Here is a 54,980-nt window from a genome sequence, read left to right as displayed (position 1 = left end):
CTCGCCGGTCGCGAGCGTCGCGGTGCCGGCGTCCGCGTCGAGCGCCGTGACCCGGCTGCCCAGGCGGACGTCGACGCCGCGGTCGGCGTACCAGGCCTCGGGCCGGAGCTGCAGGACCGACGCGTCCTCGCCCTCGGCGAGGATCCGCGAGAGCGACACGCGGTCGTAGGGCAGCCGGTCCTCGCCGCAGAGGAGCGTGATGGCGACGTGCGTGTCCCGCTCGCGGACCCGCTCGACGACCGCTTGGCCGGCGATCCCGCCGCCGATGACCAGAATCCGCCGGGGATCGGGCCCGGACCCGCCCGAGGAGCCCGTTCCGCCGTCCGTGATGATGCGCAGTGCAGCCATGCGGACCAGCCTGAAGCCCGATGGGCACTGGCTCTACGACATACGGTCGGAACTCGGTGGCCGAAATGGCACCGGTCGGTCGAATGTGAACCGCCCGGTTCACCTTCATGCTCCGTCCGGCCATGGCACGCCCCCGTTCGAGCATCGACCAGAAGGCCGTCGCGGCCGCCTTCGCGCCGGACGGCCTGCACGGGGTGAGCGCCCGGGACGTCGCCGAGCGCGCCGGGATCGCCAAGCCCACCCTGTACGCGTACGGGAAGTCCAAGGACGCCGTCTTCCTCGCGTGCGTGGAGGCGGAGATCGAGCGCCTGGTGGACCGCCTGTACGCCGCGGGTGCGCGCACGCGCGAGCTGCCGCTCTCCGCGCGCGCGTCCGCCCTGGCGCTCGCGATCATCGACCACTCCCGCGCGGACCCCGCCGCCTTCCGCCTCCTGAACATCACCGCCCGCCACGCGACCTCGTCCGTGGCCCAGAAGGTCGACGACGCGCTCGACCGCATCCCGGCGCTCATCGCGGGCGTCCTGCGCCGCGACGTGCCCCGCGCGGAGGACGGCGGCGACCCGGCCATGACGCTCGCCCTCGCGCTGCACGGGGCGGCCGTCGCGATGGCGCTGGACCCGCCGTGGCGGCGGGCGGAGCGCGACCGGCTCGCGGCGCTCGTCGGCGCGGCGATCGCGCACGTCGTCGCCCCGGACGGCGAGCCGGACGACGCCGGCGCCACCGACGTCGGCATCTACTGAGGCAGGCGCTCCGGCAGCGACCGCCCGCCCCCGCGTCCATAGTTGATACGCGTGCGTTCCTTCTTTACGATGGGCGGCGTGCCCGCGAACGTCGACCGCCCCGTCCACCGCCCGTGGCGCGGTGTCCCGGCGCAGGACCGCGTCGCGGAGCGCCGGTCGCGACTGCTCGAGGCGGGCCTCGAGCTCTTCGGCACCCAGGGGTTCTCGGCCACGACGATCCAGGACCTCTGCAGCCGCGCCGACCTCTCGCGTCGCTACCTCTACGAGGCGTTCCCGAACCGCGAGGAGCTGCTCTTCGCGCTCGCCGGGTGGATCGTCGAGGACGCGGTGGAGCGCTTCATGGCGCGGGTCACCGACCTGGACCGGTCCGTCGAGGCGGTCGCCTGGGATGCCTTCGGCGCCTTCGTCGACAGCCTCATCGACGACCCGCGGCGCTCGCGGGTCCTGCTCGTGGAGACGGTCGGGATCTCGCCGCAGTTCGAGACCCGCCGCCGCGCCCTGCTCGAGCCCCTCAGCGACCTGCTCCGCGACGTCGGGCGGACGATCCTCGGCGACGAGGCGCCGCCCTGGACCGACACCGATCTGACGGCGCGCGCCCTCACGGCCGGTGCGCTGGACCTCCTCGTGGCGCACGCCCGCGGCGAGATCACCGTCACCCGGGACCTCCTCGTGCTGCACCTCTCGCGCCTCTTCGACGCCGCCGCCCCCGTCACCTCGACCGAAGGAACCACCGCGTGACCGAATCCGTCGCCGACCGGGTCAGGACGATCCCGCGCCCGGAGGAGCCCGTGGGCGTGTTCTCCTGGCCGATCCTCACCGTCCTCGCCGCCGCCACCACGCTGTACGCCGGCTCCGCCGCCCTGGCCGTCACCCATACCTGGCCGTGGCCCGTGTCGACGCTCGTCAGCGGCTTCGCCGCGTTCCTGTTCTTCACCGTCTCGCACGAGGCAAGCCACGCCGTCGCATCGTCGAACCCACGGCTGAACGTCTGGCTCGGCCGGATCTCGATGCCGTTCTACGCCTGGATCGGCGGCTTCGGACTGCTGCGCTTCATCCACATGCAGCACCACCGCTTCACCAATCACGTCGACGGCTCGGACCCCGACCACTACACCCAGGCCGGAAGCCGCCTGACCCTCCCGCTGCGCTGGCTGACCCTCGACCTGCACTACGCCGCCTTCTACCTCGGCCACATCCGCACCCGGCCGCGCCGCGAGCTCGTCGAGACCGCGATCACCCTCGCGGTCCTCGCCGCGGTCCTGACCCCGCTCGTCCTGACCGGGCACGGCTTCTGGGTCCTCGTCCTGTACCTGCTCCCGCAGCGCATCGCCGTCGTGATCCTCGCGTGGTCCTTCGACTGGCTCCCCCACCACGGCCTGCACGACACGCCGAAGACCGGTCGCTTCCGCACGACCCGCAACATCATCGGTGGCGAGCGGCTGCTCACGCCGCTGCTGCTGTACCAGAACTACCACCTCGTCCACCACCTGCACCCCATCGTCCCGTTCCATCGCTACATCGCGGTCTGGCGGCGGAGCGAGGACGACTACCTCGACCACGACCCGACGCTCGTCACGCCCCGCGGGCGGCCGATCACCCCCGACGAGGTTCGTCGCCTGCGCGAACTCGAGCACCACCACTGAGGAGCGCCCGGCCCCGGGACAGGCGGGGAACGACTGACCCCCGGCCGGTCCTCGGATGTCCGGGACCGGCCGGGGGCCGGGGATGGCGGGAGGAGGATTCGAACCTCCGAAGGCAGAGCCACACGGTTTACAGCCGCGCCCCTTTGACCGCTCAGGAATCCCGCCGGGGGCCGCGCAGTGTAGCGATCATCCGCGCCGCGCGGCGTGCCGCGGGATGTGCCCGCGCCGGTCGACGAGGTCCCTGCCGACGTTCCCGTTCGGCGGGCCGGCGTGGCCTGACTGACAGCTCACGCAGGACTCCCCTGCGTCAGCTGTCAGTCGGCACGCGCGCGGGCGCCCCGGACCCCCCGCGGGCCCGCCCCCCGCCCCCGGAACGACGAACGCCCCGCCGGTGAGGACGGGGCGATCGCAGGTCTCCTCCCTCAAGGAGAGCGGGGTGACGCCTAGGAGGCGTCGCGGAGCCGCTGCGCCTCGGGCAGCGACTCGAGCTTCTTGAGCGTGTGGTTCTCGATCTGGCGGATGCGCTCGCGCGTCACGTTGAACGCACGCCCGACCTCCTCCAGGGTCCGCGGGCGGCCGCCGGTGAGGCCGAACCGCATCTCGATGACCTCACGCTCGCGCTGGGGCAGCGTGGCGAGGGCCCGGTGCACGTTCTCCTTGCGGAGCGTGTCGGACGCGAGCTCGAACGGGGAGACCGCGTTCTGGTCCTCCACGAAGTCGCCGAGCTCGGACTCCTCCTCCTCGCCGATCGGCTTCTCGAGCGAGATCGGCTGCTGGCTCATCCGCATGATGTCGCGGACCTCGCGCACCGTGCACTCGAGCTCGGCGGCGATCTCCTCGGGCGTGGGCTCGCGGCCGAGCGACTGCACGAGCTGGCGCTCGACGTGCACGACCTTGTTGAGCTTCTCGACCATGTGCACCGGGATGCGGATGGTGCGGCCCTTGTCGGCGATCGCGCGGGTGACGGCCTGCCGGATCCACCACGTCGCGTACGTCGAGAACTTGTACCCGCGGCGGTAGTCGAACTTCTCGACCGCGCGGATGAGGCCCAGCGAGCCCTCCTGGATGAGATCCAGGAACGTCAGGCCGCGGCCCAGGTACCCCTTCGCGATGGACACGACGAGGCGCAGGTTGGCCTCGACCATCTGCTGCTTCGCGTCCATGTCGCCGCGCTCGATGCGCTTGGCGAGCGAGACCTCCATCTCGGCCGTCAGCAGGTTGACCTTGCCGATCGACCTGAGATACAGCCGCAGCGAGTCGAGCGACGGCTCGACGGTGAGGTCGATCGTCGGCTTCTTCGGGGCGGGCTGCTGGGACGCGCGCGCCTCGGCGGCCGCCTCCATCTTGCCGTTCTCGCTGGTGGCGATCTTGCCGTCAGCCGTGACCACCTCGATGCCCTGATCGACCAGGTACGAATGCAGCTCCGTTACCTGCTCCTTCGATACCTCAACCTCCTCCAAGGCGGCGGTGATCTGATCGATGGTCAGGACACCCTTCTCCTGACCGTCAGCGATGAGCTGCCGGAGTTCGTCCATCTCGAAGATGGGCGCCTCGTCGGCAAGCAGTGCAGTGCTCTTGTTCCTCAACCCGTCCCTCACTCAGGCAGTTGCGAACGGTCCCAGTCGTTGCGGCCCGTCCTCCTCTATGTCCCTCTATGTCCTGCGGTCCTGCATGAGCGCGCACTTGGCGACTTGTCGCGAGCGTTCCCGCGATGGCTGAGCACGATGTCCTCTGCGGGCGATCCCGGAGGGGCTTGCAGCCGTACCGGAGTGATAGCACAAGTCACACAAGACACGAGCCTCGGACACCGTGTCTCGCTACCCTCGGAGCAGCCCATGAAGCCTTCACCCACCGCCCTCTCCGGCCCCGACGTGCAGGCGTCGCTGCCGGGGCTCCAGGTCTCCCTCTCCCGCGTCGGCGTCACCGGTGTGGAGAAGGTCATCCGCATCCTCGACGACACGGGGAGCGAGCAGCTCTTCTACGCCACGCTCGAGTGCTTCGTCGACCTCGGCCCGCGTCAGAAGGGCGCGCACATGAGCCGCTTCGAGGAGGTCGTCAACGAGGCCGTCGGCGAGGTCATCCTCGGCGAGTCGGCGTTCCGCGCGGAGACGCTCGCCGAGCGCATCGCGGAGATCGTGCGCGACCGCCAGGAGGCGCTGCGTGCCGAGGTGACGATCACCGCGCGCTACCCCGAGCACAAGCCCGCGCCGGTGTCGGGGATCCCCACGCAGGAGATCTACACGCTGTACGGCAGCGCGGTCGCCTCGGCGGCCGGCACGCGCCGCATGGTCGGCGTCGCCGCGCAGGGCATGACCGCGTGCCCGTGTGCGCAGGGCGTCCTGCAGGGGCGCGCGCACGAGCGCCTCACCGCGGACGGATTCAGCGAGGAGGAGATCGAGCGGATCTTCGCGTCGGTCCCCGTCGCGACGCACAACCAGCGCGGCCTCGGCACGCTCCACATCGGGATCCCGGAGGGCCTGGACATCACCATCGACGCGATGGACCTCGTCGCGATCGTCGAGGAGTCGATGAGCTCCGAGATCTACGAGATGATGAAGCGCAGCGACGAGGGCACGGTCGTCGAGAAGGCGCACAGCCGGCCGCGGTTCGTCGAGGACTGCGTGCGCGAGGCCCTGCGCGGCGCGCTCGACCGGTACACGGACCTCCCCGACGGCGTCTTCCTCTCCGCCCGCCAGGAGAACCTCGAGACGATCCACCAGCACAACGTCGTCGCGGAGCGCTCGGGGCTGCTCGGCGAGCTCCGCGAGGAGCTCGCGTCGGGCGAGCACCTCGCGCACCACACGTCGATGCGCGAGTGGCTCGACGGGCGCCGCTGACCGCGCTCGAGCGGGCGCCGGCGGTGCGTCGGATGACGCGCCGCGGCGCGCGGGCGGCTACCCGGCGACGATGCCCGCGCAGCCGCTGAGGACGCCCTTCGTGGGGTCGACCTCGAGGGCGACGAGCGGAAACGCGTCGGCGTGCTCGTACAGGCGCTTCGGGAGGTCCCCCGCGAGGGTCGGCGACTTCGCGTTCGCGAGCACCATGAGGCGGAACTGCCGCCCCTGCATGACGATGACGGTGTCCCCGCCCTTCTTCACCGTGCGGAGCTTCGTCAGCGTCTTCGCCGCGATCTCCGGACGCGCCGGGCCGAGGTTCGCCGGGCCGTGCACGACGACCGCCTGACCACGCTGGACGCACCTGCGCAGGTCCCCGGGGAGGTCATCCTTGGACGCCCCGACCGCGAGGACGAAGACGACGACCGTGATGACGGAGGCGAGGGCGATGAGGGCACCGGCGATCTTCATGCGGACGACTCCGGGTGGACGTTGTGGTGGTGGCGCTCCTCGGCCTCGCGCATGAGGCGCCGCAGCCCGAAGAAGTAGTCGATGCCGGAGACGATGGTGATCGCGACGGTGAGGTAGACGAGGATGTCGAGCCAGGTCGGCGAGTCGGTGAACGCGATGAGGAAGAAGACGCACGCGACCTGCACCATCGTCTTCACCTTCCCCCACCAGTTCGCCGCGATGACGACGCCCTGCTGCGTGGCGACCATGCGCGTGGCGGTGACGGCGAACTCGCGGGCGATGATGACCGTCGCGACCCAGGCGTCCACGCGGTTCAGGCTCACGAGCGACATGAGCGCCGCGAGGATGAGGAGCTTGTCGGCGATCGGGTCCATGAGCTTGCCGAAGTTCGTGATCGCGTTCCGCGAGCGCGCGATGTAGCCGTCGACCGCGTCGGTCATGGACGCGACCGCGAAGACGACGGCCGCGACGAGGTCGCCGCCGGGCGTCTGGTCGAGCAGCGCGACGACGAGCACCGGCACGAGCAGGATGCGGAAGACCGTCAGCGCGTTGGGGAGGTTCAGCGTGAACACGGGACCGGAGCGGAGTATGAGGCCCGGGCGGCGGCGGCGCGCCCGCGCTCAGGCCTCGACCGGCGGCGGGACGTCCGCCCCGGCCCCGCGAGTGACGCCGACGCTCGCGACGATGACGCAGGCGATCGCGACGCACTCGCGCAGACCGAGCGCCTGCCCGAGGATGAGGAACCCGGCGACGGCGGCGATCGCCGGCTCCAGTGACATGAGGACGCCGAAGACGTTCGCGGGGAGGTGCCGCAGCGACTCCATCTCGAGCGAGTACGGGATGACGGTGCTGAGCAGCGCGACGCCGAGGCCGGCGAGGAGCAGCAGCGGGTGCAGCAGCTCGGTGCCGCCCTGCACGACGCCGGGCCCGAGCGGGACGAGCGCCGCGACGATCGACGCGAGCGCGAGCCCGCGCCCACCGGTGAAGTAGCGCCCGGCCCGCTGCGCGATGAGGATGTAGCCCGCCCAGCACGCCGCCGCGATGCCGATGAAGAGGAGGCCGAGCGGGTCGAGGCCGCCGGAGCCCGAGCCCGCGCCGCGCGCGGACGCCAAGAGGACGATCCCGAACGCGGCGAGCGCCGAGAAGGCGAGGTCCGCCGCGCGCCGCGAACCGATGACGGCGACGGCCAGCGGGCCGGCGAACTCGATCGTCACGGCGATGCCGAGCGGGATGCGGTCGAGCGCGAGGTAGAAGAAGAAGTTCATCGCGCCGAGCACGAGCCCGAAGAGCGCGGCGAGCCTGAGGGCGCCGGCGGGCTGTCCGCGCACCGACGGCCGCCAGACGAGCAGGAGGACCGGCACCGCGAACCCGAGCCGCAGGAGGCTCACCCCGGCGGGGCCGACGCGGTCGAAGAGCGTCGCCGCGATCGCCGCCCCGAACTGGATCGACACGGCGGCCGTCACGACGAGCGACCAGGCGGGCAGGCGGCGGGGCATCCGCCCCCATCATCGCCCGCCGGGCCGCCGCCCGTCCGGCACCCGCTGCGCACGTCCTATGGTCAGAAGGATGAGCACGCCTCCGCACCGCACCCTCGGCCGCCACGACGGTGGCCTCGACGTCGCCGCGATCGGCCTCGGCTGCATGGGGATGTCCGACTTCTACTCCGGCCGTGACGATGACCGCTCGATCCGGGCGATCCACCGCGCCCTCGACCTCGGCGTCACGCTCCTGGACACCGCGGACATGTACGGCATCGGCGAGAACGAGAGGCTCGTCGGCCGCGCCATCGCCGCCCGCCGCGACGAGGTCGTCCTCGCGACGAAGTTCGGCATCGTCCGCGACCCCGACGACCCGACCGTCCGCGGCGTCGACGGGTCCCCCGACTACGTGCGCGCCGCCTGCGACGCGTCGCTGCAGCGGCTGGGCGTCGACCACACCGACCTCTACTACCAGCACCGCGTGGACCCGAAGACCCCGATCGAGGAGACCGTCGGCGCGATGGCCGAGCTCGTCGCCGCCGGCAAGGTCCGCCATCTGGGCCTCTCGGAGGCGGCGCCCGACACGATCCGCCGCGCGCACGCCGTCCACCCGATCACCGCCCTGCAGACCGAGTACTCGCTGTGGTCACGCGAGCTCGAGGACGAGATCCTGCCGACGATCCGCGAGCTCGGCATCGGTCTCGTCCCCTACTCCCCGCTCGGCCGCGGCTTCCTCTCCGGCGCGATCACCTCGATCGACGACCTCGCGGAGGACGACTTCCGCCGCCGCTCGCCGCGCTTCGCCGGCGAGAACTTCGAGAAGAACCTCGACGTCGTGCGCGTGCTCGGTGAGCTCGCCGCCGAGAAGGACGTGACGACGTCGCAGCTCGCCCTGGCGTGGGTGCTCGGGCAGGGCGACGACGTCGTCCCGATCCCCGGCACGACGCGCCCGGAGCGCGTGGAGGAGAACGTCGCCGCGACCGGTGTGGCGCTCACCGCCGAGGATCTCGACCGGATCGCCGCCGCCCTGCCGGAGGTGGCGGGCGAGCGCTACGACGCCGGGGGCATGGCCGCCGTGAACGGATAGGCTGCCCCCATGCCCTTGGTGCCCACCGTCGTCGAGCGGACCGCACGCGGAGACCGCGAGTACGACCTCTTCTCCCGCCTGCTGAACAACCGCATCATCTTCCTCGGCTCGGCCGTGGACGACACGCTCGCGAACCTCGTCGTCGCGCAGCTGCTGCACCTGGAGTCGGCGGACCCCGAGAAGGACATCTCGATCTACATCAACTCGCCCGGCGGGTCGATCTACGCCGGGCTCGCGGTGTACGACACGATGCAGTTCATCAAGCCCGACGTGGCGACGATCTGCTGCGGCATCGCGATGTCGATGGGGTCGCTGTTGCTCGCCGGCGGGACGCCCGGCAAGCGCATGGCGCTCCCCAACTCGCGGATCCTCATCCACCAGCCCTCGTCCCCCGGCTTCGAGGGCCAGGCGACGGACATCGAGATCCACGCCCGCGAGATCCTCAAGACGCGCGCGCGCATCGACGAGATCTACGCGAAGCACTGCGGGAAGCCGATCGAGGAGGTCCACAAGGACATGGAGCGCGACCGCTTCTTCTCGAGCGAGCAGGCGAAGGACTACGGCCTCATCGACCGGGTCCTCACGACGCACTAGAACGCCGCCGCGGCCCCGCGCCGAGTGACAGCTGACGCAGGACAGGTCGGCCTGAGCTGTCAGTCGGCGGGGCGGGGCGCCGGTACGCGGGCGCCGCACGGCCCGCCGCACGGCCTGCGCGACGCCCGCCGGCGCTACGCCGTCAGGCCGTACAGCGCGGAGTACTTCGCGCGGAGGTGCTCGAGGAACGGGCGGGCGTCCAGGTCGGCGCCCGTCGCGCCCCGCAGCAGCTCACCCGGCGTGTAGAGGCAGCCGTGGCGGTGGATGTGCTCGCGCAGCCACTCGCGCAGCGCGAGCGTCTCGCCGCGGGCGAGGTCGTCGTCGAGCCCCGGGAGGTCGCGCCGGATGACCTGCCACAGCTGCGCGGCGACGATGTTCCCGATCGCGTAGGTCGGGAAGTAGCCGAGCTCGCCGTACGCCCAGTGGATGTCCTGCAGGACGCCGACCTTCGCCGACGGCACGTCGAGGCCGAGGAGCTCCTTCGTCTTCTCGTTCCACGCGGTCTCGAGGTCGGCGACGGCGAGCGTCCCCTCCATGAGCGCGACCTCGAGCTCGAAGCGGAGGATGACGTGGAGCGAGTACGTCGCCTCGTCGGCCTCGACGCGGATGAGCGACGGGTGCACGGCGTTCACGGCGCGCAGGAACCCGGCGAGGTCGGTGCCGCCGAGGGCGTCCGCCCCGAAGAGCTCGAGCATCCGCGGGTGCCAGTGGCGCCAGAACGCCTCCGAGCGGCCGACGAGGTTCTCCCACAGCCGGGACTGGGACTCGTGGATCCCGAGCGACACGCCGGTGCCGACGGTCGTCCGCTCGAGCGCCGGGTCGACCTGCCGCTCGTAGAGCCCGTGGCCGATCTCGTGCATGACCGCGAACGGGCCCATGAGGCCGGACTCGTCGTAGCGGCACGTCACGCGGATGTCGGAGCTGCCGAGCGACATCGCGAACGGGTGGACGGCGAGATCCAGGCGCCAGTGCTCGTCGTCGAAGCCCTGGGCGCGCGCGATCTCGGCGGCGAGGATCCGCTGCTGCTCGACCGGGAACGGGCCCGGGAGCCGCGGCGGCGGGCCGGCGGCCGCGATCTCGCGGATGAGCGGGACGAGCCCCTCCTTGAGCTCCGCGAACACCGTGCGCACGCGCTCGGTCGTCAGGTCGGGCTCGAAGTTGTGCAGCAGCGCGTCGTACGGGTGCGCCGCCTCGGGGAAGCACGCCGCGAGCTCGCCGCGCAGCTCGACGTGGCGCTCCAGCGCCGGCCGGAAGAGCGCGAAGTCGTCGGCGGCCCGCGCCTCGTGCCAGGCGACCTGGGCGAGCGTCGTCTGGCGCGCGATGTCGGCGATGAGCCGGTCGGGGACGCGCCGCGCGCGGTCGGCGTCGCGGGCGACCGCCGCGACCATCCGCGCGTCGGTCTCGCCGAGGTCCTCGGCGGCACCGAGGCGGTCGAGGAGCGCGGTGAGCGCGGGGTCGGTGAGCTTCTCGTGGGCGAGGCGGCCGAGCGTCGCGAGCACCTCGCCGCGGGCCGCCGCGCCGCCCGGCGGCATCATCGTCTGCTCGTCCCAGCCGGCGAGCGACGAGGCGTGGCGCAGGTCGTCGAGCTCTCCGAGCCGCTCGCGGAGGACCTCGAGCGTCCCCGCCGTGCTCGTCGGGTCAGGCGACGGCATGTTCGATGCTCCCCAGCGACTCGATCTCGATCCGGATGACGTCGCCGGACTGCAGGAAGACGCGCGGGTCCATCGCCGCGCCGACGCCGCTCGGCGTCCCGGTGAGGATGAGGTCCCCGGGGACGAGCGTGCAGGTCTCGGCGATGAAGTCGACGAGCGTCTGCGGGCCGAAGATGAGGTCGCTCGTCGACGTGTCCTGGCGCAGCTCGCCGTTGACCCAGGTGCGCAGGCGCAGGTTCTCGGGGTCCGGGACCTCGTCGGCGGTCGTGATCCACGGGCCGTACGGGCAGCTCGTGTCGAAGCCCTTCGCGCGGGTCCACTGCTTCTCGCGGCGCTGCAGGTCGCGCGCGGAGACGTCGTTGCCGACCGTGTAGCCCCCGATGCGGCCGCCGGCCCCGATGACCACGCCGAGCTCCCCCTCGTAGTCGAGGCGGCGCACGACCGGCGGGCAGACGATCGGTCCTCCCGGGGCGACGACGCTCGACGGGAGCTTCATGAAGACGATCGGGGCCTCGGGCACCTCGCCGCCGGTCTCGGCCGCGTGGGCGGCGTAGTTCAGGCCGATGCCGAAGATGCAGCGCGGCGCGGGGACGGGCGCCTGCAACGTCACCTCGACGAGCGGGTACGCGGTCCCGGTGGCGGGGCTGCGGTCCTCGCTCGCGAGGCGGTCGGCCACCGACTCACCGCCGGCGAACGCGATGACCTCGTCGCCCCGGACCTCGCCGGCGACGGCGGTCGAGGCCCCGGGCGGCAGGAAGGTCGCGAGTTTCATGCGACGGCAGGCTACACCGGCGCCCCGACCGCGCCCGGCCCCGCGGCGCGGGTGGGCGACGACAGGGCGGCCGGGATCCCGCGCCCGGCTAGGCGGCCCGCTCGACCTTCAGCGCCGGGCGGCTGCGCTTGCGGCCGGTGACCGCGTGCGACTCGATGAAGTGGGCGAGGTCGGCGGGACGCTCGCGCTGCGGGTGGTGACCCATGCCGCGCCAGATCTCGGCGTGCGCCTGCGGGAGGGCGCGGCGGAGCGCGGGGAGGTGACCGGGGTTGACGAGCGCGTCGTGCTCGCCCCAGAGGGCGGCGACGGGACCATGGAAGGCGATCTGCCGCTTCGTGAAGGAGCGCTCGCTGCGGCCGGCCGCGGCGATCGCCTCGACGGCCATGCGGACGCCCGGGCCCGAGCTCCACGCCCGGCGGCGCACCCGGTCCATGAGGTCCTTCGAGGGCAGGCGGTGGTGGGCGACGAAGGTCGCGTAGGCGGCGGTGACCGTCAGCGGGTTGACGAGCGCCAGCGGCAGGGCGGCCTCGGCGACGTTGCGGACGACGGGAAGGCTGATGGCCTCGGCGATGCGGATCGCGCCGAAGCCGGCGGGCGCGAGCAGGGCGAGCGCCCACACCTTGTCGCTGCGCTCGGCGACCGCGGCGGCGACGCCGCCGCCGAGGGAGTGGCCGACGAGCGTGCAGCCGTCGACGTCGAGCTGGTCGATGGCCTCGACGATCGCCTCGGCGTAGGCGCTGATGCGCGGGCGCGAGGGCAGCGACGACGCGCCGAAGCCCGGGAGGTCGAGGGCGTAGCAGGGGCGCTGCGTGTCGCGGGCGAGCTGCACCCAGCCCTCGGAGTCGTCGAGCAGGCCGTGCAGCAGCACGAGGGGCCGTCCGACGCCCGTCCAGCTCCGGACCCGCACGCGGCGGCCGGACGAGATGACCAGGTCGCGGACTTCGGCGGGGCGGGGCGCTGTATGGGGCATCGTCATCTCGATCTTCGGCAAGTTGGAGGTCCGACCTTGAGGGCTCCGCCCACAAAAGCGGGGTCGCACACCGTGTTGGGCACACAAACGCTCAGCTCGAACAGCGTGTTCAACACTATGTTGGACCCCAGACGGGTAGCGGACTACCCGGGAGCGGCCGATCACAACCTCGGGCCGGCTCGCCCTCGCCCGCGCGACGAGGAAGGTGGCGCGACGGCGCTCCGTCAGGCGACACGACGCCGTCCCGCGGTGAAGGCGCGCGGCTCCCGGCCGATGACCCGGACGTGGACCCGCACACGCCCGAACGCGTCCGGCTGACCGTGCCGGGCCTCGGCGCCGTCGAGGCGTGGGTCGCGCGGGCGGTCCCCGGCGCGGCCGAGCTCGTCTTCAACGGCCTGCCGCCCGCGCCCGCGCGGGTGCTGCACCGGCGGGCCGCCGTCCTGCAGTCGCTCCCGCCCGACCCGCCCGGCCGCGTCGAGGCGACGCTGCTCGCCGTCCCCGACCGCCGCGGGACGCTCCGGGCGGACATCGTCCACGCGCTGCTCGCCGTCCCGGACCTGCCGCCGCGTGCGCCGGGGCCCGCCGCGCCGGAGCCCGGCCCCGCCGGGTCCGCGGGTTCCCCTGCCCCCGGCCGCGCCGTCCGCGCCGCCGACGTGCACGCCGCCTACGCGGCCGCGCCCGCCCCCGAGCGGCGCGGAGCCGAGCGCGTCCACGTCCTGCGCGCCGTCGCGATCCACCACCCCGGCACCGCCCGCCCCGTCCACGCGCGCACCGAGGACGTCTCCGAGCAGGGCCTCGCGGTCGCGGGGGCCTACGAGCTGTCGCGCGGGGACCTCGTCCGCCTGAAGGTCATGCTCGACGAGCACCGGCCGCTCGAGGCCATCGGCGAGGTGCGCCGCGGCGCGTCGGCCGGGCGCCACGGCGTCCAGCTCGTGCAGATGCGCCCGCAGGACCGCCTCTGGCTCGAGCGCTGGCTCGCCGCCGAGCGCGCCGCCGCGCGGGCCGCGCTGCTCGCCTGACGCGCTGCGCCGGGCGGCCCTCCGCCCCAGGTGCTTGCATACCCGGCGTGCCCGCGCTCGTGACGTCCTTCATCCTCGCCGCGGCCGGCGGCGGCTCCGCGGGCTTCGGCGGCGGGGGCGGGGGCGGCGGCGGGTTCCACGGCGGGGGCGGCTACCACGGCGGCTACGGCGGCGGCGCCGCGGTCGGCGGCACCGGCATCCTCGTCATCGTCCTGCTCATCGTCGCGGCGGTCATCGTCGCGGCGATCGTCGGCGCGATCGGCCGCGCGAAGCTCCGCGCGCGGCGGGCGGCGCGCGTGCAGCAGGTGACGCTCGCGAGCGCCGAGGCGGCCGAGGACGACGCGTACTTCGAGGCGGGTGCCATCCAGGAGGACGCGAAGTCCCTCTTCCTGAAGGTGCAGGCGGCGTGGGACGCGCGCGACCTCGAGACGCTCGCCGCCCTCGCCGGCCCCGACCTCATCGTCGAGTGGCGTCGCCGGCTCGCCGACTTCGCGCAGAAGGGCTGGCACAACCGCGTCGAGGTGCGCAGCGGGCCGAGCGTCGAGTACGTCGGCCTCGTCAACCGCGAGGACGACACCGAGGACCGGGTCGTCGTCCGCCTCGAGGCGGCGATGGACGACTGGTGCGTCACCCAGGGTGGCGGCGAGGTCTTCCACGACGGGGCCACGTCCGCGGCGACGACGCTGCGCGAGTACTGGACGCTCGCCCGGAGCGGGGTCACCGCCGACGCCCATTGGATCGTCCTGTCGATCGAGCAGGACGCCGAGGGCCTGCACAACCTCGACGCCGACATCGTCGCCTCGCCTTGGGCGGACACGAAGCGCATCGGGGCGGACGCGACGTTCGAGGTCGCGGCGGCCGAGGGCGGGACGGAGGGCTTCACGACCGCCGACCTCGTCGACCCCGGCTTCGCGGAGGACGCGCGCGCGGCCGCGCTCGACCTCTCGCTCGCCGACCCGCGCTTCGGACCGGACGTCATCAGCGCCTGCGTCACGCGTGCCGTCGAGGCGTGGCTCGAGGCCGTCGACGGCCCGGACGCGGCGCTCGAGGCGCTCGCGACGCCGGAGGCGATCCGCGCGCTCCTGCACCCGGGCGACAGCGCGCAGAACCCGAACACGCGCCTTGTCGCGCGCGGCGTCACCGTCGAATCGATCGACGTGCAGGCGCTGCGGCCGACGCCCGAGCCGGCGCAGCTCACCGTCGCGCTCGCGGCGCGCGGGCGGCGCTACGTCGAGGACCGCGACACGACCGCGCTGCTCGCCGGCAGCAAGGACGACGAGCGGCGCTTCGTCGACACGTGGACGCTCGCGCTGACCGGCGACAGCGCCATGCCGTGGCGTCTCGCCGGCGCCGCGCCCGCCGGGTTCTGACCGGGGTTCTGACGGGCACCGGCGGGCCGCGGGCCGCGAGCGGGCACACTGTCTGACGTGCGTCCCCGCTCTGTCCTGCTCGCCGTGGCCGCCGGCCTCGCGCTCGCCGACGCGTCGGTCGTCACCCTCGCGCTGCCGCAGCTGCTCGTCGACCTGCACACGACCGTCGAGGGTGTCGCGTCGGTCATCGGCGTCTACACCGTCGCGCTCGCGCTCGCGCTCATCCCGATCGAGCGGGCGACGCGGCGTCACGGCGCGCCCGCGGTCGGTGCCGCGGGCTTCGTCACCTTCGCCGTCGCGTGCATCGCCTGTGCGGGAGCGGACTCGCTCGCCGTCCTGCTCGTCGCGCGGGCGGTGCAGGCGATCGGCGGCGCCGCGGCGCTCGTGGCGACCTTCAGCCTGCTCGCCGACGGCCACGACGAGACCGGGGTCGCCGGGGCGCCGGCCCACGCCCCGCAGGCGCGGACGCTGTGGCTCGGCGCCGCCGTCCTCTCCGCCGCGCTCGGCCCGGCGCTCGGCGGCGCGCTGACGCAGGCGTTCTCGTGGCCGGCGATCTTCATCGCGCAGGTGCCCGTCGCGGCGGCCGCCGCGCTCGTCTGCGTGCGGCTCCCCGGGCCGGCGACGGCCCCGCCGGACCCGGTCGCCACGACGCCGCCGGCCGAGCCGTTCGACTGGCGCGCGGCGACGGCGCTCGGCTTCGTGTCGGCGGCCCTCAGCGCCGTCCTCTTCCTCCTCGTCCTGCTGCTCGTCGCCGGGTGGGCGGTGCGGCCGCTCGCGGCGGCCGGGACGGTGACCGTCGTCCCCGCCTTCGCGCTGCTCGCGGGCTGGTCCGGGACGCGCCTGGGCGACGCCCGCTGGCGGGCCGCCGGCGGCTGCGTCCTCGTCGGCTTCGGCACGATCGCCCTCGCCTACCTCCCGGACGCGCGCCTGTGGTGGACGCTGGCCCCCCAGGCCCTCGCCGGCTTCGGGATGGGCCTCGCGCTGCCCGCGCTCGGCGGCGAGCTGCTGCCCGAGCGCGACGCGCGCGACGCGGCCCGCCTGCTCGCGATCCGGCACATCGGCATCGCGGTCGCGCTCGCCGTCATCGCGCCGATCACGAGCGCGCGCCTGGACGACGCGACGTTCAAGGCGCGGGAGCGCGGCGTCGCGCTCGTCCTCGACGCGAAGATCGACCCGGCGCGCAAGCTCCAGCTCGCCCCCGCCCTGCTCGCGAGCGTCGACACCGAGTCGCCGCGGCGCGTGCTGCGCCAGACGATCGCCGACAACCGCGCGGCGCTGAAGGGCGCCGAGCTCGCCGATTACGACCGGCTGTCCGTGCGGGCCGACGAGACGCTCGTCGAGGCCGTCGGCCAGTCGTTCTTCGCCGCGTTCGCGCTCACCGGGCTGCTCGCGCTCGCCGGCGCGGGCCTGCTCGTGCGGGCCCGCCCGCGCGCGCCCGGCTGGGCCGTCGGCGCGACCGTCGTCGGCTGCGCCGTGCTCGCCTGGCAGGTCGCCGAATGGCACCACCTGCAGCCGCCGGCCGTGACGATCGCCGACCCGTGCCAGAAGCGGAGCCTGCCGTCGACCGGCGGCGTGACGGGCTTCCTCCAGGACAAGGCGCTCGAGGTCCTCGACAACGAGGCGTGCCACTACGGCTCCTCGCGCGAGGAGCTCGTCCTCGCGCTCGCCGACGACGCCGACGCAAGGCGCTTCCAGCGTGAGCACGGCGCGAACCCGCGGTCGCTCGGCGGGCTGCTCGGCGGTCTCTCCGGGTGAACCGGACCCCGCGGCGCGGCGCGGTCCGCGACAATGCGGTGCGATGACGCCGTTGAAGGGCAAGCTGCTGATCGCGTCCCCCGCCCTGGTGGACCCGAACTTCGTCAGGACCGTGGTCCTCGTGGCGGAGCACTCGACCGAGGGCACGCTCGGCCTGATCCTCAACCGGCCGACGGACTCGGCGGTGGCCGACTCGGTCGACGAGCTCAGGGGCGTCGTCGAGATCGGCGACCCGGTCTACGTCGGCGGCCCCGTCCAGACCGACGCGGTGATGGTCCTCGCCGAGTTCGAGGACGCCACCATGGCGGCGGCGCTCGTCCTCGACGACATCGGCTTCCTCCCGGCCGAGGCGGACATGGTCGCGATCGCGGCGGCGACGCGCCGCGCGCGGGTCTTCGCCGGGCACTCGGGCTGGGCGCCCGGCCAGCTCGACTCCGAGCTCGAGGAGGGTGCCTGGATCCTCGCCGACGCCGAGCCGGAGGACGTCTTCGTCGTCGACACGGACGACCTGTGGGCCGCCGCGCTCCAGCGCAAGGGGGGCGCCTACGCGCAGCTCGCCCGGGTCCCCGAGGACCCGTCGGTCAACTGAGCAGCGCGGCCGCGGCGGCGCGACCCGACGCGATCGCCCCGGCGACGCGACCGCCGCCGAGCCAGTCGCCCGCGACCGCGAGCGGGCCGGCGGTGAGACAGCGCTCCGGGAGGGGCGCGGACGGCTCGGCGTAGCGCCAGCGGTGCGCGGTCAGGAGGGCGGGCTGCGGCAGGTCGACCGCCGCGGCGACGGTGCCGGCGAAGCGATCCAGGAGGGCGAGGGCGGCGGACTCGGGCGCGTCCTCGAGGTGCTCGGCGCTCCACGCCGCCGACGCCTGCAGGACCCAGCGCTCGCCCGGCTCGCGACCGGGCCGGGGCGCCTGCGCGGCGGCCCACACGAGGTCGTCGCCGGGCGCGTCGTGCACGTCGACCGGGAGGTTCAGCGCGCGGTCCCAGGCGACCATCGCCGTCCAGCACGGGTCGTAGGGGACGGCGAACGCGGCGGCCGCGAGCGGCGGGGAGATGTGCTGCAGGAGGACGGCGGCCTGCGGGGCCGGGACCGCGACGACGACGCGGTCGGCGGGCGGCAGCGGGCCGTCGGCGGTGGCGAGGAGCGCGCCGCCGTCCGCGAGCGCGCGCAGCGGCTGCACGAGCGTGCGGGCCGTGACGGTCACCCCGTCGGCGAGGGCGCGGGCGGCGGCGCTCATCGTCGGGACGGGCACGTCGCCGAGCGGGGCGGTGGCGCGCAGGTCGCCGGTCCGGCGCGGGCGCCAGGCGGCGACGGTCGCGGCGGCGCGGGTGCCGTCGAGCGCACCGGGATCGAGGTGCTGCGCGCCGTGGTCGAAGCGCAGCGACCCCTCGCGCCGGGTCGCGGTGCGGCCGCCCGGGCCGCGCGACTTTTCGTAGACGACGACGTCGACCCCGGCGGCGCGGAGGTCCTGGGCGCAGGCGAGGCCGGCCACGCCGGCGCCGATGATCGCGGCGGTTTCGAACTCGGGCATCGGAAGGGGTACGGGCGCGCGGGCGCCGCGGACCGCCGTCAGCGCACGAGGTCGGGGTCGAGCTCGTCGAGGAGTCCGACGGCGCGCGGCGCCTCGCCGTCCTCGACGACGACGGCGCCGCCCGGCCAGTACGGGTGCGGCGGGTTGGAGCCGGCGAGCAGGAGCGGCTCGTACACCCAGCAGCCGGAGTTCGTCAGGTGCACGTCGCCGACCGGGGACCACTCCGGGACGTGGTCGCCGAAGCGCGGGCCGGCGCGGTGCAGGTGGCCGAAGATGACGTGGTCGGCCTTCACGCCGATGCGCTTGACGACCTCCCCCATCGCGGGCATGCCGGAGCGGCGGAACTGGTGGCCGAGGGCGCCGGCGCTGAGCGGTGCGAGCGTCCCCGCCCCGAACATCCGGGCGGCGAGCGGCAGCGCGATCGTCGACGCGCGGCGGGCGAGGCCGGCAGCGCGGTCGAGCGGCTCGCCGATGACGCCGGGGAGCGAGGCGGCGACGAGGCCCTGGACGGCGGCGGCGCTCGGGCCGGCGGCGTGCTCGTAGTCCTCCGCGGTCGCGCGGCCGTCGGGCACGCGCCCGAGGAGCAGGCCGGTGCTGGAGGCGGGCATGAGGTGGCGGTCGAGGTAGTGGCCGTGCGTCGCCCAGACGCCGTCGGCGAGCCAGACGCCGGGGTACCGGACCTGGACGCGGGCGGGCTTCAGCGCCGCGGCGACGGCGCGCAGGGCGGACGAGGACGTCAGCGGCACCCGGGACGCGTAGCCGAGGCGGCGGCCGCCGGCCCGCTGGCTGCGCAGCCACGGCCGCACGAGCGCGTGATCGTGGTTGCCGAGGACGACGACGACCTCCTTGCCGCGGCCGAGGCCGGCGCCGATCGCCCGCAGCACCGGGAGCGCCGCGCGCATCGCGGGCTTCGGGCGCCCCTCGAGGAGCTCGATCGTGTCGCCGAGGAGGACGAGGCGGTCGACGTCCTGCAGCTCGCGTAGGAGGAGCTGGCGCGCGGCGGGCTGCCGCAGGACGTCGTGACCCGAGCGCACGCCGAGATGCAGGTCGGAGATGACGAGCGTGCGCATCGGGCGGTGTCAGGCCTCGAGGCCGACGGTGCGGCTACCGCCGGCGACCGCGCCGCGCCACGGGCCGGCCTCGCCGGCGGGCACGTCGGCGCGGCCGAGGAGGAGCGCGGCGAGCAGCCGGGCGTCGCCCTCCCCCAGGGGCCCGACGCGGAGCTGCCGGACGTCGGCGCCCCGCTCCTCGACGACCGTCAGGTGGACGGCGCGGTCGACGGTGAGGGCGAGCTGGGGGTCCGGTGAGGAGGTCACGCCCGCTGCATGATGATGGATCGCGCAAGCGTTGCGGCGCACGCCTGGGCGGGTTCTCGGCCGATCCGGCACGGCGGCCGCCGGTAGGTTCGGGCGGTACGCGGATCCTCATCGTCGGGGCCGGGGGCGTGGGGGCGGCGGCCGCGGCCATCGCCCGCCGGCGGCCGTTCTTCGACCACCTCGTCCTCGCGGACCTCGACGGCGAGCGGGCGGTGGTCGCCGCCGGGCGGTGCGGGGACCCGCGCATCACCGGGACGGCGTGCGACGCGGCGAGCACGGCGGCGATCGTCGCGCGCGCCGGGCCGAGCGGGTCGACGTCATCCTCAACGCCTGCGACCCGCGGCTGAACCCGCCGATCTTCGCCGCCGCCCGCGAGGCCGGCGTCACGTACCTCGACATGGCGATGACGCTCTCCGAGCGCCACCCCGACGAGCCCTACGCGAAGCCCGGCGTCACGCTCGGGGATGCGCAGTTCGCTGCGTCCGGGGCGTGGGAGGCGGCCGGCCTGCTCGGCCCGGAGGCCTTCCCGGCGCAGCCGTTCCTCGACCTGCTTGCGGAGTACGGCGCGCCGCACGGCGTCGACGAGCAGGACCCGGCGAACCCCGGGGTGCGGCGCGCCGGCTGAGGCATCAGCCGGGCTGCCGCCGCCCGGGCGGCGTGCGGCCTTGTGGGACATATCCCCCCACGAGACCGCACGCTGCGCCTGGGCGGGGCCGGCTGCGGCGGGCCGGCTGCGGCGGGTCTCCCGGGCGGCGTGCGGCCTCGTGGGTCATATCCCCCGACGAGACCGCACGCTGTGCCTGGGGCGGGGCCGGCTGCGGCGGGGCCGGCTGGTGCGGGCGGGCGGGGCGGCGGGCCGGCTTCGGCCCTACTCCGGGCTCTTGTCGTACGTCGTCGTGAAGCTGTCCTGCTGGACCTGGCCGCTTGGCCGCCGGATCGTCCGCACCACCCGGATGCGGAAGTCCCTGCCGGCGACGTGGCGGCGGGGGCCGGGCTCGGCGGTCACGCGGCGGCCGCCGTTGTGGCCGTAGAGGCTCACGGTGATCGAGGTCGCGTCGGTGGAGGTGCGCACGAGGACGGGGGCGTTCGTGTCGTTCGTCCACTTCATGTCGATGCTCGGGTAGTCGAGCGTCGCCTCCCGGCCGGGCGGGTAGCGGTCGATGTAGAAGCTGTGCGGCTGGTGGGTGTCGAGGCGCAGGCCGGCGAAGTAGGCGGCGTTGTAGATCGTCGTGGAGACCTGGGAGACGCCGCCGCCGATCGACGGGACGATCTTGCCGTCGGCGATGAACGGCGCCTTGACGTAGCCGCCGGCCTTCGTGCGGGGGCCGACGATCGCGTTGAGGTCGAACTGGCCGCCGGGCGGGACGATCGTCCCGTCGACGGTGCGGGCCATCGTGCGGATGTTCGTCACGCGCGGCTGGCCCGCGACGTAGCGGGTCGTGAACGTCCCGATGAGCGAGTCGATCCGCCGCGCCTGCAGCGGGGTGACCTTCGGCGTGTCGCGGGTGACCGGGAGGCGGACCTGGTGGCGGCCGGTGCGGATCGCGTCGGCGATCGCCGTGAGCGCCGCGCCCCGGTCCACGGTGATGCCGACGCGGCCGTCCCGCACGACGCGGATGCGCGCCCCGCGCGGCCGCCACGTCACCCTGCCCTTGCCGTCGACGATCGCGGCGCGGGCGGGCGCGGCGATCCGCGGCTCGCGTGCCTTCTGGTCGCGCTGCGCCGCCACACGCGCGACGAGGGCGCCGAGCGCGGTCTCGTCGCTGCCGAGCCGGACCTGCGTGGGGTCGTCCGCGGACGCCCGCAGGCGCAGGAGCGGTGCGAGCTGCCGCGGACGCACGACGACCTCGCGGCCGGCGCCGGTGAGGCGCAGGGGCGCGGCGAGGTCCGCGGTCGCCGCGTCCGCCACCGCGCGGATCGCGCCGCGCGCCGGGACCGCGGACGTCCGGTACGGCGCGCGGACCACGCGCCGTCCCTGCCGCAGCGCCGTCGCGAGCAGCCGCGCCAGGCGCGGGCGGTCGACGACGCGGCCCGCGCGCGGCGCGCGGACGGCGACGTCCAGCGTCGCGGGGTCGACGGTGATCCCGCCCGGGTAGCTCACGCGGTCGATGACGTGCGCGACGCCCTTCGTCGTCCCGGCCATCGCGCGCGGGTCGATGTGGTCGACGGGCGTCACGTCGTGGGACCCGACGAGGCCCTTCGCGGTGTCGACGAACCCGAGGACCGGGCCGGTGCGGCCGACGTCGAGCACCTTGTCGACGGTCGCCGGCACGTCGTGGCGATAGCCGGCGGCCTGCGGGGTGACCTTCAGGCGCTGCCCGGCGCCGGTGACCGTCACCGCGGCGGTCGCCAGCCGCTGCATGCGGCTCTCGAGCGAGCTGCGGCTGTCCCCCTCGACGCTGACCCCCGCGAGCGTGGTGCCCGGGAGCGCCCGCCCGCTGTAGACGATCCGCACCGCGAGCAGGCCGAGGACGACGAGCAGCGGGACCGCCGTGAGCACCGCGAGGCGGCGGCGCCGGCGGTGGGGCCGGGGGCCGCGGGGGATCGGGCGGGTCCGGCGCGGCGGAGGCGGTGGGGTGCGCCGGCGGCGCGGCGGGGTCGTGGCCACCCCCCGTGTTTATCAAGGCCGCTCGTGCTTTTCGTCGGCCGATCGGCCCGACGGGACGCGCGTTGCGTCCGGCCGGGTGGGCTACCGTTCCGAGCGTGATCACCCCGGCGGCCGAGGCGGGCATCGCCCTCGTGGCCCTCGGCCTCGTCCTGACGCCGGGGCCGAACATGCTCTACCTCGTCTCGCGGTCGCTGACCCAGGGGCGCCGGGCCGGCCTCATCTCGCTCACGGGGACGGCGGCCGGCTTCCTCGTCTACCTCTGCGCCGCCGCGGCCGGCCTCGTGACGGTCTTCGTCGCCGTCCCGGCCGCCTACACCGTGGTGAGGCTCGCCGGAGCCGTCTACCTCGTCCACCTCGCCTGGCAGGCGGTCCGCCCCGGAGGACGGCCGGTGTTCGCGGTCGCGGCAGACGGCGCGGTCGACCCCGAGCGGCTCCCGCTCGCCGCCGACCCGCCGCGGCGCCTCTTCACGATGGGCCTCGTCACGAACCTCCTGAACCCGAAGATCGCCGTCCTCTACGTCTCGCTGCTGCCGCAGTTCATCGACCCCGACCGCGGCTCGGTCGCCCTGCAGACGCTCGTCCTCGGCGGCACCCAGGCGACGATCGCGCTGCTCGGCAACGGGATCATCGTCGTCTTCGCCGGCAGCGTCGCGGCCTTCCTCGCGACCCGGCCGGCCTGGCTGCGCGCGCAGCGCTGGTTCATGGGCGGGGTGCTGGGCGCCCTGGCGGTGAAGATCGCCGCGTCGCCTGGATAGGCTCGCCCCATGTCCAGCGCAGAGACCGAGCAGACCACCGCCGTCCACGGGGGCAAGCTCATCGCCCGCCGCCTGAAGGCCCACGGCGTCACGAAGATCTTCACGCTCTCGGGCGGGCACATCTTCCCGATCTACGACGGCTGCCGGGCGGAGGGGATCGACATCGTCGACACCCGCCACGAGCAGGCCGCGACATTCGCGGCCGAGGGCTGGGCGAAGGTCACGCGCGAGGTCGGCGTCGCCGCCGTCACCGCGGGCCCCGGCGTGACGAACGCGATGAGCGCGCTCGGCTCCGCCCAGATGAACCAGTCGCCGATCGCCGTGCTCGCCGGCCGCGCGCCCGCCCTGCGCTGGGGCAGCGGGTCGCTGCAGGAGATCGACCACATCCCGTTCGTCCGGCCGCTCACGAAGTCCGCGCAGACCGCCGACTCGCCCGCCGAGATCCCCGGCCTCGTCGACGACGCGATCGCCACCGCGCTCGCGCCGCACTCGGGCCCGACGTTCGTCGACTTCCCGATGGACCACGTCTTCTCCGAGGCGCCGGACCCCGGGACGCCGGTCGCCCCGCGCGATCCCGAGGGCGGCCCCGAGGCGGACGGCGGGCAGCTCGACCGCGCGATCGCCCTCCTGCGCGACGCCGAGCGCCCCGTCGTCATGGCCGGCACGAACCTCTACTGGGGCCACGGCGAGGTGGCGCTGCTCGAGCTCTGCGAGGAGCTCGGCGTGCCGGTCTTCCTCAACGGCATGGCGCGCGGCTGCGTCCCCGCCGACCACCGCCTCGCCTTCTCCCGTGCCCGGAGCGAGGGGCTGAAAGGGGCGGACGTCGCGATCGTCATCGGCGTCCCGATGGACTTCCGCCTCGCGTTCGGCGGGGCGTTCGGGGAGCAGACCGAGCTCATCGTCGTCGACCGTGCCGAGGCGATCCGCGAGCACCCGCGTCAGGTCGCGGCCGAGCTCGTCGGCTCGATCGCCGGGACGCTGCGCGCGCTGACCGCGGGGGCGAAGGGCGCCCAGGACACGAGCGCGTGGGTCGCGCGGCTGCGCGCGAGCGAGACCGAGAAGCGCGCCGCCGAGGCCGCCGAGCTGACGGACGGGCGCAGCCCGCTGCACCCGATGCGCCTCTACAAGGAGCTCGCCGAGGTCGTCGACCGCGACGCGATCATCATCGGCGACGGCGGCGACTTCGTCTCCTACGCCGGCAAGGTCATCGACAGCTACGAGCCCGGCTGCTGGATGGACCCGGGGCCGTTCGGCTGCCTCGGCTCCGGCCCCGGCTACGCGCTCGCCGCGAAGCTCGCGCGCCCCGACAAGCAGGTCGTCCTCATGCTCGGCGACGGCGCCTTCGGCTTCGGCGGGATGGAGTACGACACGCTCGCCCGCCACGGCGTGAACGTCGTCGGCGTCATGGGCAACAACGGGATCTGGGCGCTCGAGAAGCACCCGATGGAGTTCCTCTACGGCTACTCCGTCGCGGCCGAGCTCACCCCGCGCACGCGCTACGACCTCGTGGTCGAGGCGCTCGGCGGACACGGCGAGCTCGTCGAGGACCCGGACGCGGTGAAGGGCGCGCTGCACCGCGCGTTCGAGGCCGGCAAGCCCGCGCTCGTGAACGTCCTCACCGACCCGTCGGTCGCCTACCCGCGGCGCTCGAACCTCGCCTGACGCCTGGGGGCGGCGGGCGGCCGACGGGCGACGTTACCCGCCCCCGCCGCCCCCGAAACGCGGGCTGTGCGTGCGGCTGCACCCGGCCCGAGCGACCGCAACCTGCCGAGGTGCAGGCGGGTTCCCGCCGTACCACCCCAACCGCAGGGAGAACACATGAGCAAGCATGATCAGCAGCCCGACGAGCCGCGCCGCGGCCTCCGAGGCCGCTTCGGGACCGGGTCGGTCCGCACCCGCAACGTCATCGCCGCCACCGGCATCCTCGCCATCGGCGTGACCGCCACCGGCTTCGCCGCGACCGGCAGCCCACTGCTGCAGGGCAAGCGCAACGGCACGACCTCGGCGGAGACCGAGATCATCGCGAACATCAACTCGACGAACGGCCCGACCGGCGGGTACTCGACCCGGCAGTCCAACCTCTCGTCGACCGGCGGCGGCGCCGTGTACGGCTGCCGTTCCACCGCGGGCGGCTCGGCGGCGATCCCGCCGACGAACCCCTGCCTGCGCGCGAACAACCTCTCGACGGGGTACGCCTTCGAGTTCAACGCGTCCAACGGCCTCACCGCGGGCCTGATCACCGTCGGCAAGGGCGGGGATGCCACCAAGCCGTTCACCACGAACGCGACCGGCGTCGCCACCGGCCTGAACGCCGACCGCGTCGACGGCAAGAACGCCACCGACTTCCTCGGCGCGACCGAGAAGGCGACCGACAGCGCGAAGCTCGGCGGCCAGGAGCCGGCCGCGTTCGCCCAGGCCGGCGACTTCCTCTTCGCGGCGGTCGACGCGACCGGCAAGGTCACCGCGAGCCGCGGCGGCACGGCGACGGCGGCCGTCACGCCCGCGACGACCACGGCGACCGTGACGTTCACCAAGGACGTGAGCAAGTGCTCGTTCACCGCGACGCCGAACACGGCGACCGCGACGTCCGGCCTGAGCCTCGCGGTGTCCTCGGTGACCGCGGACGGCAAGCAGGTCCGCGTCGACGAGGCCGGCACCCCGACGCCCGCGGTGCTCGTCCCGTTCCACCTGCAGGTGATCTGCTGAGGCAGCCCGCCTGACCCCGCTCGGGGCCAGATCAAGGGGATCGGAGGGGCGCCACGACGGCGCCCCTCCGTCGTTCCGCCGCCCCCAGCGCCGCGTCGATGACCGCGCCGTCCGGCCCGGCGACGAACAGCAGCTCCCGGTTGCGCAGGTGCGAGACCGTCCCGACGACCTCGCCCGCGGGGTTGTGGATCCCGATGCGCGCCCCGACGTAGCGCGCGCCCTCGACCGCGACGACCCGCACCTCGCGCCCGGTCGACGCGAGCAGCGCCTCGATCGCCTCGGGCCGGTGGAACCCCTCGTCGCTGAACGACGCGACGATCCACGGCGCGCGCAGCCGCTCGACGAGGTCCGCGTAGACGCCCCACGCGCGCGGCACCGAGTTGTAGGCGCTCTTCGTCGAGCGGCAGTCCTCCCGCTTGCACGCGATGCCGTAGTGCGGCGGCGCGTCCCAGCGGATGAGGGTCTCCCACACGTGGTAGTTCGAGAAGTACGAGTGCCGGTTGTAGGGCGGGTCGAGGTAGACGAGGTCGACGTCGTCGAGGGCGCCGGAGGCGGCGTGGGCGTTCGCGTCGGCCCGGGCGATCGTGCCGGGCGGCCCGTCGACCGCGACCGGCTCGCGGAGGGTGAGCGGCCGGTAGGAGCGCTTGGACCACGCCTTGACGAAGGCCATCTGCAGCCCGCACGTCGAGTCGACGCGATCGGTCGCCTCGAGCAGGCTCGTGAGGACGAGCGCGCGCAGCGTCCCCTCCAGGCCGAGGCGGTCGACCTCGGCGCGGATCGCGTCGACGCGGCGGCCGTTGTGCTCCTGCAGGAAGCGCGCGGTGCGGCAGAACGTCTGCGTGACGTAGCCGTCGACGCCCGGCAGCTGCCCCAGGTGCGCGAGCAGGCGACGCAGCTCCGCGCGGTCGACGTCGTCGCCGGCCGCGACGTAGGCGCCGCCGAGGACCTCGCTGTAGCTCGCCGTGTCGCTCGCGTGGACGACGAGGCCCGCGCGCCGCAGGCCCTGCGCGACCCGGGTGGTCCCGGTGAACGGGTCGGCGGCGGTCGTCGCGGGGAGCCCGGCGGCGATGTCGCGGATGAGCGGGACGAGCGTCCGCTTGGAACCGAGGTACTTGACCATGACGAGGCTGCCCAGGCGCAAACTATCCGAGCGGAGCGCCTCCGCGACACAAGTGGTTGCGTACGCAACGCTCCTGGGTACCCTGAGACGACATGGCCACTCCCACGACCACCGCCGTCTCCGTCACGCACTACACCGATCCGGGTTGCCCCTGGGCGTACTCGGCCTCGCCGGCGCTCGCCGTCCTGCACTGGCGGTACGGCATGCAGCTCGACTGGGAGCTCGCCACCATCGGCCTCGCCGAGGATCCCGAGCGCTACATCGGCCGCGGCTACACGCCCGAGCGACAGGCCAAGGGCTACCTCGGCTTCCGCGCCTACGGCATGCCGTTCGCGACCGCCCCCCGCGAGCGCGTCACCGCCACCGGCCGCGCCTGCCGGGCGATCGTCGCCACGCGCCTGCTCGCCCCCGAGCTCGAGTACGCCGTCTTCCGCGCCCTGCAGTTCACCCACTTCACGACGACGGCCCTGTTCGACACCGACGAGGGCATCCGCACCGCCCTCGCCCGCGTGCCCGGGCTCGACGCCGACCTCGTCGTCGCCGCGATCGACGACCCGCGGACCGAGGAGGCATACCAGACCGATCGCGCGCGCACCCGCACCGCCGCGGGCGGCCCGACCGAGGCGCAGGGCAAGTCCGCGCAGAGCGACGGCCCCGTCCGCTTCACCGCGCCGTCGCTGCAGTTCACCCACCGCGACGGGACGATGCTCGAGGCCGGCGGCTTCCAGCCCGTCGAGGCGTACGACGTCTGTCTCGCGAACCTCGACCCGACGCTCGAGCGCCGTCCCACGCCGGAGAGCGCCGCCGAGGTGCTGCGGGAGTTCGAGTACGGGCTGACGACCGCCGAGGTCGCCGCCGTCATGGCGCCGCACCTGACGGCCAGCGACACCGAGCACGCCGAGCTGGCCCTCATCGAGGCGGTCGCCGCGGGCGACGCCACCCGCGTCGCGCTGGGCGACGACGCGCTGTGGCTGGCGGCCCCGTAGGTGCGGACGTTCAGCTGCGGGGTCTGCCACCACGCGGTCTACTTCGAGAACTCCCTCTGCCTCACGTGCATGTCCGGCCTCGGGTTCGAGCCCGAGCGCCGCGAGATGGTCACGGCGCTCGTCGAGGAGCCGATCGCGGACGGCTGGCTGCGGGTCGTCGGCGACCCGGACGACGCGCCGCTGCGCCGGCGCTGCCGCAACGCGGAGCTCGCGCGCTGCAACTGGCTCGTCACCGAGGAGAATGGGCTCTGCCGCAGCTGCGCGCTCACGCACACGCGTCCGGCGAACGACGACGCGGACGCGCTGCTCGACTTCGCCGACGCCGAGGGGGCCAAGCGCCGGCTGCTCTTCACGCTCTTCGAGCTCGGGCTCCCGGTCGTGGGCCAGGCCGAGCAGCCCGACGGCGGCCTCGCCTTCGACCTCCTCTCGAGCGAGCACCGGGCCGTCAGCACCGGTCACGCCGACGGGCTCATCACGCTCGACCTCGACGAGGCGGACGGCGCCCACCGCGAGATGATGCGCGAGCAGCTCGGCGAGCCGTACCGCACGCTGCTCGGCCACTTCCGCCACGAGATCGGCCACTACTACTGGCCGATCGTCGTCGAGCAGACCGGGCTCATCGACCGCTACCGCGAGCTCTTCGGGGACGAGCGCGAGAGCTACGCCGACGCGCTCGAGCGCCACTACGCCGAAGGGCCGCCGCCGGACTGGGCGGCCGAGCACGTGAGCGCCTACGCGACCATGCACCCGTGGGAGGACTGGGCGGAGACGTGGGCGCACTACCTCCACATCTCGGACACGTCGCAGACCGCCGCCGCCCACGGGATGCGCACGCAGCTCGCGATCCCCGGTGACACGGCGGACCTCGGCTTCCGCCAGACGCTGAAGGACTGGATCCCCTTCACCTTCGCGATGAACGGCATCTGCCGGTCGATGGGAATCCCGGAGCTGTACCCGTTCGTGCTGACGCCCGCGGTCATCGAGAAGCTGCTGTTCGTCGACGCGGCCGTAGGCAAGGCCGTCCGGCGCGACGTGCGTTAGGTTCCCCCCGAGAAGCACCCGGACCGCACGGAGGGAACCGTCATCAAGGGCATCGTGTTCAACCTGCTGGAGAACGTCGTCACGCGTGAGCACGGGGAGGACACGTGGGACGACCTGCTCGACGACGCGCGGCTCGCGGGCGCGTACACGTCGCTCGGGAGCTACCCGGACGCGGACCTGCTCGCCCTGGTGGCCGCGGCGAGTGCCCGGCTCGAGGTCCCGGCGGACGACGTCGTGCGCTGGTTCGGCCGCGAGGCGCTGCCGCTGCTCGCGCAGAGCTACCCCGCGTTCTTCACGCCGCACACGTCGACGCGGCCGTTCCTCCTCACGCTCAACGACGTCATCCACCCCGAGGTGCGCAAGCTCTATCCGGGCGCCGAGGTGCCGGTCTTCGACTTCACGGTCTCGCCCGGCGACGAGCTCGTCATCGGCTACGCGTCCGGCCGGCAGCTCTGCTCGCTCGCCGAGGGCTTCATCGAGGCGGCGGCCGCCCACTACGGCGAGGTCGCCACCATCCACCAGCCGGCGTGCATGAAGCACGGAGCGCCCAAGTGCCAGATCGTCGTGACGACGACCCGCTGACGACGGCGCCGGACCCGGCCGCGCGGCTGCGGTCCCGCCTGGACCGGGAGCGCCTGGCGCGGCACGAGGCCGAGCGCATCGCCGAGTCGACGCTCCGCGAGGTCTACGTCCAGCGGGAGGACCTGCAGCTCCTCGAGCGCGTGGCCCGCGCGGCGAACGAGGCGGAGAACGTCGACGCCGCGATCGGCCGGATCCTCACCGACCTGTGCGCGTACACGGGGTGGCCGGTGGCGGACGCCCTCCTCGTCGAGGACGGCGTGCTGCGCTCGGCCGGCCATTGGCACGTCGCCGACCCCGAGCGGTTCGCCGGGTTCCGGGCGCTCTCGCGGGCGACGGACTTCGCGCCGGGGGTCGGGCTGCCGGGCCACGTGCTCGCCGCCGGCGAGCCCGCGTGGATCCCGCGCCTCGCCGAGGACGAGTCCTTCCCGCGGCGCCACGCCGCGCTCGCCGCCGGCCTCCAGAGCGGCTTCGCCTTCCCGGTGCTCGTCGGGCACGAGGTCGTCGGCGTCATCGAGCTCTTCGCGACGGCGGCGGCGGAGCCCGACGCGCGGGTGCTCGACGTCGTCGCGCAGGTCGGCGTCCAGGTCGGCCGCGTCATCGAGCGGGAGCGCGCGCGGCTCGCGCTCGAGGCGGCCAACGGCGCGCTGCTGGAGACGCTGCAGGACGTCGAGCGCTCGAACCAGGATCTCGAGGCGTTCGCCTACATCGCCTCGCACGACCTGCAGGAGCCGCTGCGCTCCATCTCGGGGTTCGTCCAGCTGCTCGCCCGGCGCTACGAGGGCAAGCTCGACCCGCGGGCCGACGAGTACATCGCCTACACCGTCGACGCGACCGCGCGGATGCAGGCGCTCATCAAGGACCTGCTGCGCTACTCGCGCGTCGGGCGGGAGGCGATCCGGCGCGAGCCCGTCGACCTCGCGGCGGTCCTCGACCGCACGCGCCGGTCGCTGACGCAGGCGATCGCCGACGCCGGGGCCGAGCTCGTCGTCGAGCCGCTGCCCACGGTCGTCGGCGACGCGACGCAGCTCGCGCAGCTCGTCGACAACCTCGTCGGCAACGCGCTGAAGTTCCGCTCGCAGGCGCCGCCGGTCGTGCGCGTCCGGGCCGAGCGGGAGGCCGCGGCGTGGCGCATCCTCGTCGAGGACAACGGCATCGGCATCCCGGTGGAGCTCGCGCCGAAGGTCTTCGACATGTTCCAGCGCCTGCACCCCCGCGAGGACGCGCCGGGCACCGGGATCGGCCTCGCGATCTGCCACAAGATCGTCGAGCGCCACGACGGCACGATCAGCGTCACCGCGCGTGAGGGCGGCGGCTCGTGCTTCTCCTTCACGCTGCCCGACGGGCCGGCCGCATGAGCGGACCGGCCGGACCGCTGCTGCTGCTCGTCGAGGACTCGGCGGCCGACGCGCGGCTCGTCCGCGAGGCGCTCATCGAGAACGACATGGCGGTGGACCTGCGGGTCGCCCGCGACGGGCACGAGGCGCTCGAGCTGCTCTTCGGCGCGGGCGGCGGGAGCGCGTCGCTGACCCCGGACCTCATCCTCCTCGACCTGAACCTCCCCGGGGTCGACGGCCTCCACGTCCTCGAGCGGCTGAAGGCGGACGCCCGCCTGCGCCAGGTTCCGGTGGTCGTGCTCACGACGTCCGCGGCGGCGCGCGACGTCGGCGCGGCGTACGACCTGCATGCCAACAGCTACGTCGTCAAGCCGGTGGACTTCTTCGAGTTCGTCGACGCGATGCGGTCGATCCAGGCCTTCTGGCTCGGGCTCGCGCAGGGGCCGCCGCCCCCGGCGCGCGCCTGACCTCGGGCGCGGAGACCCCGAACAGCAGCGGCGGTGTAGGCCGCCGCTGCCGCTCGCTCCCTCCTCCCACCCCCGGTCTGCCCGCGCGCCCGTCCGCTGACCCCGGACCCGTCAGAGGAAAACGTCGGATCGTCGTGCGCTTTTTCGGGCGGGCGACCGTATCCGAGGCATGAGCGTTCCTGTCCGGCACCGCCCCATGACCATCGCCCTGCGCCGTGCCCTCTACGTCGAGGTCCGCGCCTTCCTCGACGACCGCTACGGCGACGCCGACCTCACGCTCGACGACGTCGCGCGCGAGGTCTCCTCGTCCCGCCGCCAGGTCCAGCGGCTCTTCGAGGAGGACGGCGACACCTTCCGCGCCTACCTCACCCGTCTGCGCATGCAGCGCGCGGCCGACCTCCTCGAGCAGACGCGCACCCCGGTGCGCGACATCGCCCGCCACGTCGGCTACCGCCAGAGCGCGCAGTTCGCCAAGGCCTTCCGCCGCTTCGGCGGCGTGACGCCGCTGCAGTGGCGCGCGGGCAACCGCGGGACGCGGGCGGCGATCGACGCCGCGACGGAGTCGATGGCGGCGTAGGGGCCCCGGCCCGCCGCCCCTCCCCCGTGCGGCGTGCGGTCAACTGGGGGTATATGACCCACGAGGCCGCACGCCGGCTCGGGGAGCCGCTGCCGCCGCCCCGCGACCGCCGGCGGCCTCCGTCTCAGCCGCCGTCGTCGTCCGGGTCCCAGTCGTGGCCGACGAAGACCGGCTCGGGGACGAGCGCGACACCGTATGCGGCGCGCACGCCGGCCGCCACCTCGCGGGCGAGCGCGACGAGGTCGGCGGTGGTCGCGTCCCCCCGGTTCGTCAGCGCGAGCGTGTGCTTCGCCGAGATCGTCGCCGGGCCGCGGCCCGGGTGCCCCTTGGCGAAGCCGGCGCGCTCGATGAGCCACGCGGCCGACGTCTTCAGCCGCCCGTCGGGCTCGGGGTAGCGCGGCAGGCGCGCGTCCGGCCCGAGCTGCTCGAGCACCCGTGCGTCGAGCGCCGCGAAGTCCTCCGGGTCGAGGATCGGGTTCGTGAAGAACGAGCCCGCCGACCACGTGTCGTGGTCGGCCGCGTCGAGGACCATGCCCTTCGCGGCGCGCAGGCGCAGGACGGCCGCGCGGACGTCGGCCAGCGGCGCCGCGCCCCCGATCGGCACGTCGAGCGCCCGCGTGAGCTCGACGTAGCGCAGCGGACGCGACAGCCCGCCACGGTCGAGCGCGAAGCTCACGTCGAGGACGACGAACCGACCCGGCTCGTCCTTGAAGCGCGAGTGCCGGTAGCCGAAGCCGCAATCGGCCGCGTCGAGCGCGACGACGGCGCGCTCGTGACGGTCGTAGGCGCGCACACGGACGATCGTCTCGGCGACGTCCTGCCCGTACGCGCCGACGTTCTGGATCGGGGTCGCGCCGACACTACCGGGGATGCCGCTGAGCGCCTCGACCCCCGCGAGCCCGTCGGCGACCACCCGCGCGACGAAGCCGTCCCAGTCCTCCCCGGCCGCGACCGTGAGGACGACCTTGCCGCCGCCCTCGACGCGCTCGATCCCCGTCGTGCGGATGAGGACGACGAGGCCCGGGAAGCCCTCGTCGGCGATGACGACGTTCGAGCCGCCGCCGAGTAGGAGCAGCGGTTCGCCGGCGTCGTCGGCCTCCGCGACGGCGTGGACGAGCGCGTTCTCGTCGGTCACCGTCACCTCGCGCGCGGCGGGGCCGCCGAGGCGCAGGGTCGTGTGGGGAGCGAGGGTCACGCCGCCGCACGCTACCGTCCTCGCGGTGATCGGCGCCCGCCGCAATCCCGTCCCGGCGGGCTGAGGACCCACGGCGTGGGCGCGATCCTCGGCGGCCTCGGCGCCGCCCTGGCCTGGGCCGCCGCGACGGCGTGCTCGACCCGGTCCTCGCGGGCCATCGGGCCGACCGCCGCGCTCGGGGCGGTCATGGTCTTCGGCCTCGCGCTCCTCCTCCCGGTGCTGGCGATCCGCCTCCCGCACGACGTCTCGAGCGGGACGTGGGCGTGGCTCGCGGCGTCCGGGGCCGCGAACGTCGGCGGCCTGCTCATGGCCTACCGGGCGCTCTCGACCGGGGCGCTCGGGGTGGTCTCGCCGATCGTCTCCGCCGAGGGCGGCGTGACCGCCGTCATCTCGGTCGCCGCCGGCCAGCGCCTGGGGGCGACGCGCGCGGCGGCGCTCGTCGGCGTCATCAGCGGCTGCATGCTCGTGGCGTGGCAGGCGGGCCGCAGCGCCCCGAGCGTCCCCGTCCCGCACGACCCGCACCACACCGAGGTCGTCGCACGGGCGATCGGGTGGGCCGCCGGCGCGGCGTGCGTCTTCGGCTTCGGCCTCTACGCGACCGGGCAGGTGGCGGGCGACGAGATCCCGCTCGCGTGGGCCATCGTGCCGCCGCGCGTCATCGGCGTGCTGCTCGTGTCCCTGCCGCTGCTCGCGCGGCGTCGCCTCGCGGTCCCCCGCGCGGTGCTCCCCTATGCGCTCGGCGGCGGCGCGCTCGAGGTCGCGGGGTTCGCGTCCTACGCCCTCGGCGCGCGCAGCGACGTCGCCGTCGCCGCGGTCATGGCCTCGATCACCGGCGCGGTCGCCGCGGGCCTCGGGCGCCTCTTCTTCCACGAGCGCCTCGCCCGCCACCAGGTCGCCGGGATCGCGCTCATCGTCGCGGCGGTCGCGGTGCTCGGGGCCGAGTGACACCCCGGCAACGCCGCGTTCACAGCCGGGCGTCGCGGCGGCACTAGGGCCCGCCGCCATGAGGCCGAGCCGTACCCCCGCCGTCGCGCTGGCGGCCGCCCTGACGCTCACCGCCGCGGGCTGCGGATCGGGCGGCGGCGACAGCGCAAAGGCGCCGTCGAAGGCGACCGACGTCGCCCGCGCGGACGCGATCTGCCGCACGGCGAACACCCGCATCACGACCGCGGCGAAGCAGACGTTCACCGCCGCCGTCCCGACGCTGCCGCAGATCCGCCGCTACGCCTCCACCGCGTTCTTCCCCGTCGTCGAGCGGGAGCTGCGTGACCTCCGCGCCCTCACCCCGCCCGCCGGGGACGACGGCGCGGCCGAGGCGATCTACGACTGCGATCGAGCACGGCCTGACTCGGGCGCGCGCGAATCCGGTGCTGCTCGGACTGCCCGGGAAGCGCAACCGTTCACCGCGGCGAACGCGCAGGCGCGCCGCTACGGGCTGACCGTGTGCGGCGCCTCGTAGCTCGCGCTCACGCCGTCCAGCCGCCGGCCTTCCAGCACACCCAGTCGATCTCGACCAGCGCGCCGACGGCGAGCCCGGTCGTCCCCACGCACGTGCGCGACGGCAGGCGCTCTCCGAACCAGGGTGCGTAGGCGGCGTTGAAGGCCTCGTAGTCCTCCCAGCGCAGGAGGTAGGCGCGGACGGAGACGACGTCGGCCAGGGTGCCGCCGCAGAGCTCGGTGACGCGCTGCAGGTTGCGCAGCACCTGATCGGTCTGCGCGGCGACATCGCCGGGCCCGACGAGCGCCCCGGTCGTGTCGGTCGGCATCTGGCCGGTGACGTAGAGCGTCGCGCCGGCCGCGGTCGCGTGGGCGAACGGCGCGACGGACGGCGGGACGCCCTGCTCCGGCGTGAAGGTGAACGCGTGGATCATGCGGGGAGTCCGGACCACCGCGGGAAGCAGCGCTTGTCGATCCGGCCGTGGACGCCCTGGCGCTGGTCGACGACCTGCGTGACGGTGAAGTCGACGGCGACGGACATGAAGGCGTAGGCGTCGAAGCGGGTGAGCCCGAAGACGCGCCGCAGGACGTCGAGCACGCGCAGCGCGGCGGCCTTCATCGCCTCGTCGAGCGTGTCGCCGAAGCCGTGGATGAGCAGCTCCGCGCCGGTCTCCAGGACCGGCGCGGTGAAGGCGAGGTCGCGCCGGATCGTGAGTCGGATCAGGCCGTTGAGGGACGCCCCGAGCGCGGTCCCGCTCACCTCGCCGTCGCCCTGGGAGACGTGCGGGTCGCCAACGGAGAGCAGCGCGCCCGGCACCTGCCCGGGGTAGGAGATGCGCCCGCCGGCGCCGATCCGCCAGTTGTCGAGGTTGCCGCCGTCGTCGCCCGGCGGCACGGAGGAGACGCGCTCGGGCGCCGAGGGCGCGACGCCCATCGTCCCGAAGTGCGGCCGCAGCGGCACGACGACGCCGTCGAGGGCCGGGACGCGGTCGACGGACCCGGGCAGCACGATCGTCCCCGGCTGATCGGCGAGCGGCGTCGTCGTCCACTCGTAGGCGAAGCGCGCGCGGCCGAGCAGCGCCTCGGTGTCGAGCTCGAAGATCGTCACGCGTTCGGCGGGCAGCTCGCCGTAGAGCGCCGGGGCGCGCGCCGGCGACGGCGATCGGGCCGGTGAGCAGATGCGGGCCGGGGCCGCGGTCGCCGACCCGGTCGAAGACGAGCTCGATGCCCTCGTCCATGAGCAGGTCGGGGGCGTCGCCCGCGTGGTGGGTGAGCGCCTCGAGCTGGACGAGGTCCCCGGAGGCGACCGTAAGGGCCGGGGCGATCCGCGGGTCGAAGTAGCCCCAGTGGACGGTCTGCGGCGTCGCGGGGAGATGGTGGACAGCGGCGCTCACGCGTCCCCCGCCGCGCTCGGGAACACGGTCGCCGCCGGGCGGTCCGCCGTCGCGGCGAGGTAGGCGCGCCAGCCGCCGTGCTCGGTGACGTCGGTCGCGCCGCGGACGGCGTGCCCCTCGCAGACGAAGCCGGTGACCAGGGCGCCGTCCTGGAGCTCGACGCGGCCGAGGCCGAGCGGCGCGGGGATGAGGCCGAGCAGCTCGCCGAGCGCGGCCGGCGCGAGCTCCCACACCTCGGCCTCGATCGACGCGCCGTCGTCGAACGTCCGGATGAGGCCGGGACGGGAGACCGGCCCGTCGCCGGGCAGCGCGTAGAGCCGGTACGTGGGCGCGGTCCGGGCGGGGCCGACGAGGCGCGCCCCGCGCTCGGTGAGCTGCGCGTTCAGCGGCAGCCCGCTGAGGTGCGCGCCGACGACGGCGAGGCGGACGGTGCCGGAGAGCGGGAAGCGCGCCGGGTCCGGCGTCTCCCCCGCGAACGCCGCCGCGAGCTCGAGCACCCGCGTGTCGCCGAAGGCGGGCGCGAGGAACGTGACGCCGGCGGGCAGGCCGTCGGCGCGGCCGGGGCCGGGCACCGCCACCGCGCACAGGTCCATGAGGTTGACGAAGTTCGTGTAGCGGCCGAGCTCGGAGTTCACGCCCACCGGGTCGGCGGCGACGTCCGCGTGCGTCGGGTGGCCGGAGACCGTCGGCAGCAGCAGCGCGTCGCACGCCTCCCAGATCGGTGCCGCCGCCAGGCGCAACGCTGCGAGCGTGTGGGAGGAGGCGAAGACGTCGACCGCCGTGCGGCCCGCACCGCCGCGGACGATCGCCGCGACGGTCGGGTCCAGGCCGTCGGCACCGGCCGGGCCGTCGATGAGCACGAGCAGATCGGCCGTCCGCTCGGCGACCCAGCTGTCGTAGAGGAGCGACGCGGCGTCGAGCAACGGCTGCACGTCGGCCTCGACGACCGTGAAGCGCTCGGCCGCAACCGCAACCGCCCCCTCCCAGGCCGCGCGCGCGGTGTCGTCGAGGAAGGTCAGCTGCCCGGGCTGCGGGACGGCGACGAGGCCGCGGCGCGGACGGGTCGGCGGCGCCGCCGGGCGGCTCCACGGGTCCTGTGCGTCGGGCGACGCCGCGACGGCGAGGACCGCGGCGGCGTCCGCGGCGTCCGCCGCGAAGACCGAGACGCAGTCGAGCGACGCGCAGGCCGGGACGACCCCACGGGTGGACAGCAGGCCCCGGGTCGGCTTGAGCCCGACGACGGCGTTGAAGGCGGCGGGCACGCGACCCGAGCCCGCGGTGTCGGTCCCGAGCGCGAAGGCGCAGAGCCCGAGCGCGACGGCGACGCCGGACCCCGACGACGAGCCGCCGCTGATGTACGCGGGGTCGGCGACCGACGAGCAGGCGCCGTACGGCGAGCGCGTCCCGACGAGCCCGGTCGCGAGCTGGTCCATGTTCGTCTTGCCGACGAGCAGCGCGCCCGCGTCGAGCAGCGCCTGCACGACCGGGGCCGTCTCGGTCGCGATGCGCGACGCACCGGGCAGGCCCGCGGTCGTCGGCAGGCCGGCGACGTCCATGTTGTCCTTCACCGCGAACGGGATGCCGTACAGCGGCAGCGAGCGGTCGCCGCCGTCGAGCCGCGCCGCCCGGGCGAGCAGCTCCTCGGCGCAGATCCGGGCGATCCACACCGGCTGCTGGGTGTCGGCCGCCGCGGCCGCGTCCCCCGCCGCGAGGACGTCGGCCATGACGGCGGACGGGTCGGTCGTGCCGGCGCGGTAGGCGGCGAGGAGGTCGGCGATGCGCATCGTCATGCCGACACCGCCGCCGGCGCCGCCCACGCCTGGCGCTCGGCCGCGAAGGCCACCTCACGCCGGGCGCGGAAGGCCGCGATGTCGTCGGCGTGCTCGTCGAGGAAGCGCGCGTGCGCGGCGAGCGAGAAGGTCGCCGGCTCGGTACGTGGCGCCCACTCCCCCGCGGCGCTCAGCCCGCGCAGCTCCTCCAGGCGCGCCTCGGCTACCGGCTCGAAGCGCAGCTGGTCAAAGTGGCGCAGCTGCCACGGCGTGGCGTCGGCGGTGTCCCAGATCGGGACCGTGCGCCCGACGAGCTGATAGCCACCGGGGCCCTCGACGCCGTAGACGCAGAGGAAGGCGCCACCGATGCCGACGGCGTTCGCGGGGGTCCAGGTGCGGGCGGGGTTGTACTTCGTCGTCACGAGGCGGTGCCGGGGGTCGAGGGGGACGGCGACGGGGGCGCCGAGGTAGACGTCGCCGAGGCCGAGGACGAGGTAGCTCGCGTCGAAGACGATCTCACGCACCGCGTCCTCGTCGGGCAGGCCGTTCATGCGGCGGATGAACTCGATGTTGTCCGGGCACCACGGCGCGTCGCGGCGGACGGTCGTCGCGTAGCGCTCGACGGCGAGCTCGGCTTGGGCGTGGCGCCAGGCGAGCGGCAGGTGGACGGTGCGGCCCGGGATCTCGAGCTCGTGCGGGTCGGGCAGCGCGGCCTCGAGCGCCGACAGCTCGGCCTGCAGGGACGCGGCGCTGATGGCGTCCGGGTCGTACTGGACGTGGAGCGAGCGGACCCCGGGCGTGAGGTCGCTGACCGCCGGGAGGGCGGCGGCGCGGACGACCTCCTGGAGGGCGTGCGCGCGGACGCGGGAGCGCAGGTCGAGGACCGGCTCGCCGAACTCGACGAGCAGCGCGCGCTCGCCCGCGCGACGGAAGGTGACGAGGCCGCCGGAGCCCTCGCGCGGCCCGTCGAGGACGACGGCGCGGCGGCTGTACCGCGGAATGGCGACGGCGACGACGGGGTCGCGGTCGGACACCTGCTCGCGGGCACGGGTCCGGGCGAGGGCGGCGGTGTCGGCGTCGACGACCTGCAGCGTGATCGCGTCCCCCGCGCGCACCTGGCCGAGGCACCAGAGGTCGGCGCTGATCACCTGGCCGATCGCGGTGAAGCCGCCGAGCGAGGGGCCGTCCGGCCCGACGACGACCGCCATGTCCCCGGCGAGCATGATCGTCCCGACGCCGTACGCGGAGTCGAGGATGTTCGACGGGTGCAGGCCCGCCTCGCCGCCGTCGGTGCGCGCGAACGCGGGCACCGGGCCGGAGAGCCGGACACCCGTGCGGTCGGACTGGTGGTGCACGCGCCACTGCGTGCGGAAGAGGCGGTCGAGGCCGTCGGGCGTGAAGAAGTCGGGCGCGCCGTGCGGGCCGGCGACGACGCGCAGCGTCCACGTGTTCGCGAAGGCGGGCGGCCGCGCGGCGCGGGCGACGGGCGCGTTGTCGTCGGCCAGGGGCAGGACGTCGAGGCGCGCGCCGGCGGTCAGCGGCCGCCCGCCCGCCGCGCCGAGACCGCCCGGCGCGAACGCCGCGCGCGAGCCGAGCGTCACCGTGCCGTCGAGCCCGCCGCGGACGAGGACGTAGGCGCGCAGGCCGACGCCGCGGATCGCGCCGAGCCGCAGCTCACCGCCGGCAGGGACGGTGACGGGCGCCCACTGCGGGACGACGGCGCCGTCGACGGTCACGGCGAGCGGCGCGCCCGTCACCGCGACGACGGTCTCCCGCGTGAAGCGGAGCGCCGGCCCCGAGAGCGTCACCTCCAGCCCCGCCGCCCCCTCGGGGTTGCCGACGACGAGGTTGCCGATGCGGAAGGAGCGGTCGTCCATCGGGCCGGACGGCGGCACCCCCGGCTCCCAGTAGCCGAGGCGGCCGGGCCAGTCCTGCACCGTCGTCGAGGTCCCCGGGGTGAGGACGTAGATGGACCCGGCGTCGCTCACGTCGCCGCCCAGACGTGCAGCCGCACCGGCGTCGGGTCGTAGCCGTTGCACGGGTTGTTCAGCTGCGGGCAGTTCGAGATGAGGACGAGCGTGTCGCGGTCCGCGCGCAGGTCGAGGTACTTGCCCGGCGCGGAGATGCCGTCCTCGAAGCGCAGGCCGCCCTCGGGCGTCAGCGGCACGTTCATGAAGAAGTTCACGTTGTGCGTGAGGTCGCGCTTCTCGAGGCCGTGGCCGTAGGCGAGGGCCTCGGCGATGAACGTGTTGCGGCAGGCGTGCATGTGCCGGGTGTGCTCGCCGTAGCGCACGATGTTCGACTCCTGCGAGCAGGCCCCGCCGAGCGTGTCGTGGCGGCCGCACGTGTCCACGGTCATCGTCACGAGCGGCGCCCCGTCGAGCGCGAGCAGGCGCGAGCCGACCGTCAGGTAGACGGACCCCTGCGCGGCGATCGTGTCGACGGCCGAGTAGCGGTTCGCGTGGTCGTGGGCGTCGAAGAAGAGCGTGTCGACCGCCTGATTGCCGTGGAGGTCGACCATGCGCAGCGTCTCCCCCGCGGCGACGACGTGGCCCCAGCCGAGGCCGGCGGGGACGTCGACCGTGAGCCGGGCGGTGGCGGGGTCGAGGGCCGTCGCCGCGGCCTGCTCCTGCGTGCTCATGCGAGGACCTCCATCTCGGTGGCGATGAACCCGCGCTCGTTCTCGGGGCAGGCGACGCGCACCGGGTCGTCGGCCGCGGCGGGCGGGGCCGGCTCGGCGTGCAGCGCGATCTCGCCGGGGTCCCACGTCGTCGACGGGTCGAGCGGGTGCGGGACGTTCACGAGGACGAGCAGGACGTCGAGCTCGAAGCGCAGCGTCACGCTCGACCCGGCCGGCGAGTTGCCGGGGACGAAGGCGAGCCTCCCGTCGAGCTCGGCCTGGACCTTGCTGAAGAGGTTGAGGTTGCCGACGAGGTCGCGGGCTCCGAGGCCGTGCTTGGCGAGCTCGACGAGGAAGGCCTGCCGCGCGCTGCGCCGCCAGGCGTTGCGGACGTCCTGGTAGCTCGCCTCGCCGTAGCGCTCGCGCACCATCGCGTCGGTGAGGTGGCCGCAGATCGTGTCGTGCCAGCCGCACGTGTCGGCGACGACGGACGCCATGACGCGCCCCATGTCCGAGTAGAGCGCGGTGCCCGTCGTCACCCGCGAGACGTGCTGCGCCTTGAGCGTGTCCGGCATGCAGTAGCGCTCGAGCGGGTCGTCGGCCCGGTACATGAGCGTGGAGACGTTGCCGCCGCCGCGCACGTCGGTGAGGGTCAGCGCCGTCCCGCGCGGGAGGACGCGCGCGAGCGACGCGGCCGGCGGGAGGGTCGTGTCGAGGTTCATGCGGCGGCCTCCTCGGCGTGGGCTGCGGCGGTCCGTGCGGTCCAGCCGCGCGGCACGAAGAACGAGAAGCCGTCGAAGACCGCCTCGTCGACCGCGGTGCCGACGCAGTCGACCGCGGGCCGCGTGGCGATCTCCCCGGCGAGCAGCGCGTCGAGCGCGTCGACCTGCGCCTGGAGGTAGGACGGCGGCACCGCGGTGCGCATGAAGTGGCTGCAGAAGACCCGCGTGAGTGCGGGCGCACGGTCGGCGAGGCGGGCGAGTGAGCCGCGCAGGAGCGTGAGCGACGAGTCCGGGTTCTGCACGTAGACCGGGCCGGTGTTCACCGTGTCCCCGCCGAAGAGCAGGCCCTCGCCGACGAGCTCGAAGGAGAGGTCGGCGGGCGAGTGGCCGGGCGTGTGCATGACCGCGAGCGAGCGGCCGCCGCCGAGGTCCAGGACGTCGCCCTCCTCGAGCGTGCCGGTCGCGGTGACGGGGGCGATGGACCACGTGCCGTCGCGCAGCGCGGCCGGCAGCGGGCGCGGGCGGTACTCGTCGCGCAGGAGGTGGAAGAAGCGGTCGTCGAGGTCGGCGTACGCGGCCGCCGCCTCCTCCTGCGCGAGCGCGTACTCGCGGTACCCGGCGAGCCGGTCGGCGGGCACGCCCGCGGCGAGGCCCTCGACACCGGCCGGGTGGATGAGCACCTCGGTGAACTCGTGCGAGCCGCCGACGTGGTCCATGTGATGGTGCGTCTGGGCGACGGTGACCGGCACGCCGCCGGCGAGCTCGTCGACGAGCGGCCGCAGCGGCGCAAGGCCGCAACCGGTGTCGATGAGGACCGCGCGGCCCGGCCCGACGACGAGCCACATCGCGACGTGCCCGGGCTCGGTGAGCTGCCAGACCCCCGCGGCGAGGGGCTGGACGTGGAACCACTCGTGGGGGCGCATCAGACCTCCCGGATCCGCGGGTCGGCCCACGCCTGCGCGAGGTCGACGGCGAAGTTGACGACGACGTACGCGGTGCCGAGGAGGATCGTCGTCCCCGTGATCGCGGGGAAGTCCGAGTACCCGATCGACTGGTCGAGGTAGAGGCCGAGCCCGGGCCACGCGAAGATCTGCTCGACGACCACGACGCCGCCGAGCATGAGCCCGAACTGCAGGCCGCCCATCGTGAACGTCGGGCCCGCCGCGTTGCGCAGCGCGTGCTTCAGGACGACGGTCCGCTCCTTCAGCCCCTTGGACCGCGCGGTGCGGACGTAGTCCTCCCGCATGACCTGGGTGAGCGACGCGTCGAGCGTGCGGGCGATCGCGAGCGCCGGCACGAGCGCGAGCGTGAAGGCCGGCATGACGAGGTGCTTGAGCGCGTCGAAGAAGACGTTCGGCTGGCCGTGCAGCAGCGAGTCGACGAGCAGCAGCCGCGTCGGCCCGTCGGTGATGATGAACTTGTCGTCCACCCGCCCGGACGCGGGCAGCAGGTGGAGCGCCGAGTAGAAGAGGAGGATCGCCAGCAGCGCGACGAGGAAGCTCGGCACCGACGCGCCCCCGATGAGGATCAGGCGCGCCGCCCGGGCCGCCCGCCACCCGCTCGTCAGCAGGAGGCCGAGCCCGACGCCGAGCGCCGCCGCGAGCATCGCGGAGACGAGCGCGAGCTCGAGCGTCGCGGGGGCGAACGTCCGCAGGTCGTCCGCCACCGGGTTGCGGGTCCGCAGCGAGTCCTGGAGGTTCCCGTGCACCATCCGCCCGAGGAACTTCGCGAACTGCGTCGGCAGCGGCTTGTCGTAGCCGAGCTCGTGCGACTTCGCCGCGACGACCGCGGGGGACGCGCTCGCGCCGACGATGGCACGAGCGGGGTCCGAGGGGATGAGCGCCTGCAGCGCGAACACGATCACCGACAGCCCGAGCAGGACCGCGACGAGCGCGACGAGGCGGCGGCCGATGACCGTGGACATCGTGCTACCGCTTCAGGTCCGCGTAGTCGACGGTCCAGGGGTAGGCCGGCACGTGCGACACGCCGGTCAGCCCCTTCTTCAGGACGAAGACGTCCTTCACGTCACCGAGGAAGAACAGCGAGTCCGAGCCGATGATCTGCTGGCCGACCTTGCGGTAGTCCGCGTCCGCCTGCGCCGGGGTCGCCGGCAGCGCGTCGTCGAGCGCCTTGTCCAGCGCCGGGTTCGAGTAGCCGAGGAAGTTCAGGCCGCCCTTGGACTGGAAGAGGATCCGCGCCCACGTGTCGGGGTGCGCCGCGTCCGGCGTGTTCGTCGCCAGCAGCAGGTCCGGGGCGTGCTTCAGATCCTTGATGTACGCGTAGGTCTGCGGGAGCTGGACCTCCTTCAGCGTCACCTTGTAGCCGGCCTGGGTGAGCTGCGCCTGCAGCGTCTCGGAGACGCGGCGCTGCACGCCCGACTCGTCCGCGGTGTAGGCCATGACGATCGACTTCGTCGACGCCTTGGACGCCGCGGCCTTCGCCGCCGCCGGGTCCGGCTTGTACGGCAGCGCCGGCTGACCGCTGAGCAGCGCGGTCGGGTACGGGCCGACCGACTTCGTCGCCGTGTCGCTGTAGGCCTGGGTCACGAGCTGGTCGATGTCCAGTGCGCTGCGCAGCCCGCGGCGCACCGCCGGATCGTTGAACGGCGCCTTGTTCGTGTTGACGTACATGAGCAGGCGCAGGAAGGAGTTCTCGCGCTTGATCTGCAGGCTCGACGGGAGCGACGCGAGCTCGGACGCGGGGAAGGAGTGCAGGACCGCGTCGAGATCGCCGTTCTGCAGCTCCAGGCGCTGGGTCCCGATGTCCGGCGTGATCTTGATGTCGACCTCGCGGAAGAACGGCTTGGCGCCGTAGTAGCCGGGGTAGCGCGTGAGCGTGTACTGCCGCCCGCGCTGGAAGGACGTCAGCTCGAAGGGCCCGGTGCCGTCCTCGTGCGTGCGCATCCACTTCTGCCCGAAGTCACTGCCGGCGTGGGTCTTCAGCGCGGCGGGGCCGATGACCTTCGGACCCCACGAGGACGCCATGTAGGCCATGAACGGGTCGACCGGCGACTTGAGCTTCACGACGAACGTCAGCGGGTCCGGCGTGCTCATCGTCTTGACGTTCGCGAGCATGTACGCGGGCGCCTGGTTCACCTTCAGGCGGCGCTCGAAGGACGCCTTCACGTCGGCGGACGTCATCTTCGCGCCGGAGTGGAACGTCACCCCGGGCTTGAGCTTGAACGTGTAGGTCAGGCGGTCCTTGGACTCCGTGAACGACTGCGCGAGCGCGCCGACGATCGTCGTCGAGTCCGGGGCGTACTTCACGAGCCCCTGGTAGGTGTTGAGGATGACCGAGTTGCCCTCGATGTCGTAGAAGACGTCCGGGTCCGGGACGCTCATGTCGGCGAGGTAGGGGATCGTGAGGACGTCGCTGCCGCCGGCGGCGGTGCTCGTGCCGGCGGCCGTCGCGGCCTCGTCCTTCGTCTTGGCCCCGCAGCCGGTGACGGCCAGCGCGAGCGCGGCCGCTCCGGCGAGGAGCAGTCGGGGTCGGGAGACGGTGGTCATCGGGTCGTCCTTTGGTCGAGGGTGCGGTTGACGTGGTCGCCGAGGAGGTTTGCCGTGAGCGCGAGGAGCGCGACGGCGGCGGCGGGGGCGATCGGCACCCAGGGGTGGCCGAAGAGGTAGTCCAGGCCGCGGGCGCTCATGGCGCCGAGCTCGGCCGCGGGGGCGGGTGCGCCGAGGCCGATGAACGACAGGCCGGCGAGCGACAGGATGAGGTTGCCGACGTCGAGCGACATCGTCACGACGACGGGCGTGATCGCGCCGGGCAGCAGGTGGCGGCGGACGAGGCGCGAGCGCGAGACGCCGGCCAGCCGCGCGGCCTCGGCGTGCGGACGGGCGGCGAGCGCGCGGACCTCGCCGCGGACGATCCGCGCGTACCACGGCCACCACACGATGCTCAGCGCGAGCAGCGTGTGCATGAGGCTCGGCCCGAGCGAGGCGATGACGGCGATCGCGAGGACCGGGGCCGGCAGCGCGAGGAAGAGGTCCGTCAGCCGCATGAGGATCGTGTCCGTCCAGCCGCCGAAGGCCCCGGCCAGCGCCCCCACCAGCGAGCCGAAGGCCGCGCCGACGACGATGACGCCGACCGCCGCGAGCCAACTCGAGCGGATGCCGTAGAGGACGCGGGAGAACACGTCGCGCCCGATCTCGTCGGTGCCGAGGAGGTTGCCGAAGGACGGCTTGTGCAGCGGGCCGGCGGCCACGATGTCGAGGCTTCCGTGGGGCGCCGCGAGCGGGGCGAGGAGCGCGAGCAGCGTGATGATCACGACGGGCGCGAGGACCTTGCGGAGGCCTCCGGGCGCGGCGAGGGCGGCCGCCGCCGCATCGGCCTCCGTGCGGCCGAGACGGCGGCGGGCGCGGGCGAGGCCGCTCGGCGGCGACGCGGAGGCCGGCGGGAGCGTGGGGGTGACGGTGCTCATCTCAGGCCACCGCGCCGATCTCGGGGACGGCGGCGAGGAGCTCCTGCGTGTACTCGTGCCGGGGGCTCGTGAAGAGCTGCTCGGCCGGGGCGTGCTCGACGATCTTCCCGCGCTGCATGACGGCGACGTCGTCGGCGACGGCGCGGGCGGCGGCGAGGTCGTGGGTGACGAAGAGCAGCGCGATGCCGAGCGTCTGGCGCAGGTGGCAGAGGAGGTTCAGCACCTGGGCGGCGAGGCTCACGTCGAGGGCGGAGACCGGCTCGTCGCAGGCGAGCAGCGCGGGCGGGACGGCGATCGCGCGGGCGATGGCGGCGCGCTGGCGCTGGCCGCCGGAGAGCTTGCGGGGGACGGCGGACGCGGCCTCGGCGGGCAGGCCGACCGCCTCCAGCACGGCGTCGACCCGGGCCTTGCGCTCGTCCTTCGGGACGCCGAGCGCGGCGAGCCGCTCGCCGATGAGCTCGCCGACCGGCAGCCACGGCGTGAGGGACGCGCCGGCGTCCTGGAAGATCATCTGCGGCGGCGCGCCCGTCCCGATCGTGACCGTGCCGCTCGTCGGGGCGTGGAGGCCGACGACCATGCGCAGGAGCGTCGACTTGCCCGAGCCCGACTCGCCGACGAGCGCGAGCGAGCCGCCCGCCGGGATGGTGAGCGACACGCCGTCGACGGCCATCAGCGGCTCGGGCCGTGAGGCGAAGAGGTGCTTCTTCGGGCGGGCGAACGCCTTCGTCACGTCGGCGACGACGAGCGCGGGCTCCGGCGGGACCGCCGGGATCATCGCCGGCGCGTCGGCCGGGGTCGGGGCGACGAGCAGCAGGCGGCTCGGCTGGGAGACGTGCGGGCCGCCCTCCGGCCAGCGGCCGAGGACACCGGGGTGGTGGCACTCGTCGCGATGCGTGTCGGTCAGGTGGACCGGCGTCGTCGTCGCGCAGACCGGGTCCGCCGCGGGGCAGCGCGGCGCGAAGGCGCAGCCGGCGGGCGGCGTGCGCGGGTCCGGCGGGCGGCCGGGCAGGGTCGGCAGGTCGCCGCCGGCGATCGTGCCGTCCAGGCGCGGGCGGCTCGCGAGGAGGCCGACGGTGTACGGGTGGCGCGGCGCGCCGAGGACCTCGGCGGCGGGGCCGGTCTCCACGATGCGCCCGGCGTAGGCGACGGCGATGCGGTCGCAGACGCGGGCGGCGACACCGAGGTCGTGGGTGACGAGGAGCAGGGCGACGTCGCGCTCGCGGGCGGCCGCGGCGAGGAGGTCGAGGACGCGTGCCTGGACGGTGACGTCGAGGGCGGTCGTCGGCTCGTCGGCGACGATGAGCCGCGGGTGACGGGCGAGCGCCATCGCGATCATGACGCGCTGGCGCAGGCCGCCGGAGAGCTCGTGCGGGAAGGCGCGCGCCTTGTTCTCCGGCTCGGGGATGCCGGTGTGAGCCAGGAGCTGATGGATGACCGCGTCGTCGTCGGTACGCGCGGCCTCGCCGACCTGGCGGCCGATGCGCATCGACGGGTTCAGCGAGCTCATCGGGTCCTGGAAGACGGCACCGATCGCGACGCCGCGACGGGTGCGGCGCTCGGCCTCGCTCGCCGTGAGCATGTCGACGCCGTCGAGGAGGACCTGCCCGGACGCCACCGGCGGCGGGTCGGCCGGCAGCAGCCCGAGCGCGGCGAGCCCGAGGACCGACTTGCCCGAGCCGGACTCGCCGACGAGGCCGACGATCTCCCCCGGGGCGACCTGGAGCGTCGCGCCGCGGACGGCGTGCACGTCGCCGCCGTGGGCCTTGAAGGTGACGTGGAGGTCGCGGATGTCCAACGCCAGCTCGCCTGGCGGCTCGCTCGCGTCGGACATCCGCCGGGCGAACTCGCCTGCGGCTCCTTCGCCCAGGCTTGGGAGAGCTGCGGTCTTCACGCCGCCGCCTCGTCGCGGGCCGCGGCCGCCGGTTCCACGCAGGCGTGCTCGGGGGCGAGGGTGCGGAGCGTGAGGAGGACGTCGTCGCTCGTCACGAGCGCGTCGCGCTGGAGGTAGGCCATCGCGTTGAGCGACGCGTCGTGCGCCGCCTGCGAGGATCCCCCGACGCAGTCGGTGACGACGCGGCAGTGGTAGTCGCCCTGGTGCGCGTCGGCGAACGTGTAATGGACGCAGACGTCGGTCAGCGCGCCGAGCAGGATGAGCGTCTCGGCCTTGTAGGACTTGAGGATGAGCTCGAGCTCGGTCGCGTAGAAGGCCGAGTAGCGCCGCTTGCGGATGAGGTATTCGTCGCCCTCCGGGCCGACGCCCTCGGCGAGCTCAGTGAGGACGTCCCCCTCGACGCAGTGCACGCCCTCGGTGCCGTCGAGCTCGCGGCCGAAGTCGACGAGCGACGGCTTGTGGACCTCCTGGATGAAGACCGGCGGCACACCGGCCGCACGGGCCGCGGCGATGATGGCCCGGATGCGCTCGTGGCGCTCCGCGCCCCCAGCCATGATCGGGATCCCGCCGTCCATCGAGGGAGCGGTCTCGCCCTTCTGGACATCGATGACGATCAGTGCGGTACGGCCGTGGAGCTGCATGGGAAAACCCCCTGAAAACGCGAAATGCCCGGCAGACGAAATGTCTCCCGGGCTTTTGTCCCTCCGTGTCAGCGGGGCTATGTACGGTGCCTCGCCTGCCCTCTCGGACCAGACCCGTCGCGGTGTGCGACGGCGGAACCCTAGGGCGACACCCATGGTGCTGGACGACGCTGCGGCGATCTACACGCGGCGGTCCAACATCACGAGGCGGGGTTTGTACACGCGGTCGGACCGGGATGGGGAGTCCCGGTCCGACGCGGCGCGTCCGGCCCCGCGCCGGGAGGTGAACGGAGGCTCCGCGGGCTCACGGCCCGCCGGATGTCCGTTCACCCGCCGGCGCGGTCCTGCGGGGCTGGGGTGGCGGTGGGTGTGGGTGTGGGTGGGTCCTGGGGGCTAGCGGCGCGAGACGTGCTCGCAGCTCTTCGCGACGACGTCGGCCTTGTCGGCCTTCACGGTGTCGCTGCCGGTGCCGCAGGTGACGACGTCCTTGCGGCCGTCACGGGCGTTGATGCGGTCGTTGCCCGCGCCGCCGTTCAGGTGGTCGCGACCCGCGCCGCCGACGATGACGTCGTTGCCCGCGTTGCCGTCCACGATGTCGTCGCCCGCGTCGCCGAACTCGTGGTCGGCGCCCGACTGGCCCTCGATGTCGTCGTTGCCGTTGCCGCCCGTGAGGTTGTCGTTGCCGGCGCCGCCCTTGAGGTGGTCGTTGCCGTCGTCGCCGCAGAGGTCGTCGTCGCCCTGGTCGCCGTTGATGTCGTCGTCGCCGGCCTGACCCTGGACGTGGTCGTCGCCGCTCGTCCCGTCGACGTGATCGTCACCGCTCGTGCCGTGGTCGTCCGCCGCCGTCGCGGTGATCGCGCGGGTGTCGGCGCCGTGGTCGTCGCCGGTGGTCGTCGGCGCGGTGCCGTTGGTCGTCGCCACGCAGGCGACGTCGTCCTCGTGCGCGCCCTCGTCGGCGAGCACGCCGCCGGCGCCGAACGCAAGCACCCCGGCAGCGCCGAGCGGGAGGAGGGTCATGGTGAGAAGTCGCTTCATGCCGGTTGCGACACGCGCGGACGCCGTTCGTCTCACGAGCTGGCGCGTCGCCGCTCTCCCGGTGCGGCAGGGCACGGCGCGGCGGCTCGGCACCGCGGCCCGGCGGCCCGCGGCGGCCGCGGCCGGCCGCGCTACGACCCGCCCTGCGCCTTGCGCCGCATCGACCACATCTGCTCGGGGCGCTCGAGCTGGAGGGCGGCGGCCCAGGTCATCGCCGGCGGCCCGAGCTCCATCCGCATCGAGGCGGCGGTGCGGCGGGCGAGGTCGGGGTCGGCGCCCGGCCGGGCCGCGAGGGTCATCGCGACGTCCTCGACGTCGGCGGCGTCCACCGCCGCCCACGCCATCCCGAGCTCCGCGAAGCGCTCGCCGCTCACCCGCTCGCCGAAGAGCATCAGGGCGGCCGCCGCCTCGCGGGCGCCCGTGCGCCCGAGGAGGACGCCGTGCCCGCCGCCGGGGTGCAGGCCGATCGGGATGAAGCCGCTCGCGAGCTTCGCGTCGCGCGCGGCGATGCGCACGTCCGTCGCCATCGCGAGGTTCATCCCGGCGCCGACCGCGCCGCCGCGGATCGCCGCGATCGTCGGGGCGCGCAGCTCGCCGACCCGCGCGAAGGCGCGGTAGATGTCCCCCATGCCGTCGTAGCGCTCGGGGTCGGCCGGGTCCTCCCCGACGGCCGCGAGCGTCGGCCGGTCCCCGCCCGCGCAGAAGTACTCCCCCGCGCCGCAGACGACGACCGCCCCGACCGACGGGTCGGCGTCGAGGTCGTCGCAGGCCCGGACCATCGCCTGTGCCATCTCGACGGTGAGGGCGTTGCGGCGGGCGGGGGCGTCGAGGACGAGGCGGGCGACGCCACCCTCCTGCTCGACGCGGATGTCGGCGTACGCGCTGGGCATCTGTGGGACGCTACCGGCGACCGTGTCCCGTCGGCTTCCTCGCCACCCCGCCCTGCTCGCCGCGACGCTCCTCGTCCTCGGCGTGCTGCTCGCCGTCGCCGCTCCGCGCGGCCGGGCGCAGGACACGGGCGCCACGTTGCCGACCGGCTGCGCGCATGTCGCCGGCACCCAGGTCCGCCACGGCCCGACGACCGGCCGGCGCGTCGCGCTGACCTTCGACGACGGGCCGGCCGCGATCACCCCGCAGTTCCTCACGCTGCTCGAGCACGAGCACGTCCCCGCGACGTTCTTCATCGTCGGTCGCCGCGTCGCCGGGCGCGAGGCGACGCTCCGGCGCGCGCTCGCCGACGGCGACATGCTCGGCAACCACTCCTTCGACCACGTGAGCCTCCAGAAGGCGGACGCGGACGCCGTCGCCCAGATCGAGGACACGCAGAGGGCGATCCGCGACGCGACGGGCTTCACGCCGTGCCTCCTGCGGCCGCCCTACGGCCTCAGCAGCCGGAGCCTCATCCGCCTGGCCGACAGCGAGGGCCTGACCCCGACCCTCTGGTCCGTCAACCCGCAGGACTTCACGCGCCCGGGCACCGCGAAGATCCGCTCCCGGGTCCTCGCGGGCGTGCGGCCCGGCGCGATCATCCTCTCCCACGACGGCGGCGGTCCACGCCAGCAGACGCTCGCCGCCTACCGGACGATCATCCGCACGCTGAAGGCCCGCGGGTACCACTTCGTCACGGTGACCGACCTGCTCGGCCTCTCCGTCACGCGCCGGTGAACGGCCGCCGTCACCGCCCGGCCGCCCGCGCCCTGCTCGCGAGCGCCGCCGCCGGGCTCGCGGCCGTCGCGCTGCTGCCGGGGGCGGCCACGAGCGCGGCGACGGCCCGGACACCGGCGCCGCGGGCCCACGCCGATCCCGCCGAGGGCACGAGCCGCCTCGACCTCGCCGCCGCGCAGCTGACCCAGGCCGGGGACGAGGTCCACCTCGCGCTCCGCACGGTCCGGCCGCTGCCGCCCGTCGCCCTCACCCCCGGCAACGGCCGCTCGCTCTGCCTCGTCCTGATGCTCGCCGGCCCGGCGCCGCGCACCGAGCGCCTCTGCGTCGTCGGGGACCTGCGCGGCCCGCAGCCGCTGCACCTGCGGCTGACGCGCCTGACCGCCGCCGGGGGCGTCGCGTCGATCGCCGACCTGCCGTCGCGCGTCGCCCGGCCGGACGCCCGCACGGTCGCCGCCGACGTGCCGCTCGCGAAGCTCCACCTGGGGCCGGGTCGTCACACCTGGCAGGCCGTGTCGCACTGGCAGGACACGCGCACCTGCCGTCCGCAGGCGCCGGACGTCTCACCCTGCGTCGACCTCGTCCCGGACGCGGGGACGTTCCCGCTCCGCGTCGCCCCGCCCGTCCCCGTCGGCTGCGCCTACACCGGCGCGCGCGAGGTGCGCCGCGGCACCGGCAACCGCATCGCGCTGACCTTCGACGACGGGCCCGCGGCGATCACGAGCCGGTTCCTCGACGTCCTCGAGCGCGAGCACGCGCCCGCGACGTTCTTCGTCGTCGGCCGCAACGTCGCCGGCCGCGGCGCGCTCCTGCGCCGGATGCTCGCCGACGGCGACATGATCGGGAACCACTCGTTCACCCACGCGAACCTCGCCGCCGGCGGGGGCGCGGCGGCGGACGAGCTGCGCCGGACGCAGGACGCCATCCGCCGCGAGTCGGGCTTCACGCCGTGCCTCTTCCGCCCGCCCTACGGCGGGACGTCACCCGCGCTCGTCGCGGCGGCGGGCGCGCAGCACCTGACGTCGGTCCTGTGGGACGACGACCCGCAGGACTGGCGCACCCCGGGCGTCGCCGCGATCACGGACACCATCTTCCGCGAGGCGCACCCAGGCGCGATCGTCATCTCGCACGACGGCGGTGGCCCGCGCGGGCAGACGCTCGCCGCGCTGCCCGGCGTCATCCACGAGCTGCGCCGCCGGGGCTACCGGCTCGTCACCGTGAACGAGCTGCTCGGCCTGCCGCTCGTGCTGCGGTAGGCGCCCCGGTCAGGCCGCGACGCCGAGCTGCACCCGCATCGCCCGGAGGCCGAGCCGTGTACGGCCCTTGACCGTCCCGAGCGGCACCTCGGTGCGCACCTGGATCTCCTGCTGGCTCAGGCCGCCGTAGTACGCGAGCGTCAGCGCCGTCCGCTGCTCGGGCCCGAGGGTGAGCAGGGCGCGGCGCACCCCGGCCGCGGCCGTCCGGCGCTCGACGACGTCGAAGGGGGTCTCCTCCTGGCAGACGAGGTGGGCGGCCGCATCCTCGATCCGGGCGAGGAGCGGGCGGCGGCCCTCCGCGCGCAGCGCGTCGATCGAGCGGTTGCGCGCGATCCCGCACAGCCAGGTCGCGACGGACCCGCGGGTCGCGTCGTACCGCCCGAGCGCGAGCCAGGCGCTGAGGAACGTCTGCTGCGTCACGTCCTCCGCGGCGTGCGGCGCGATCGACCGGGCGACGGCGAGGACGCGGACCCGGTGGCGCTCGACGAGGCGCGCGAAGGCGGCCGCGTCGCCGGTGCGGCTGCGCTCGATGAGCGCGTCGTCGGAGGCGGCGGTGGGCAGACGACGGTGGGATTCGGGCATCTGGTCGGAGATTCGGTCGAGAACCGCCCTGATCCCTCGGCCCTGCGCGTATGTGTGAGGCTTTCGCGCCAGCCGACGTCGGATCCGATGGCGCAGGGCGCGTAGGCTCTCGTCCATGGCGATGCGCGCGATGACGGTCCGGTTCTCCGACGATGTCTGGGAGCTCGTCGCGCGGGAGGCCGCCGCGCAGCGGATCTCCGCCGCGCAGTTCGTCCGGGACGCGGCGCTCTGGCGGGCGGCGACGCTCGTCGGTCGGCGCGGCGACGAGGAGGAGGTCGCCGACCTCGAGGGCATCGCCCGCGGCCTGCTGCGGGCCGGCGCCCGCAAGAAGCCCGCGGCCTCGCCGACGCGCCCGCGCGCGGTCCCGCTCCCGGCGGACCAGGCGGACCTCGCCGGGGCGCAGCGCCTCTCGCTCCTGCGCCGGACCGGCCTCATGGGCGGCGCCCGCGACCCGGCGCTCGACCGGCTCGGCGAGGCGGCCCGGCGGGTCCTGCGCGCACCGGTCGCGCTCGTGTCGCTCGTCGACTCGGACCGGCAGGTCTTCGCGTGCGCGCTGGGGCTCGGCGAGCCGTGGGCGACGCGGCGGCAGACGCCGATCTCGCACTCCTTCTGCCGGCACGCGGTCGTCCGGCGCGCGCCGCTCGTCGTCGGGGACGCCCGCCAGCACCCGGACCTGCGCGACAACCCGGCGATCGCCGAGCTCGGCGTCGTCGCTTACCTCGGCATCCCGCTCGCGACGTCGGACGGGACCGTCCTCGGCACGCTCTGCGTCATCGACCACGTGCCGCGGATGTGGGAGCGCGAGCAGGTCGCGCTGCTCGAGGACCTCGCGGCCGCCGCCGCGGTGCACCTCGAGCACCGCATCACCGCGTAGGGGTCGCGAGCGCCTCCAGCCGCGCGCGCCACGTCTCCGCGCGGCCCGGCACGAAGGGCGCCGGCTCGGGCTCGCGGCCGGGGACGAGCAGCCAGCCGGTGACGAGGCGCAGGCCGTGCAGCGCGCTGAGCAGCCACGTCTCGCAGTCGCGCAGGCGGGCGACCGACGGCGTGTCCCGCCCGACCTCCACGCCGTGCTCGCGCGCGAGCCCGAGGAGCAGCGCGCGCGTCACCGAGTCGAGCACCGGCGCGTCGCGCGGCAGCGCGCAGAGGACGTCGCCGTCCCACCACACCGGCGTCGTCCAGATCCCCTCGGTCACGTTGCCGTCCGGCCCGGTCAGCAGCGCCTCGCCCGCCTCGGCCGCCTCGGCCTGCGCGCGCCAGGCGAGCTGACGGTCGAGGTCGGGCCCCTTGATGCGCGGCAGCCGGCGGCGGTCGAAGAGCGGGGCGACCTGGACGACGACCTCGGGCTGCGGCGCGGGCGCCGGGCGGACGCGCAGGCGCAGCTCGCCGTCCGTCGTGAGCTCGACGCGGGGGAACCAGCGCCCGGCGCCCGGGATCCGCGCGGTGCTCGCCGCGAGGAAGCGCTGCACGTCCGCGTCGCCCGGGAACGCCGCGCCCGTCGGGAGCGCCGCCGACGCCGCGACCGCCGCGGCGAAGCGGGCGTGATGGCGCGCGAGGCCGCGCACGCGGCCGTCCTCGACGAGCCAGGAGTCGACGGCGGCGTAGCGCGGCTCGCCGGGCGCGGGGGCGGGGGTCTGCCATCGTCCCGTGCGGGGGCTCCAGGCCAGCGGCCCGTCCTCCCCCGACCCGCTGATGCTCACGCTGCTCATCGACAACCACGATTCCTACACGTTCAACCTCTTCCACGGGCTGGCGGAGGTCAACGGCGTCGAGCCGATCGTCGTGCGCAACGACGCGCGGGCGTGGGAGGAGGTCGAGCGCTGGGCCTTCGACAACATCGTCCTCTCACCCGGGCCGGGGCACCCCGGGCAGCGGCGGGACTTCGGCATCTGCCGGGCGGCGCTCGAGCACGCGGACGTCCCCGTGCTCGGCGTGTGCCTCGGCCATCAGGGCCTCGCGGAGGTCGCCGGCGGCCTCGTCGCGGAGGCCGACGAGCCCGTCCACGGCCGCGTCAGCCGCGTCTTCCACGACGGGACGGGCGTCTTCGCGGGGCTGCCGCAGGGCTTCGGGGCCGTCCGCTACCACTCGCTCGCGGTGCGCCGGGTGCCGCCGTCGCTGCGCCGCACCGCGTGGACGGAGGACGGCGTCGTCATGGGCCTCGCCGACCCTGCGCGGCCGCGGCATGGCGTGCAGTTCCACCCCGAGTCGGTCGCCTCGGAGCACGGGCTGCGGCTGCTGGAGAACTTCCGCGACCTCACGCGCGCGCACGCCTCCGCGCGACCGGTCGACGGGCGCCGCGCCCGCGGCGCGCGGCTGCCGCCCCAGCAGGGCCGCCCGGCGCCGCCCCACCGCGAGCCGGCCGGCCCGCCGGCGCTCGAGGTCCACCTGCGCCGGCTGCCCCACCCGCCCGAGCCCGAGACCGCGTTCCTCGCGCTGTACGCCGACGCCCCCGACTGCTTCTGGCTCGACTCGAGCCTCGCCGGCGCGACGGTCGCGCGCTTCTCGTTCATGGGGGACGCGCGCGGGCCGCTCGCCCGCGTCCTCACGCACGACGCGGCGGCGGGCGTCACGCGCGAGCGCGAGCACCCCTCCCCCGCCGAAA

General features: G+C 74.7%; 56 protein-coding genes, 1 tRNA gene and 1 riboswitch (2 of these 58 only partly in view). Of the genes, 26 read left to right on the top strand and 31 right to left on the bottom strand.

The genetic code is table 11. From position 1 onward, the window contains the following. Positions 1-348, bottom strand: the beginning of a protein-coding gene (nirB, locus tag NBH00_RS03555) for a nitrite reductase large subunit NirB (RefSeq protein ID WP_254571979.1). The gene continues 2,127 nt to the left of window position 1, outside the view; 348 of the gene's 2,475 nt are visible here — the first part of the coding sequence; it begins with the start codon at positions 346-348; the stop codon falls past the left edge of the window. 122 nt (positions 349-470) lie between these two features. On the opposite strand from nirB, the gene NBH00_RS03550 reads away from it, so the two are divergent. Genes NBH00_RS03550 through NBH00_RS03540 form a run of 3 tightly spaced genes read left to right on the top strand, consistent with a single transcriptional unit; the run spans position 471 to position 2,731 of the window. Further along, on the top strand, positions 471-1,088 hold the full coding sequence (locus NBH00_RS03550) for a TetR/AcrR family transcriptional regulator (RefSeq protein ID WP_254571978.1): 618 nt from the start codon (positions 471-473) through the stop codon (positions 1,086-1,088). A 51-nt stretch (positions 1,089-1,139) separates the two neighbouring features. After that, the gene (locus NBH00_RS03545) at positions 1,140-1,826 is read left to right on the top strand and encodes a TetR/AcrR family transcriptional regulator (protein WP_254571977.1); all 687 of its coding nucleotides are present in this window, start codon (positions 1,140-1,142) and stop codon (positions 1,824-1,826) included. Next, positions 1,823-2,731, top strand: coding sequence for a fatty acid desaturase (locus NBH00_RS03540; protein ID WP_254571976.1), 909 nt, complete (start codon positions 1,823-1,825; stop codon positions 2,729-2,731). The genes NBH00_RS03545 and NBH00_RS03540 overlap by 4 nt, the downstream gene beginning before the upstream one ends. A gap of 83 nt (positions 2,732-2,814) precedes the next feature. Here NBH00_RS03540 and NBH00_RS03535 read toward each other — a convergent pair. Together NBH00_RS03535 and rpoD are read right to left on the bottom strand one after the other, a co-directional pair. Next, positions 2,815-2,896: transfer RNA gene (locus tag NBH00_RS03535), tRNA-Tyr, on the bottom strand. A gap of 278 nt (positions 2,897-3,174) precedes the next feature. Then, the gene (rpoD, locus tag NBH00_RS03530) at positions 3,175-4,266 is read right to left on the bottom strand and encodes an RNA polymerase sigma factor RpoD (RefSeq protein WP_367401299.1); all 1,092 of its coding nucleotides are present in this window, start codon (positions 4,264-4,266) and stop codon (positions 3,175-3,177) included. A 300-nt stretch (positions 4,267-4,566) separates the two neighbouring features. Between rpoD and mptA the strand changes: the two genes are divergently transcribed. Beyond that, the gene (mptA, locus tag NBH00_RS03525) at positions 4,567-5,568 is read left to right on the top strand and encodes a GTP cyclohydrolase MptA (protein WP_254571974.1); all 1,002 of its coding nucleotides are present in this window, start codon (positions 4,567-4,569) and stop codon (positions 5,566-5,568) included. A 57-nt stretch (positions 5,569-5,625) separates the two neighbouring features. Here mptA and NBH00_RS03520 read toward each other — a convergent pair whose 3' ends face one another. Genes NBH00_RS03520 through NBH00_RS03510 form a run of 3 tightly spaced genes read right to left on the bottom strand, consistent with a single transcriptional unit; the run spans position 5,626 to position 7,532 of the window. Further along, positions 5,626-6,036 carry a hypothetical protein gene (locus tag NBH00_RS03520; RefSeq protein ID WP_254571973.1) on the bottom strand — a complete coding sequence of 137 codons (411 nt, stop codon included), beginning with the start codon at positions 6,034-6,036 and terminating at the stop codon, positions 5,626-5,628. Continuing rightward, positions 6,033-6,599 carry a CDP-diacylglycerol--glycerol-3-phosphate 3-phosphatidyltransferase gene (gene pgsA / locus NBH00_RS03515; RefSeq protein ID WP_367401298.1) on the bottom strand — a complete coding sequence of 189 codons (567 nt, stop codon included), beginning with the start codon at positions 6,597-6,599 and terminating at the stop codon, positions 6,033-6,035. The genes NBH00_RS03520 and pgsA overlap by 4 nt, the downstream gene beginning before the upstream one ends. Positions 6,600-6,656: 57 nt before the next feature. Next, the gene (locus NBH00_RS03510) at positions 6,657-7,532 is read right to left on the bottom strand and encodes an EamA family transporter (RefSeq protein ID WP_254571971.1); all 876 of its coding nucleotides are present in this window, start codon (positions 7,530-7,532) and stop codon (positions 6,657-6,659) included. Positions 7,533-7,602: 70 nt separating this feature from the next. Between NBH00_RS03510 and NBH00_RS03505 the strand changes: the two genes are divergently transcribed. Then, on the top strand, positions 7,603-8,601 hold the full coding sequence (locus NBH00_RS03505; RefSeq protein ID WP_254571970.1) for an aldo/keto reductase: 999 nt from the start codon (positions 7,603-7,605) through the stop codon (positions 8,599-8,601). A gap of 9 nt (positions 8,602-8,610) precedes the next feature. Next, complete coding sequence (locus tag NBH00_RS03500; RefSeq protein ID WP_254571969.1) at positions 8,611-9,195, top strand: ATP-dependent Clp protease proteolytic subunit; 585 nt, start codon at positions 8,611-8,613, stop codon at positions 9,193-9,195. A 134-nt stretch (positions 9,196-9,329) separates the two neighbouring features. Here NBH00_RS03500 and NBH00_RS03495 read toward each other — a convergent pair whose 3' ends face one another. From NBH00_RS03495 to NBH00_RS03485, 3 genes are all read right to left on the bottom strand, one after another. Continuing rightward, positions 9,330-10,847 (bottom strand): carboxypeptidase M32, encoded by a 1,518-nt coding sequence (locus tag NBH00_RS03495; protein ID WP_254571968.1) that lies wholly within the window; start codon positions 10,845-10,847, stop codon positions 9,330-9,332. Then, positions 10,834-11,619, bottom strand: coding sequence for a fumarylacetoacetate hydrolase family protein (locus NBH00_RS03490; RefSeq protein ID WP_254571967.1), 786 nt, complete (start codon positions 11,617-11,619; stop codon positions 10,834-10,836). The genes NBH00_RS03495 and NBH00_RS03490 overlap by 14 nt, the downstream gene beginning before the upstream one ends. Before the next feature lie 88 nt (positions 11,620-11,707). Continuing rightward, entirely contained in the window at positions 11,708-12,610 is a 903-nt protein-coding gene (locus NBH00_RS03485) for an alpha/beta fold hydrolase (RefSeq protein ID WP_254571966.1), read from the bottom strand. Between the two features lie 263 nt (positions 12,611-12,873). On the opposite strand from NBH00_RS03485, the gene NBH00_RS03480 reads away from it, so the two are divergent. Genes NBH00_RS03480 through NBH00_RS03465 form a run of 4 tightly spaced genes read left to right on the top strand, consistent with a single transcriptional unit; the run spans position 12,874 to position 17,322 of the window. Next, the gene (locus tag NBH00_RS03480) at positions 12,874-13,608 is read left to right on the top strand and encodes a PilZ domain-containing protein (protein ID WP_254571965.1); all 735 of its coding nucleotides are present in this window, start codon (positions 12,874-12,876) and stop codon (positions 13,606-13,608) included. 47 nt (positions 13,609-13,655) lie between these two features. Next, complete coding sequence (locus NBH00_RS03475) at positions 13,656-14,978, top strand: TIM44-like domain-containing protein (protein WP_302182686.1); 1,323 nt, start codon at positions 13,656-13,658, stop codon at positions 14,976-14,978. Between the two features lie 57 nt (positions 14,979-15,035). Next, the gene (locus tag NBH00_RS03470; RefSeq protein ID WP_254571964.1) at positions 15,036-16,733 is read left to right on the top strand and encodes an MFS transporter; all 1,698 of its coding nucleotides are present in this window, start codon (positions 15,036-15,038) and stop codon (positions 16,731-16,733) included. Positions 16,734-16,776: 43 nt separating this feature from the next. Continuing rightward, positions 16,777-17,322 carry a YqgE/AlgH family protein gene (locus tag NBH00_RS03465; protein WP_254571963.1) on the top strand — a complete coding sequence of 182 codons (546 nt, stop codon included), beginning with the start codon at positions 16,777-16,779 and terminating at the stop codon, positions 17,320-17,322. On the opposite strand, the gene NBH00_RS03460 is transcribed toward NBH00_RS03465, so the two are convergent. From NBH00_RS03460 to NBH00_RS03450, 3 genes are read right to left on the bottom strand one after another with little or no spacing between them, the layout of a single operon-like run. After that, positions 17,315-18,262: an NAD(P)/FAD-dependent oxidoreductase gene (locus NBH00_RS03460; RefSeq protein ID WP_254571962.1), complete on the bottom strand. Its 948-nt coding sequence runs from the start codon at positions 18,260-18,262 to the stop codon at positions 17,315-17,317. The two genes, NBH00_RS03465 and NBH00_RS03460, sit on opposite strands and share 8 nt — an antisense overlap. 38 nt (positions 18,263-18,300) lie before the next feature. Continuing rightward, on the bottom strand, positions 18,301-19,332 hold the full coding sequence (locus NBH00_RS03455) for a metallophosphoesterase (protein ID WP_254571961.1): 1,032 nt from the start codon (positions 19,330-19,332) through the stop codon (positions 18,301-18,303). A gap of 9 nt (positions 19,333-19,341) precedes the next feature. Further along, a complete protein-coding gene (locus tag NBH00_RS03450; protein ID WP_254571960.1) occupies positions 19,342-19,578 on the bottom strand; it encodes a hypothetical protein in 237 nt (78 codons plus the stop codon). 259 nt (positions 19,579-19,837) lie between these two features. Between NBH00_RS03450 and NBH00_RS03445 the strand changes: the two genes are divergently transcribed. Then, complete coding sequence (locus NBH00_RS03445) at positions 19,838-20,203, top strand: hypothetical protein (RefSeq protein ID WP_254571959.1); 366 nt, start codon at positions 19,838-19,840, stop codon at positions 20,201-20,203. A 243-nt stretch (positions 20,204-20,446) separates the two neighbouring features. On the opposite strand, the gene NBH00_RS03440 is transcribed toward NBH00_RS03445, so the two are convergent. Then, on the bottom strand, positions 20,447-22,078 hold the full coding sequence (locus NBH00_RS03440; RefSeq protein ID WP_254571958.1) for a VanW family protein: 1,632 nt from the start codon (positions 22,076-22,078) through the stop codon (positions 20,447-20,449). A gap of 203 nt (positions 22,079-22,281) precedes the next feature. Between NBH00_RS03440 and NBH00_RS03435 the strand changes: the two genes are divergently transcribed. The 3 genes from NBH00_RS03435 to NBH00_RS03425 all read left to right on the top strand — a co-directional run bounded on the left by NBH00_RS03435 (position 22,282) and on the right by NBH00_RS03425 (position 25,647). Continuing rightward, a complete protein-coding gene (locus tag NBH00_RS03435) occupies positions 22,282-22,941 on the top strand; it encodes a LysE family translocator (protein WP_254571957.1) in 660 nt (219 codons plus the stop codon). Positions 22,942-22,950: 9 nt separating this feature from the next. Then, positions 22,951-24,603 (top strand): acetolactate synthase, encoded by a 1,653-nt coding sequence (locus tag NBH00_RS03430; protein WP_254571956.1) that lies wholly within the window; start codon positions 22,951-22,953, stop codon positions 24,601-24,603. A 156-nt stretch (positions 24,604-24,759) separates the two neighbouring features. Next, the gene (locus NBH00_RS03425; RefSeq protein ID WP_254571955.1) at positions 24,760-25,647 is read left to right on the top strand and encodes a hypothetical protein; all 888 of its coding nucleotides are present in this window, start codon (positions 24,760-24,762) and stop codon (positions 25,645-25,647) included. Positions 25,648-25,678: 31 nt separating this feature from the next. Here the strand turns inward: NBH00_RS03425 and NBH00_RS03420 are convergent, their stop codons facing one another. Next, complete coding sequence (locus NBH00_RS03420; RefSeq protein WP_254571954.1) at positions 25,679-26,767, bottom strand: DNA adenine methylase; 1,089 nt, start codon at positions 26,765-26,767, stop codon at positions 25,679-25,681. A 92-nt stretch (positions 26,768-26,859) separates the two neighbouring features. On the opposite strand from NBH00_RS03420, the gene NBH00_RS03415 reads away from it, so the two are divergent. From NBH00_RS03415 to NBH00_RS03390, 6 genes are all read left to right on the top strand, one after another. Then, the gene (locus NBH00_RS03415; RefSeq protein WP_254571953.1) at positions 26,860-27,753 is read left to right on the top strand and encodes a thioredoxin domain-containing protein; all 894 of its coding nucleotides are present in this window, start codon (positions 26,860-26,862) and stop codon (positions 27,751-27,753) included. After that, on the top strand, positions 27,754-28,794 hold the full coding sequence (locus NBH00_RS03410) for a zinc-binding metallopeptidase family protein (RefSeq protein WP_254571952.1): 1,041 nt from the start codon (positions 27,754-27,756) through the stop codon (positions 28,792-28,794). A gap of 54 nt (positions 28,795-28,848) precedes the next feature. Next, positions 28,849-29,376 (top strand): heme NO-binding domain-containing protein, encoded by a 528-nt coding sequence (locus tag NBH00_RS03405; RefSeq protein WP_254571951.1) that lies wholly within the window; start codon positions 28,849-28,851, stop codon positions 29,374-29,376. After that, complete coding sequence (locus tag NBH00_RS03400) at positions 29,346-30,731, top strand: sensor histidine kinase (protein WP_254571950.1); 1,386 nt, start codon at positions 29,346-29,348, stop codon at positions 30,729-30,731. The genes NBH00_RS03405 and NBH00_RS03400 overlap by 31 nt, the downstream gene beginning before the upstream one ends. After that, entirely contained in the window at positions 30,728-31,177 is a 450-nt protein-coding gene (locus NBH00_RS03395) for a response regulator (protein WP_254571949.1), read from the top strand. Before NBH00_RS03400 ends, NBH00_RS03395 begins: the two co-directional genes overlap by 4 nt. A gap of 196 nt (positions 31,178-31,373) precedes the next feature. Further along, entirely contained in the window at positions 31,374-31,754 is a 381-nt protein-coding gene (locus NBH00_RS03390) for a helix-turn-helix transcriptional regulator (RefSeq protein WP_254571948.1), read from the top strand. Positions 31,755-31,878: 124 nt separating this feature from the next. On the opposite strand, the gene NBH00_RS03385 is transcribed toward NBH00_RS03390, so the two are convergent. Continuing rightward, positions 31,879-32,949 carry a UDP-N-acetylmuramate dehydrogenase gene (locus NBH00_RS03385; protein ID WP_254571947.1) on the bottom strand — a complete coding sequence of 357 codons (1,071 nt, stop codon included), beginning with the start codon at positions 32,947-32,949 and terminating at the stop codon, positions 31,879-31,881. A gap of 75 nt (positions 32,950-33,024) precedes the next feature. Here NBH00_RS03385 and NBH00_RS03380 point away from each other — a divergent pair, with 75 nt between their 5' ends. Together NBH00_RS03380 and NBH00_RS03375 are read left to right on the top strand one after the other, a co-directional pair. After that, positions 33,025-33,894: an EamA family transporter gene (locus tag NBH00_RS03380; RefSeq protein ID WP_254571946.1), complete on the top strand. Its 870-nt coding sequence runs from the start codon at positions 33,025-33,027 to the stop codon at positions 33,892-33,894. Between the two features lie 58 nt (positions 33,895-33,952). Beyond that, positions 33,953-34,408: a hypothetical protein gene (locus tag NBH00_RS03375; RefSeq protein ID WP_254571945.1), complete on the top strand. Its 456-nt coding sequence runs from the start codon at positions 33,953-33,955 to the stop codon at positions 34,406-34,408. A gap of 7 nt (positions 34,409-34,415) precedes the next feature. On the opposite strand, the gene NBH00_RS03370 is transcribed toward NBH00_RS03375, so the two are convergent. The 14 genes from NBH00_RS03370 to NBH00_RS03305 all read right to left on the bottom strand — a co-directional run bounded on the left by NBH00_RS03370 (position 34,416) and on the right by NBH00_RS03305 (position 49,771). After that, positions 34,416-34,820 (bottom strand): RidA family protein, encoded by a 405-nt coding sequence (locus tag NBH00_RS03370; RefSeq protein WP_254571944.1) that lies wholly within the window; start codon positions 34,818-34,820, stop codon positions 34,416-34,418. Then, a complete protein-coding gene (locus NBH00_RS03365; protein ID WP_254571943.1) occupies positions 34,817-35,494 on the bottom strand; it encodes an acetamidase/formamidase family protein in 678 nt (225 codons plus the stop codon). The genes NBH00_RS03370 and NBH00_RS03365 overlap by 4 nt, the downstream gene beginning before the upstream one ends. A 282-nt stretch (positions 35,495-35,776) precedes the next feature. Continuing rightward, positions 35,777-37,570: an allophanate hydrolase gene (atzF, locus tag NBH00_RS03360; protein ID WP_254571942.1), complete on the bottom strand. Its 1,794-nt coding sequence runs from the start codon at positions 37,568-37,570 to the stop codon at positions 35,777-35,779. After that, positions 37,567-39,537 carry a 5-oxoprolinase/urea amidolyase family protein gene (locus NBH00_RS03355; RefSeq protein ID WP_254571941.1) on the bottom strand — a complete coding sequence of 657 codons (1,971 nt, stop codon included), beginning with the start codon at positions 39,535-39,537 and terminating at the stop codon, positions 37,567-37,569. The genes atzF and NBH00_RS03355 overlap by 4 nt, the downstream gene beginning before the upstream one ends. Continuing rightward, positions 39,534-40,190 carry an urea amidolyase associated protein UAAP2 gene (locus tag NBH00_RS03350; RefSeq protein WP_254571940.1) on the bottom strand — a complete coding sequence of 219 codons (657 nt, stop codon included), beginning with the start codon at positions 40,188-40,190 and terminating at the stop codon, positions 39,534-39,536. Before NBH00_RS03350 ends, NBH00_RS03355 begins: the two co-directional genes overlap by 4 nt. Further along, on the bottom strand, positions 40,187-40,891 hold the full coding sequence (locus NBH00_RS03345; RefSeq protein ID WP_254571939.1) for an urea amidolyase associated protein UAAP1: 705 nt from the start codon (positions 40,889-40,891) through the stop codon (positions 40,187-40,189). Before NBH00_RS03345 ends, NBH00_RS03350 begins: the two co-directional genes overlap by 4 nt. Next, positions 40,888-41,814: an MBL fold metallo-hydrolase gene (locus NBH00_RS03340; RefSeq protein ID WP_254571938.1), complete on the bottom strand. Its 927-nt coding sequence runs from the start codon at positions 41,812-41,814 to the stop codon at positions 40,888-40,890. The genes NBH00_RS03345 and NBH00_RS03340 overlap by 4 nt, the downstream gene beginning before the upstream one ends. Next, positions 41,814-42,815, bottom strand: coding sequence for an ABC transporter permease (locus tag NBH00_RS03335; protein ID WP_254571937.1), 1,002 nt, complete (start codon positions 42,813-42,815; stop codon positions 41,814-41,816). Before NBH00_RS03335 ends, NBH00_RS03340 begins: the two co-directional genes overlap by 1 nt. A gap of 4 nt (positions 42,816-42,819) precedes the next feature. Further along, positions 42,820-44,397: an ABC transporter substrate-binding protein gene (locus NBH00_RS03330; RefSeq protein ID WP_254571936.1), complete on the bottom strand. Its 1,578-nt coding sequence runs from the start codon at positions 44,395-44,397 to the stop codon at positions 42,820-42,822. Then, the gene (locus NBH00_RS03325) at positions 44,394-45,314 is read right to left on the bottom strand and encodes an ABC transporter permease (RefSeq protein ID WP_254571935.1); all 921 of its coding nucleotides are present in this window, start codon (positions 45,312-45,314) and stop codon (positions 44,394-44,396) included. The genes NBH00_RS03330 and NBH00_RS03325 overlap by 4 nt, the downstream gene beginning before the upstream one ends. A gap of 1 nt (position 45,315) precedes the next feature. Continuing rightward, positions 45,316-47,145, bottom strand: coding sequence for a dipeptide ABC transporter ATP-binding protein (locus NBH00_RS03320; RefSeq protein WP_254571934.1), 1,830 nt, complete (start codon positions 47,143-47,145; stop codon positions 45,316-45,318). A gap of 56 nt (positions 47,146-47,201) precedes the next feature. Beyond that, complete coding sequence (locus NBH00_RS03315) at positions 47,202-47,846, bottom strand: cysteine hydrolase family protein (protein WP_254571933.1); 645 nt, start codon at positions 47,844-47,846, stop codon at positions 47,202-47,204. A gap of 42 nt (positions 47,847-47,888) precedes the next feature. Further along, positions 47,889-48,001: riboswitch (guanidine-I (ykkC/yxkD leader) on the bottom strand. Between the two features lie 238 nt (positions 48,002-48,239). After that, positions 48,240-48,863: a calcium-binding protein gene (locus tag NBH00_RS03310; RefSeq protein WP_254571932.1), complete on the bottom strand. Its 624-nt coding sequence runs from the start codon at positions 48,861-48,863 to the stop codon at positions 48,240-48,242. A 149-nt stretch (positions 48,864-49,012) separates the two neighbouring features. Beyond that, the gene (locus NBH00_RS03305; RefSeq protein ID WP_254571931.1) at positions 49,013-49,771 is read right to left on the bottom strand and encodes an enoyl-CoA hydratase-related protein; all 759 of its coding nucleotides are present in this window, start codon (positions 49,769-49,771) and stop codon (positions 49,013-49,015) included. Positions 49,772-49,793: 22 nt separating this feature from the next. Here NBH00_RS03305 and NBH00_RS03300 point away from each other — a divergent pair, with 22 nt between their 5' ends. Both NBH00_RS03300 and NBH00_RS03295 read left to right on the top strand, forming a co-directional pair. Next, entirely contained in the window at positions 49,794-50,546 is a 753-nt protein-coding gene (locus tag NBH00_RS03300) for a polysaccharide deacetylase family protein (protein WP_254571930.1), read from the top strand. Next, the gene (locus NBH00_RS03295) at positions 50,543-51,799 is read left to right on the top strand and encodes a polysaccharide deacetylase family protein (protein ID WP_254571929.1); all 1,257 of its coding nucleotides are present in this window, start codon (positions 50,543-50,545) and stop codon (positions 51,797-51,799) included. Before NBH00_RS03300 ends, NBH00_RS03295 begins: the two co-directional genes overlap by 4 nt. Positions 51,800-51,808: 9 nt before the next feature. Here NBH00_RS03295 and NBH00_RS03290 read toward each other — a convergent pair whose 3' ends face one another. Further along, on the bottom strand, positions 51,809-52,381 hold the full coding sequence (locus NBH00_RS03290; protein ID WP_254571928.1) for an RNA polymerase sigma factor: 573 nt from the start codon (positions 52,379-52,381) through the stop codon (positions 51,809-51,811). Between the two features lie 115 nt (positions 52,382-52,496). On the opposite strand from NBH00_RS03290, the gene NBH00_RS03285 reads away from it, so the two are divergent. After that, entirely contained in the window at positions 52,497-53,255 is a 759-nt protein-coding gene (locus NBH00_RS03285; RefSeq protein WP_254571927.1) for a GAF domain-containing protein, read from the top strand. Here the strand turns inward: NBH00_RS03285 and NBH00_RS03280 are convergent. Beyond that, the gene (locus NBH00_RS03280; protein ID WP_254571926.1) at positions 53,245-54,087 is read right to left on the bottom strand and encodes an aminotransferase class IV; all 843 of its coding nucleotides are present in this window, start codon (positions 54,085-54,087) and stop codon (positions 53,245-53,247) included. The two genes, NBH00_RS03285 and NBH00_RS03280, sit on opposite strands and share 11 nt — an antisense overlap. Between NBH00_RS03280 and pabB the strand changes: the two genes are divergently transcribed. After that, a protein-coding gene (gene pabB / locus NBH00_RS03275) for an aminodeoxychorismate synthase component I (protein ID WP_254571925.1) crosses the window boundary here: on the top strand, positions 54,071-54,980 show its 5' portion. Its footprint extends 1,355 nt past the window's final position; only the first 910 of its 2,265 coding nucleotides appear in the window; it begins with the start codon at positions 54,071-54,073; the stop codon falls past the right edge of the window. The genes NBH00_RS03280 and pabB overlap by 17 nt on opposite strands.

The organism is Paraconexibacter antarcticus, from assembly GCF_024220175.1.
GTDB lineage: Bacteria > Actinomycetota > Thermoleophilia > Solirubrobacterales > Solirubrobacteraceae > Paraconexibacter > Paraconexibacter antarcticus.
Note: the sequence above shows the minus strand (reverse complement) of the source record. Positions and strands in the feature narration are given on the sequence as shown.

Bases quoted from the DNA above. Each gene is read 5' to 3' on its own strand.
- NBH00_RS03425 (WP_254571955.1), top strand. From the start codon at position 24,760: ATGAGCAAGCATGATCAGCAGCCCGACGAGCCGCGCCGCGGCCTCCGA.
- NBH00_RS03330 (WP_254571936.1), bottom strand. From the start codon at position 44,397: ATGACCACCGTCTCCCGACCCCGACTGCTCCTCGCCGGAGCGGCCGCG.
- NBH00_RS03370 (WP_254571944.1), bottom strand. From the start codon at position 34,820: ATGATCCACGCGTTCACCTTCACGCCGGAGCAGGGCGTCCCGCCGTCC.
- NBH00_RS03285 (WP_254571927.1), top strand. From the start codon at position 52,497: ATGGCGATGCGCGCGATGACGGTCCGGTTCTCCGACGATGTCTGGGAG.
- NBH00_RS03495 (WP_254571968.1), bottom strand. From the start codon at position 10,847: ATGCCGTCGCCTGACCCGACGAGCACGGCGGGGACGCTCGAGGTCCTC.
- NBH00_RS03430 (WP_254571956.1), top strand. From the start codon at position 22,951: ATGTCCAGCGCAGAGACCGAGCAGACCACCGCCGTCCACGGGGGCAAG.
- NBH00_RS03315 (WP_254571933.1), bottom strand. From the start codon at position 47,846: ATGCAGCTCCACGGCCGTACCGCACTGATCGTCATCGATGTCCAGAAG.
- atzF (WP_254571942.1), bottom strand. From the start codon at position 37,570: ATGACGATGCGCATCGCCGACCTCCTCGCCGCCTACCGCGCCGGCACG.
- NBH00_RS03305 (WP_254571931.1), bottom strand. From the start codon at position 49,771: ATGCCCAGCGCGTACGCCGACATCCGCGTCGAGCAGGAGGGTGGCGTC.
- NBH00_RS03340 (WP_254571938.1), bottom strand. From the start codon at position 41,814: ATGCGCCCCCACGAGTGGTTCCACGTCCAGCCCCTCGCCGCGGGGGTC.
- NBH00_RS03490 (WP_254571967.1), bottom strand. From the start codon at position 11,619: ATGAAACTCGCGACCTTCCTGCCGCCCGGGGCCTCGACCGCCGTCGCC.
- NBH00_RS03375 (WP_254571945.1), top strand. From the start codon at position 33,953: ATGAGGCCGAGCCGTACCCCCGCCGTCGCGCTGGCGGCCGCCCTGACG.
- NBH00_RS03345 (WP_254571939.1), bottom strand. From the start codon at position 40,891: ATGAACCTCGACACGACCCTCCCGCCGGCCGCGTCGCTCGCGCGCGTC.
- rpoD (WP_367401299.1), bottom strand. From the start codon at position 4,266: ATGGACGAACTCCGGCAGCTCATCGCTGACGGTCAGGAGAAGGGTGTC.
- NBH00_RS03415 (WP_254571953.1), top strand. From the start codon at position 26,860: ATGGCCACTCCCACGACCACCGCCGTCTCCGTCACGCACTACACCGAT.
- NBH00_RS03335 (WP_254571937.1), bottom strand. From the start codon at position 42,815: ATGTCCACGGTCATCGGCCGCCGCCTCGTCGCGCTCGTCGCGGTCCTG.
- NBH00_RS03520 (WP_254571973.1), bottom strand. From the start codon at position 6,036: ATGAAGATCGCCGGTGCCCTCATCGCCCTCGCCTCCGTCATCACGGTC.
- NBH00_RS03290 (WP_254571928.1), bottom strand. From the start codon at position 52,381: ATGCCCGAATCCCACCGTCGTCTGCCCACCGCCGCCTCCGACGACGCG.
- NBH00_RS03500 (WP_254571969.1), top strand. From the start codon at position 8,611: ATGCCCTTGGTGCCCACCGTCGTCGAGCGGACCGCACGCGGAGACCGC.
- mptA (WP_254571974.1), top strand. From the start codon at position 4,567: ATGAAGCCTTCACCCACCGCCCTCTCCGGCCCCGACGTGCAGGCGTCG.
- NBH00_RS03420 (WP_254571954.1), bottom strand. From the start codon at position 26,767: ATGGTCAAGTACCTCGGTTCCAAGCGGACGCTCGTCCCGCTCATCCGC.
- NBH00_RS03280 (WP_254571926.1), bottom strand. From the start codon at position 54,087: ATGAGCAGCGTGAGCATCAGCGGGTCGGGGGAGGACGGGCCGCTGGCC.
- NBH00_RS03395 (WP_254571949.1), top strand. From the start codon at position 30,728: ATGAGCGGACCGGCCGGACCGCTGCTGCTGCTCGTCGAGGACTCGGCG.
- NBH00_RS03550 (WP_254571978.1), top strand. From the start codon at position 471: ATGGCACGCCCCCGTTCGAGCATCGACCAGAAGGCCGTCGCGGCCGCC.
- NBH00_RS03310 (WP_254571932.1), bottom strand. From the start codon at position 48,863: ATGACCCTCCTCCCGCTCGGCGCTGCCGGGGTGCTTGCGTTCGGCGCC.
- NBH00_RS03350 (WP_254571940.1), bottom strand. From the start codon at position 40,190: ATGAGCACGCAGGAGCAGGCCGCGGCGACGGCCCTCGACCCCGCCACC.
- NBH00_RS03455 (WP_254571961.1), bottom strand. From the start codon at position 19,332: ATGCGCACGCTCGTCATCTCCGACCTGCATCTCGGCGTGCGCTCGGGT.
- NBH00_RS03320 (WP_254571934.1), bottom strand. From the start codon at position 47,145: ATGTCCGACGCGAGCGAGCCGCCAGGCGAGCTGGCGTTGGACATCCGC.
- NBH00_RS03510 (WP_254571971.1), bottom strand. From the start codon at position 7,532: ATGCCCCGCCGCCTGCCCGCCTGGTCGCTCGTCGTGACGGCCGCCGTG.
- NBH00_RS03465 (WP_254571963.1), top strand. From the start codon at position 16,777: ATGACGCCGTTGAAGGGCAAGCTGCTGATCGCGTCCCCCGCCCTGGTG.
- NBH00_RS03460 (WP_254571962.1), bottom strand. From the start codon at position 18,262: ATGCCCGAGTTCGAAACCGCCGCGATCATCGGCGCCGGCGTGGCCGGC.
- NBH00_RS03325 (WP_254571935.1), bottom strand. From the start codon at position 45,314: ATGAGCACCGTCACCCCCACGCTCCCGCCGGCCTCCGCGTCGCCGCCG.
- NBH00_RS03390 (WP_254571948.1), top strand. From the start codon at position 31,374: ATGACCATCGCCCTGCGCCGTGCCCTCTACGTCGAGGTCCGCGCCTTC.
- NBH00_RS03505 (WP_254571970.1), top strand. From the start codon at position 7,603: ATGAGCACGCCTCCGCACCGCACCCTCGGCCGCCACGACGGTGGCCTC.